45 protein-coding genes and 10 pseudogenes (2 of these 55 only partly in view) are annotated in these 57,671 nt (G+C 51.1%); 40 read left to right on the top strand and 15 right to left on the bottom strand.

The window, feature by feature from the left end; all coding sequences use genetic code 11:
* From rpsK to L1889_RS14600, 8 genes and pseudogenes are all read left to right on the top strand, one after another.
* Positions 1 to 89, top strand: partial view of a 30S ribosomal protein S11 gene (rpsK, locus tag L1889_RS14635; protein ID WP_238665713.1) — the end only. The gene continues 307 nt to the left of window position 1, outside the view; the window shows 89 of its 396 coding nt (coding positions 308-396); its start codon lies off the left edge, out of view; it ends in the stop codon at positions 87 to 89.
* Between the two features lie 11 nt (positions 90 to 100).
* Positions 101 to 724, top strand: coding sequence for a 30S ribosomal protein S4 (gene rpsD / locus L1889_RS14630; RefSeq protein ID WP_238665712.1), 624 nt, complete (start codon positions 101 to 103; stop codon positions 722 to 724).
* Between the two features lie 150 nt (positions 725 to 874).
* Positions 875 to 1,858, top strand: coding sequence for a DNA-directed RNA polymerase subunit alpha (locus tag L1889_RS14625; RefSeq protein WP_238665711.1), 984 nt, complete (start codon positions 875 to 877; stop codon positions 1,856 to 1,858).
* A gap of 151 nt (positions 1,859 to 2,009) precedes the next feature.
* Complete coding sequence (gene rplQ / locus L1889_RS14620; protein ID WP_238665710.1) at positions 2,010 to 2,393, top strand: 50S ribosomal protein L17; 384 nt, start codon at positions 2,010 to 2,012, stop codon at positions 2,391 to 2,393.
* Between the two features lie 58 nt (positions 2,394 to 2,451).
* Complete coding sequence (gene cutA / locus L1889_RS14615; RefSeq protein WP_238665709.1) at positions 2,452 to 2,832, top strand: divalent-cation tolerance protein CutA; 381 nt, start codon at positions 2,452 to 2,454, stop codon at positions 2,830 to 2,832.
* 16 nt (positions 2,833 to 2,848) lie between these two features.
* Positions 2,849 to 3,793 carry a protein-disulfide reductase DsbD domain-containing protein gene (locus tag L1889_RS14610; RefSeq protein ID WP_238665708.1) on the top strand — a complete coding sequence of 315 codons (945 nt, stop codon included), beginning with the start codon at positions 2,849 to 2,851 and terminating at the stop codon, positions 3,791 to 3,793.
* Positions 3,697 to 4,136 (top strand): annotated as a pseudogene (locus L1889_RS19395) (cytochrome c biogenesis protein CcdA); the annotation flags it as partial. The gene L1889_RS14610 and the pseudogene L1889_RS19395, both read left to right, overlap by 97 nt.
* Positions 4,128 to 4,799, top strand: coding sequence for a thioredoxin fold domain-containing protein (locus tag L1889_RS14600; RefSeq protein WP_444329673.1), 672 nt, complete (start codon positions 4,128 to 4,130; stop codon positions 4,797 to 4,799). The pseudogene L1889_RS19395 and the gene L1889_RS14600, both read left to right, overlap by 9 nt.
* Before the next feature lie 66 nt (positions 4,800 to 4,865).
* Here the strand turns inward: L1889_RS14600 and hemB are convergent.
* Together hemB and yihA are read right to left on the bottom strand one after the other, a co-directional pair.
* A pseudogene (gene hemB, locus L1889_RS14595) lies at positions 4,866 to 5,855 on the bottom strand (porphobilinogen synthase); the annotation flags it as partial.
* A gap of 25 nt (positions 5,856 to 5,880) precedes the next feature.
* Positions 5,881 to 6,504, bottom strand: coding sequence for a ribosome biogenesis GTP-binding protein YihA/YsxC (yihA, locus tag L1889_RS14590; RefSeq protein ID WP_238665705.1), 624 nt, complete (start codon positions 6,502 to 6,504; stop codon positions 5,881 to 5,883).
* Positions 6,505 to 6,666: 162 nt separating this feature from the next.
* Here yihA and L1889_RS14585 point away from each other — a divergent pair, with 162 nt between their 5' ends.
* The 4 genes from L1889_RS14585 to L1889_RS14570 all read left to right on the top strand — a co-directional run bounded on the left by L1889_RS14585 (position 6,667) and on the right by L1889_RS14570 (position 12,482).
* Positions 6,667 to 7,362: a c-type cytochrome gene (locus tag L1889_RS14585; protein WP_238665704.1), complete on the top strand. Its 696-nt coding sequence runs from the start codon at positions 6,667 to 6,669 to the stop codon at positions 7,360 to 7,362.
* A gap of 264 nt (positions 7,363 to 7,626) precedes the next feature.
* On the top strand, positions 7,627 to 9,651 hold the full coding sequence (locus tag L1889_RS14580) for a cytochrome c biogenesis protein ResB (RefSeq protein WP_238665954.1): 2,025 nt from the start codon (positions 7,627 to 7,629) through the stop codon (positions 9,649 to 9,651).
* A gap of 14 nt (positions 9,652 to 9,665) precedes the next feature.
* On the top strand, positions 9,666 to 11,024 hold the full coding sequence (gene ccsB, locus L1889_RS14575) for a c-type cytochrome biogenesis protein CcsB (protein WP_238665703.1): 1,359 nt from the start codon (positions 9,666 to 9,668) through the stop codon (positions 11,022 to 11,024).
* 480 nt (positions 11,025 to 11,504) lie between these two features.
* Positions 11,505 to 12,482 (top strand): nucleotidyl cyclase domain-containing protein, encoded by a 978-nt coding sequence (locus L1889_RS14570; protein ID WP_238665702.1) that lies wholly within the window; start codon positions 11,505 to 11,507, stop codon positions 12,480 to 12,482.
* A 292-nt stretch (positions 12,483 to 12,774) separates the two neighbouring features.
* On the opposite strand, the gene lysA is transcribed toward L1889_RS14570, so the two are convergent.
* The 3 genes from lysA to L1889_RS14560 all read right to left on the bottom strand — a co-directional run bounded on the left by lysA (position 12,775) and on the right by L1889_RS14560 (position 16,826).
* Positions 12,775 to 14,043, bottom strand: a complete 1,269-nt coding sequence (gene lysA, locus L1889_RS14565; RefSeq protein WP_238665701.1) for a diaminopimelate decarboxylase — start codon at positions 14,041 to 14,043, stop codon at positions 12,775 to 12,777.
* A 53-nt stretch (positions 14,044 to 14,096) separates the two neighbouring features.
* The gene (lptM, locus tag L1889_RS19280) at positions 14,097 to 14,264 is read right to left on the bottom strand and encodes an LPS translocon maturation chaperone LptM (RefSeq protein WP_372871657.1); all 168 of its coding nucleotides are present in this window, start codon (positions 14,262 to 14,264) and stop codon (positions 14,097 to 14,099) included.
* A gap of 111 nt (positions 14,265 to 14,375) precedes the next feature.
* The gene (locus L1889_RS14560) at positions 14,376 to 16,826 is read right to left on the bottom strand and encodes a penicillin-binding protein 1A (protein ID WP_238665700.1); all 2,451 of its coding nucleotides are present in this window, start codon (positions 16,824 to 16,826) and stop codon (positions 14,376 to 14,378) included.
* A 121-nt stretch (positions 16,827 to 16,947) separates the two neighbouring features.
* On the opposite strand from L1889_RS14560, the gene L1889_RS14555 reads away from it, so the two are divergent.
* The 3 genes from L1889_RS14555 to L1889_RS14545 are packed head-to-tail and all read left to right on the top strand — an operon-like array spanning position 16,948 to position 19,771.
* A complete protein-coding gene (locus L1889_RS14555) occupies positions 16,948 to 17,556 on the top strand; it encodes a shikimate kinase (protein WP_308217652.1) in 609 nt (202 codons plus the stop codon).
* The gene (gene aroB, locus L1889_RS14550) at positions 17,556 to 18,635 is read left to right on the top strand and encodes a 3-dehydroquinate synthase (RefSeq protein WP_238665699.1); all 1,080 of its coding nucleotides are present in this window, start codon (positions 17,556 to 17,558) and stop codon (positions 18,633 to 18,635) included. Before L1889_RS14555 ends, aroB begins: the two co-directional genes overlap by 1 nt.
* A gap of 11 nt (positions 18,636 to 18,646) precedes the next feature.
* Complete coding sequence (locus L1889_RS14545; protein ID WP_238665698.1) at positions 18,647 to 19,771, top strand: deoxyguanosinetriphosphate triphosphohydrolase; 1,125 nt, start codon at positions 18,647 to 18,649, stop codon at positions 19,769 to 19,771.
* A gap of 101 nt (positions 19,772 to 19,872) precedes the next feature.
* Here the strand turns inward: L1889_RS14545 and uvrA are convergent.
* A pseudogene (uvrA, locus tag L1889_RS14540) lies at positions 19,873 to 22,713 on the bottom strand (excinuclease ABC subunit UvrA).
* A gap of 116 nt (positions 22,714 to 22,829) precedes the next feature.
* Between uvrA and L1889_RS14535 the strand changes: the two are divergent.
* The 4 genes from L1889_RS14535 (at position 22,830) to L1889_RS14520 (ending at position 27,761) form a co-directional block, all read left to right on the top strand.
* Positions 22,830 to 24,041 (top strand): MFS transporter, encoded by a 1,212-nt coding sequence (locus tag L1889_RS14535; protein WP_238665697.1) that lies wholly within the window; start codon positions 22,830 to 22,832, stop codon positions 24,039 to 24,041.
* Between the two features lie 128 nt (positions 24,042 to 24,169).
* Positions 24,170 to 24,700 carry a single-stranded DNA-binding protein gene (ssb, locus tag L1889_RS14530; protein ID WP_238665696.1) on the top strand — a complete coding sequence of 177 codons (531 nt, stop codon included), beginning with the start codon at positions 24,170 to 24,172 and terminating at the stop codon, positions 24,698 to 24,700.
* A gap of 310 nt (positions 24,701 to 25,010) precedes the next feature.
* Entirely contained in the window at positions 25,011 to 25,574 is a 564-nt protein-coding gene (locus L1889_RS14525) for a ferritin-like domain-containing protein (protein WP_238665695.1), read from the top strand.
* Between the two features lie 597 nt (positions 25,575 to 26,171).
* Positions 26,172 to 27,761, top strand: a complete 1,590-nt coding sequence (locus L1889_RS14520; RefSeq protein ID WP_238665694.1) for a DEAD/DEAH box helicase — start codon at positions 26,172 to 26,174, stop codon at positions 27,759 to 27,761.
* A 92-nt stretch (positions 27,762 to 27,853) separates the two neighbouring features.
* On the opposite strand, the gene L1889_RS14515 is transcribed toward L1889_RS14520, so the two are convergent.
* On the bottom strand, positions 27,854 to 28,495 hold the full coding sequence (locus L1889_RS14515) for a GntR family transcriptional regulator (RefSeq protein ID WP_238665952.1): 642 nt from the start codon (positions 28,493 to 28,495) through the stop codon (positions 27,854 to 27,856).
* A 139-nt stretch (positions 28,496 to 28,634) separates the two neighbouring features.
* Positions 28,635 to 29,375, bottom strand: coding sequence for a sulfite exporter TauE/SafE family protein (locus L1889_RS14510; RefSeq protein ID WP_238665693.1), 741 nt, complete (start codon positions 29,373 to 29,375; stop codon positions 28,635 to 28,637).
* 183 nt (positions 29,376 to 29,558) lie between these two features.
* On the opposite strand from L1889_RS14510, the gene L1889_RS14505 reads away from it, so the two are divergent.
* From L1889_RS14505 to L1889_RS14475, 7 genes are all read left to right on the top strand, one after another.
* The gene (locus L1889_RS14505; RefSeq protein WP_238665692.1) at positions 29,559 to 31,073 is read left to right on the top strand and encodes a hypothetical protein; all 1,515 of its coding nucleotides are present in this window, start codon (positions 29,559 to 29,561) and stop codon (positions 31,071 to 31,073) included.
* Between the two features lie 51 nt (positions 31,074 to 31,124).
* Positions 31,125 to 32,072, top strand: coding sequence for a gamma-glutamyltransferase (locus tag L1889_RS14500; RefSeq protein WP_238665691.1), 948 nt, complete (start codon positions 31,125 to 31,127; stop codon positions 32,070 to 32,072).
* Entirely contained in the window at positions 32,072 to 32,581 is a 510-nt protein-coding gene (locus L1889_RS14495; protein ID WP_238665690.1) for a gamma-glutamyltransferase, read from the top strand. Before L1889_RS14500 ends, L1889_RS14495 begins: the two co-directional genes overlap by 1 nt.
* Positions 32,582 to 32,715: 134 nt before the next feature.
* The gene (locus tag L1889_RS14490; RefSeq protein ID WP_238665689.1) at positions 32,716 to 33,450 is read left to right on the top strand and encodes an iron-containing redox enzyme family protein; all 735 of its coding nucleotides are present in this window, start codon (positions 32,716 to 32,718) and stop codon (positions 33,448 to 33,450) included.
* A 60-nt stretch (positions 33,451 to 33,510) separates the two neighbouring features.
* Positions 33,511 to 34,971: an aldehyde dehydrogenase family protein gene (locus L1889_RS14485; protein WP_238665688.1), complete on the top strand. Its 1,461-nt coding sequence runs from the start codon at positions 33,511 to 33,513 to the stop codon at positions 34,969 to 34,971.
* 68 nt (positions 34,972 to 35,039) lie between these two features.
* Entirely contained in the window at positions 35,040 to 35,519 is a 480-nt protein-coding gene (locus tag L1889_RS14480; protein ID WP_238665687.1) for a GlcG/HbpS family heme-binding protein, read from the top strand.
* Positions 35,520 to 35,543: 24 nt separating this feature from the next.
* Positions 35,544 to 36,587 (top strand): 2Fe-2S iron-sulfur cluster-binding protein, encoded by a 1,044-nt coding sequence (locus L1889_RS14475; protein WP_238665686.1) that lies wholly within the window; start codon positions 35,544 to 35,546, stop codon positions 36,585 to 36,587.
* Here the strand turns inward: L1889_RS14475 and L1889_RS14470 are convergent.
* Positions 36,584 to 36,760, bottom strand: coding sequence for a hypothetical protein (locus L1889_RS14470; protein ID WP_238665685.1), 177 nt, complete (start codon positions 36,758 to 36,760; stop codon positions 36,584 to 36,586). The genes L1889_RS14475 and L1889_RS14470 overlap by 4 nt on opposite strands.
* Before the next feature lie 248 nt (positions 36,761 to 37,008).
* On the opposite strand from L1889_RS14470, the pseudogene L1889_RS14465 reads away from it, so the two are divergent.
* The 7 genes and pseudogenes from L1889_RS14465 (at position 37,009) to L1889_RS14435 (ending at position 42,405) form a co-directional block, all read left to right on the top strand.
* Positions 37,009 to 37,313 (top strand): annotated as a pseudogene (locus L1889_RS14465) (2Fe-2S iron-sulfur cluster-binding protein).
* 2 nt (positions 37,314 to 37,315) lie between these two features.
* Positions 37,316 to 37,612 carry a ferredoxin gene (locus L1889_RS14460; protein ID WP_238665684.1) on the top strand — a complete coding sequence of 99 codons (297 nt, stop codon included), beginning with the start codon at positions 37,316 to 37,318 and terminating at the stop codon, positions 37,610 to 37,612.
* A gap of 27 nt (positions 37,613 to 37,639) precedes the next feature.
* Positions 37,640 to 37,917, top strand: a pseudogene (locus L1889_RS14455) (2Fe-2S iron-sulfur cluster-binding protein).
* Between the two features lie 168 nt (positions 37,918 to 38,085).
* Positions 38,086 to 38,457 carry a DUF2294 domain-containing protein gene (locus L1889_RS14450; protein ID WP_238665683.1) on the top strand — a complete coding sequence of 124 codons (372 nt, stop codon included), beginning with the start codon at positions 38,086 to 38,088 and terminating at the stop codon, positions 38,455 to 38,457.
* A 162-nt stretch (positions 38,458 to 38,619) separates the two neighbouring features.
* Complete coding sequence (locus L1889_RS14445; protein WP_238665682.1) at positions 38,620 to 39,645, top strand: Nif3-like dinuclear metal center hexameric protein; 1,026 nt, start codon at positions 38,620 to 38,622, stop codon at positions 39,643 to 39,645.
* Between the two features lie 26 nt (positions 39,646 to 39,671).
* On the top strand, positions 39,672 to 40,793 hold the full coding sequence (locus tag L1889_RS14440) for a hypothetical protein (RefSeq protein WP_238665681.1): 1,122 nt from the start codon (positions 39,672 to 39,674) through the stop codon (positions 40,791 to 40,793).
* A 358-nt stretch (positions 40,794 to 41,151) separates the two neighbouring features.
* Entirely contained in the window at positions 41,152 to 42,405 is a 1,254-nt protein-coding gene (locus L1889_RS14435) for an FAD-binding oxidoreductase (protein ID WP_238665680.1), read from the top strand.
* Here L1889_RS14435 and L1889_RS14430 read toward each other — a convergent pair.
* Positions 42,402 to 43,346 (bottom strand): LysR substrate-binding domain-containing protein, encoded by a 945-nt coding sequence (locus tag L1889_RS14430; protein ID WP_238665679.1) that lies wholly within the window; start codon positions 43,344 to 43,346, stop codon positions 42,402 to 42,404. The genes L1889_RS14435 and L1889_RS14430 overlap by 4 nt on opposite strands.
* A 247-nt stretch (positions 43,347 to 43,593) precedes the next feature.
* On the opposite strand from L1889_RS14430, the gene L1889_RS14425 reads away from it, so the two are divergent.
* Together L1889_RS14425 and L1889_RS14420 are read left to right on the top strand one after the other, a co-directional pair.
* Positions 43,594 to 44,637, top strand: a complete 1,044-nt coding sequence (locus L1889_RS14425) for an aromatic ring-hydroxylating dioxygenase subunit alpha (RefSeq protein ID WP_238665678.1) — start codon at positions 43,594 to 43,596, stop codon at positions 44,635 to 44,637.
* 12 nt (positions 44,638 to 44,649) lie between these two features.
* Complete coding sequence (locus L1889_RS14420) at positions 44,650 to 45,816, top strand: 2Fe-2S iron-sulfur cluster-binding protein (RefSeq protein ID WP_238665677.1); 1,167 nt, start codon at positions 44,650 to 44,652, stop codon at positions 45,814 to 45,816.
* A gap of 12 nt (positions 45,817 to 45,828) precedes the next feature.
* Here L1889_RS14420 and hutC read toward each other — a convergent pair.
* Positions 45,829 to 46,553, bottom strand: a pseudogene (gene hutC, locus L1889_RS14415) (histidine utilization transcriptional repressor HutC).
* Between the two features lie 237 nt (positions 46,554 to 46,790).
* Here hutC and hutU point away from each other — a divergent pair.
* Positions 46,791 to 48,511: pseudogene (hutU, locus tag L1889_RS14410) on the top strand (urocanate hydratase).
* Between the two features lie 19 nt (positions 48,512 to 48,530).
* Complete coding sequence (hutH, locus tag L1889_RS14405) at positions 48,531 to 50,075, top strand: histidine ammonia-lyase (protein WP_238665676.1); 1,545 nt, start codon at positions 48,531 to 48,533, stop codon at positions 50,073 to 50,075.
* A gap of 107 nt (positions 50,076 to 50,182) precedes the next feature.
* Here hutH and hutG read toward each other — a convergent pair.
* From hutG to L1889_RS14385, 4 genes and pseudogenes are all read right to left on the bottom strand, one after another.
* A pseudogene (gene hutG / locus L1889_RS14400) lies at positions 50,183 to 51,000 on the bottom strand (N-formylglutamate deformylase).
* A gap of 21 nt (positions 51,001 to 51,021) precedes the next feature.
* A pseudogene (locus tag L1889_RS14395) lies at positions 51,022 to 52,421 on the bottom strand (formimidoylglutamate deiminase).
* Positions 52,418 to 53,653 (bottom strand): imidazolonepropionase, encoded by a 1,236-nt coding sequence (gene hutI, locus L1889_RS14390; RefSeq protein ID WP_238665675.1) that lies wholly within the window; start codon positions 53,651 to 53,653, stop codon positions 52,418 to 52,420. Before hutI ends, L1889_RS14395 begins: the two are co-directional and overlap by 4 nt.
* The gene (locus tag L1889_RS14385; protein ID WP_238665674.1) at positions 53,650 to 54,309 is read right to left on the bottom strand and encodes a HutD/Ves family protein; all 660 of its coding nucleotides are present in this window, start codon (positions 54,307 to 54,309) and stop codon (positions 53,650 to 53,652) included. Before L1889_RS14385 ends, hutI begins: the two co-directional genes overlap by 4 nt.
* Before the next feature lie 264 nt (positions 54,310 to 54,573).
* On the opposite strand from L1889_RS14385, the pseudogene L1889_RS14380 reads away from it, so the two are divergent.
* From L1889_RS14380 to L1889_RS14370, 3 genes and pseudogenes are all read left to right on the top strand, one after another.
* Positions 54,574 to 55,778 (top strand): annotated as a pseudogene (locus L1889_RS14380) (aminotransferase-like domain-containing protein).
* A gap of 67 nt (positions 55,779 to 55,845) precedes the next feature.
* Positions 55,846 to 56,805: a 4-hydroxybenzoate octaprenyltransferase gene (ubiA, locus tag L1889_RS14375; RefSeq protein WP_238665673.1), complete on the top strand. Its 960-nt coding sequence runs from the start codon at positions 55,846 to 55,848 to the stop codon at positions 56,803 to 56,805.
* 336 nt (positions 56,806 to 57,141) lie between these two features.
* Positions 57,142 to 57,671, top strand: the 5' end (the start) of a protein-coding gene (locus tag L1889_RS14370; protein ID WP_238665672.1) for a putative Na+/H+ antiporter. The gene runs 754 nt beyond the window's last position; the window shows 530 of its 1,284 coding nt (coding positions 1-530); it begins with the start codon at positions 57,142 to 57,144; its stop codon lies off the right edge, out of view.

The following is a 57,671-nucleotide window of genomic DNA, read 5'->3' as shown; positions in this document are numbered from 1 at the left end:
ATGCTCTGGGAATTAAAGTGACCAGCATCGCAGACATTACGCCTATCCCGCACAACGGCTGCCGTCCGCCCAAGCGTCGTCGTATTTAAGGGGAACCTACGTGGCTCGTTATACTGGACCTAAATGTAAACTCTCGCGTCGCGAGGGTACCGATCTCTTTTTAAAGAGTGCCCGCCGTTCACTGGATTCCAAGTGCAAACTTGAATCCCGTCCTGGTCAGCACGGTCGCACCTCGGGTGCCCGTACTTCTGACTACGGTCTGCAACTACGCGAAAAGCAAAAACTCAAGCGTATGTACGGTGTATTAGAAAAACAATTCCGTCGTTACTTTACAGAAGCTGATCGTCGCCGTGGCAACACGGGTGAGACGCTCATCCAGCTTCTTGAGTCTCGCCTGGACAACGTGGTTTACCGCATGGGTTTTGGCTCTACACGTGCCGAAGCTCGTCAGCTGGTTACTCACCGCGCAATCGAAATCAACGGCCATACCGCTGATATCGCCTCGATGCTGGTAAAACCAGGTGATGTAGTCTCCATTCGCGAAAAATCCCGCTCACAAGGCCGTATTAAAGAAGCTCTTGATTTAGCTTCCAGCATCGGTCTTCCACAGTGGGTTGACGTTGATAGCAGCAAACTAAGCGGTGTATTCAAACAAGTTCCTGATCGTGCTGATGTAGCACGTGACGTGAATGAGTCGCTCGTTGTCGAGCTGTACTCACGTTAATACGCGTCTGCAAGGTCGTAAGTTCGCTGGCCATACCCCGCGCTACGTTAGTAGCTAGCGGGTGTGGCCGGTTTAATTGCCGGTAATTTGTACCGGTTTTCCATCAGCCTTATCGGTGTAACGAGCCGAGGGTATTGAGAAGGAATATAAATGTCTCAAGGTTTTCTAAAGCCACGTTCCATTGAAGTCGAACCCATCAGCAAGAATCACGCCCGGGTTGTAATGGAGCCATTCGAGCGTGGTTACGGCCACACTCTTGGTAATGCACTACGTCGTATTTTGCTGTCGTCAATGACAGGCTACGCACCTACCGAAGTACAGATTACAGGTGTGGTGCACGAGTACTCGACGTTGCCAGGCGTACGTGAAGACGTTGTTGATATCATGCTGAACTTGAAAGGCGTGGTATTTAAGTTGCACAGTCGCGATGAAGTGACGCTTACTTTAGCGAAATCTGGCGTTGGTCAAGTATTGGCTAGCGACATCGATCTTCCTCACGATGTTGAAATTATTAATCCTGATCACGTTATTGCCAATCTTACCGAAGAAGGTAAGCTGGAAATGACCATCAAGGTTGAACAGGGCCGTGGTTACGTGCCTGGTAACGTTCGTGCTTTGTCCGAAGACCGCCAGCACACAATAGGCCGCATTATTCTTGATGCGTCTTACAGCCCGGTACGTCGTGTTAGCTACGCTGTAGAAAACGCTCGTGTTGAGCAGCGTACTGACTTAGACAAACTGATTCTTGATATCGAGACTAATGGTGTATTGAACCCTGAAGAGGCAGTACGTCAGTCAGCTCGTATTCTAATGGATCAAATCTCTGTATTCGCCGCCCTGGAAGGTGCAGAAGATCCGCTCGAGACGCCCGAACGTGCGGTGCCTCAAATTGATCCTGTACTGTTGCGTCCTGTAGACGATCTCGAACTTACCGTTCGTTCGGCAAACTGCTTGAAAGCCGAAAACATCTACTACATTGGCGATCTTATCCAGCGCACAGAAAACGAATTGCTCAAAACGCCGAACCTTGGCCGCAAATCTTTGAATGAAATCAAAGAAGTGCTTGCTGCTCGTGGTTTGACATTGGGTATGAAGCTTGAAAACTGGCCACCTCTAGGTTTAGAGCGCCCGTAATTGTTCCGGTAAGGGGGCTTTAATTACACTATAAAAGTGTGCTAAAGTCCTTTTCCCTACTTGGCCCGCAGTTCGCACTGATAGAAGAGCCAATGGGGGTAGCGGAATGTGTTTTCCGTTCAAATAAGATTTATTTTTAGGATATTCAATCATGCGCCATCGTCATGGTCTACGTAAGCTGAATCGTACCAGCAGCCATCGCCTTGCTATGTTTCGCAACATGGCAGTTTCGTTGATTACTCACGAAGCGATCAAAACAACATTGCCTAAAGCAAAAGAGTTGCGTCGTGTTATCGAGCCGATCATCACATTGGCTAAAGAGCCAACACTGGCAAATCGTCGCTTGGCTTTTGCCCGTTTACGCGATCGTGAAGCAGTTACTAAACTGTTTGATGAAATCGGTCCTCGCTACCAAGAGCGTAACGGTGGTTACACTCGTGTGCTAAAAATGGGTTTCCGTCAGGGCGATAACGCTCCTATGGCATTCATGGAATTGGTTGATCGTCCGGAAGTCGAAGACGAAGCTACCGAGTAAGCACTCAGCTACGCATATAAAGAACGGGCCTCTATGGTCCGTTTTTTTGGAGATCTCTATGCCTCAGTCCGGTAATTTAAGTGCTTTAACCGCATTAAGTCCTGAATCAGTCGTGCTGGTTTTCAGTAATGCGCCTGACGAACTTCTTGCCAAACGCATCGCGCACCATGTGGTCGAAGAAGGTTTGGTTGCGTGTGCGAACCTTGGTGCACCTTCGCTGTCTATGTACATGTGGCAGGGTCAGTTAGAGGGGGCCAATGAAGTGCCCATGACTTTCAAGACTACAGTGCGTCGGGTAGAGGCGCTCATTGAGCGCATTACAGAGCTACACCCCTACGAGGTTCCGGAAGTGCTGGTGGTTCCTGTTGTGGCAGGGCTAGATACTTACGTTCGCTGGGTTCAAGACGAAACGGCCGCTACGCCTACATCAGAAGATTAAATATTAGGAAGCATCCATGCAGTCAGCGGTACCAAAGCAGTCAGAATTCTCTTTGAGCTTTTACAGATCAATCCTAGCCTTGACTCATTTTGCGCGCTTTCGTGTCGGTTTGGTATTGTTGCAGCGTCAATTTAAGACTATCTGCTTATTGATGCTGGTCTTGTTGATGCTGCTGATGACGACGCCGCTGCACGCGGCTGATGATTATCTAGACCCTGAAGATGCGTTTCAGCTCAGTGTCGCCATGAGCTCGGATACCGAGCTTGATGTACATTTTGTGATCGCACCCGATTATTACATGTACCGAGACCGCTTCGAGTTTGAGGCGCAGCCCAGTTCAGATTGGCTCGGTGAGGCGCAGTATCCTCCGGCAAAGTTCGTTTACGACCCTACCTTTGATGAAACCATGGCGACCTATCGCCGAGAGCTAACGGTGCGTATCCCTCTTATTCCGGGTTCGCCGTTGCCGTTAAGGGTAGCCATTACAAGTCAAGGCTGTGCCGATGCAGGCCTTTGCTACTCTCCTATTGTTAACGAAGTGACACTTACGCCGACCGACACAGGCTATAAGGCGAGTGGTCAATGGGTTAAAGAGACTGTGCCTGCACCGTTAACAGAGGTTGTAGAGTCGCACACCAAGACATCTGCTCCCGGTCTGTTAAGCGTTAGCGATACCGGGCTGGCCGATTACCTGGGCGATGCCGGTTTTCTGCGTATTGTGGGTCTGAGCTTTCTGCTTGGCCTGATGCTGTCATTTACGCCTTGCGTACTGCCGATGGTGCCTATTCTTCTGGGCATTATTGCGGGTCAGTCTAAAGAGGCGTCAGTCAGCCGAGGCAGGGGGTCGCCTTGGCTGCGGTATATGTGCTGGGCGTATCCATTGTTTATACGATTCTTGGCGTGGCCGCCGGGCTGCTCGGTGCCAGCCTGGCCGTCTGGCTGCAAAACCCATGGGTCTTGAGCATTTTTGCCGCATTGCTGGTGTTGCTGTCGTTATCGATGTTTGATGTGTATCAGCTTCAGGTGCCAAGCGGTATCCAGTCTCGGTTGCAAGGGCGCCTGCGGCACCTACCCGGGGGCAATATAGCGGTGTGTTCATCATGGGCATGCTTTCCGCACTGATTGTGGGCCCGTGTGTGGCAGCTCCGCTGGCAGGTGTGCTGTTGTTCATTTCCCAAACAGGCGATGTGTGGGTAGGGGGTTCTGCGCTATTTGCGCTGGCATGGGGCTCTGGCATTTTGCTTTTGATTGTCGGGGCAACTTCCGGGGCGCTAATGCCTAAAGCCGGTGCCTGGATGAATACAGTAAAGCAGTTTTTTGGCCTGCTGCTGCTGGCCACTGCTTGGTGGATGCTTCATTCTGTACTTTCGAGTGTGATCTTGATGTTGGGCTGGGCGGTTCTGGCGCTATGGGCAGCTTTTTTACTGGGTGCCTTTACCACGTCTGCTCCGACAAGACCCTTGTTGCTGCTAATACGTGCTGTAGGCCTGCTGCTGGCATTTTGGGCCTTTGCCCTGGTGCTCGGGCTGGCAAGTGGAGGCCGTAGCGTGCTGGCGCCCTTAAACCACCTTGGCTCGGGTTATGGGCAGGGCGCATCGGCGGTTGTGGCTCCTGCTTTTGTACCGGTAGACTCCGTACAAGCTCTGGATGAGTTATTGGCTCGTACCGATAAGACAGTGATGCTCGATTTTTATGCCGATTGGTGTGTGTCTTGCATCGAGATGGAGAACTTTACTTTTAGCGACCCTACCGTTGCGAGTCAGATGTCAGGCATGCTGCTGCTACAGGCGGATGTTACCGCCAATACGCCTGAACACCGGGAGTTGTTAAAGCGCTTCCGTCTGTTCGGCCCGCCAGGAATTATCTTCTTTGATTCGAATGGCAAGGAAATTACCGGGCAACGCGTGGTGGGTTTTCAATCTGCAGACCGTTTTTCAAAAGTTCTGAAAGCGGTAGGAGCAAGTTAATAAAAATAGCCACCTTGCAGGTGGCTATTTTGCTCTGGTTATGGCCAGTTAACTGGCAAAACAGCCTTAACCGTTTTGTTGCTTGAGCAGTTTTGCGGCTTCGATGGCAAAGTAGGTTAGAACCCCATCGCCGCCTGCGCGTTTAAAGGCTAGCAGCGATTCCATCATGACTTTGTCGTGATCCAGCCACCCATTAGCCGATGCTGCCTTGATCATGGCATATTCGCCACTGACCTGATAGGCAAAAGTGGGCATGCCAAAGGCGTCTTTGACATCGCGCAAGATGTCCAGGTAGGGCAGGCCGGGTTTAACCATGACCATGTCCGCACCTTCGCGAATATCGGCGGCGACCTCACGAATTGCTTCGTTACGGTTAGCAGGATCCATCTGATAGCTGGCTTTGTCAGATTTGCCCAGATTGCTGGCAGAACCCACGGCATCACGGAAAGGACCATAGAAAGCACTAGCGTACTTGGCTGAATAAGCCATGATGCGCGTGTCGATCAGCTGGTTGTCGTCAAGTATGCTGCGAATGGCCCCGATACGCCCGTCCATCATGTCGCTGGGCGCCACAATGTCCACACCGGCAGTAGCCTGCGTAAGCGCCTGGCGACGCAATACGTCTACGGTGGGCTCGTTCAGTACGTAGCCATTCGCGTCAATTACACCGTCCTGGCCATGGCTGGTGTAGGGGTCAAGCGCGACATCAGTAAGAATTCCCAGTTCTGGGAAATTTTTCTTCAATAACGCCACCACTCGTGGAATCAATCCGTCGGGATTCGCGGCCTCGATGCCATCGGGTGTTTTTAGTGATGGGTCAATCGACGGGAAGAGTGAAATAACCGGTATACCTAACGATACACACTCTTCGGCGACGGCCAGCAGCGAGTCAGGAGAGTAGCGGAATACACCGGGCATTGATTCTACGTTTTCCTTAACGTTTTCACCTTCGCGTACAAACACGGGGTAGATGAAATCGTTAGCTGTCACCACGTTTTCACGTACCAGACGACGAGTGAAATCGTCACGGCGATTACGACGAGGGCGGCTATGGGGAAGTTAACAGTGGGTAAAAAACGGGTCATGGAACTACCTTTGGTGAAATCCAGTTTTCGATATAATGAGACGCTTCTTCTATGCCGATGCGGTTAGGCGCTGAAAACGGTAGCGCGTGCATAGGACCAATCGCGGCGAGTTGTTTGCGAACGGCGGCAACTGCCTGAATCCGTTTACCGTAGGCAAACTTATCGGCCTTGGTCAACAAGATCAGCATGGGTTTGCCGGTAGGTGCAATCCATTTGGCCAGTTGCAGGTCAAGGTCGGTAAGGCCACGCCGAATGTCGATCATCAGGACGACGCCAGCAAGCGAAGGGCGCAGGCGCAGATAGCCGCCCAGTACCTGATCCCACTCTTGTTTTTCTTGGCGACCAACGGCCGCATAGCCGTAGCCGGGTAAGTCGACTAAATAGCCGAGTGCGCCTTCGGGATCCAACGGGTCAGGAATGCCAAACATATTAATTAAACGTGTGCGGCCAGGTGTCTTGCTTGAGAAAGCAAGGCGGCGCTGGTTGGTCAGCACGTTAATAGATGAGGATTTTCCTGAGTTTGAGCGGCCAACAAAACAAACCTCTGGCGGCCCTGGAGGCGGTAGCTGGTCTAGCTTTGCGGCTGATACTGTGAAGTTTGCGCGGTGTAATATTGACATGGTTACGGCATTTTTCCGATTAAGTGCATGCTGTATTGTATAATTGTGCGATTTGAAACAGTAACGTCGTGTTCCCTGCAGATATTCGTTTGCAGAATGCGGCGGGTTTAGCGGAGGCGCATGTTGCCGCACTCCGGTTGAATCGCGATCGTCGAGGACTACATGAAGCGCGTGCTTTCCAGATTCGTTATCGCCAGCAGCCTAGTAGCAGGCTGTTCCGTATTTACTCTAGCCCAGGCTGCAGACGTAGCCAAACCTGATGCTGCAAAAGGCGAGCAGCTGTACATCAACGGCGAAATGTCGCGCGGTGTGCTGGCCTGTGTCACCTGTCACGGTGCTGCTGGAAACAGCACTATCGAGATAAACCCCAACTTGGCGGCTCAACCGTTCGAGTATTTAGTTAAGCAATTAAATGATTTTCGCCCTCGTGACGAAAAAACACCAGCAGCACGTTTAGGTTTAAACGGTGCACCCACGCTAATGGCAAATATTGCCGCCGGCATGAGCACCGAAGAGATCCGTGATGTCTCTTTCTACTTGTCACAGCAAGCGCTAGATCCAGAGCTTGCCGCTAAAGCCACAAACGAAGATACCGTGGCGCGTGGCCAACAAATCTGGCGAGGTGGTTTACCTGAGCGTGGCGTGGCTGCATGTGCTGCATGCCATTCGCCTAATGGCGCCGGCATTCCAGGTCAGTTTCCTCGTATTTCGGGTCAGCATGCTTCCTACATTTCAGAACAGCTAAAATTGTTCCGTAGTGGCGATCGTGCGAATGGTCCTATGATGCATGACTTGGCCGACCGCATGAATGATGCCGATATTGCTGCGGTTTCGGATTACGCAGCAGGTTTGCGCTAGCTCAAGGCGTTATTCTGCAGTTAACGCTACGCTGCTTTTATTTGTAGCGTAGCGTTAATGCTTGCATACCTGACCGGGTTTGGCAAAAGCTCCTCACCGAGGAGCTTTTGCATGTCTGCCTATAGTCAAAATGTACTATGGCCTGCATGTGGTTATGACTCGCGCCTATAGTTAAGGAACCTTTATATCCATAACGGCTCAAATATCCATTACGCCCGACTCATTTATTTTTCTTAAAGCGATCCAGTGACTGTAGCTACTCCAATGCGCCGAATTAGCGCTGCCGATTTGCTTGAACTCTTAGGTTCAATGCGTTTCGCCATTAGCCTGCTAATGTTTATCTGTGTGGCAAGTATTATTGGTACGGTTTTAGCCCAAAACCAACCCATGAATATCTACATTGATCAGTTCGGGCCTTTTTGGGTAGACGTCTTCGACCGCTTCACCATTTGGTCTATTTATAACAATTGGTGGTTTTTACTTATTATGAGCTTCCTGGTGGTCTCTACCACCATCTGTGTTGTCCGCAACGCACCAAAGATGCTTAAAGACTCTGGATCCTTCAGAGAATATGTACGAGGAACAAGCTTAAGAGCTTTCCCTCATCGGGTTGAAGTCAAGAACGCCAATTCCTGTGCCCAAAATGCAGATCACGTCCAGCAATGGCTGCGCTCTAACGGGTATAAATATAAGGTACGTCACGACGATGACGGCAGTTTAATGGTGGCGGCCAAAAAAGGCAGCGCTAACCGACTAGGTTATATTTTTGGCCACGTTGCGATTGTCGTGATTTGTATCGGTGGCTTAATGGACAGCGAACTGCCTATCAAGCTGCAAATGTGGTTGGGCGGTAAAACACCCATTACCGATAACATGCTTATTTCAGAAGTGCCACCAGAGGGGCGTCTGTCCTTGGCTAACCCCAGTTTCAGAGCCAATATGCTGGTGCCTGAAGGGGCCCGCACAGCCACAGCAGTGGTCAGTGCCGATGATGGCGTTTTAGTGCAGCCGATGCCCTTTGTTTTAGAGCTCAAAAGGTTTTTAATTGAATACTATTCCACCGGGATGCCCAGCAGCTTCAAAAGTGAAGTGCGGATTACCGATCCTGAGAGCGGAGAAAGCTTTGATCGTCTTATCGAAGTTAATGAACCCTTGCGCTACAAGGGCGTAACAGTTTATCAGTCAGGTTTTGACGACGGCGGATCTACACTTGAGCTTGCTGCCTACCCTCTAAAAGGCGCGCGTAGTGAGGCTTTTGCTATAAGCGGCAAGGTCGGTGAGCGTACAACATTTGCCACCGATGACCAAGGCAGCGAAGTCAGCGTAAATTTCACTGAACTACGCATTATCAACGTCGAAGATTTAAGCTCTGGCGAGCCCCAGCCCAAAGCCATGATCGAACACGTAGCGGCGGTAACCGGCAGTGCTGCGGGTGCTAAAAACGAAAACCTGAAAAACGTAGGGCCTAGCGTCCACTATCAGTTGACGGGTAATGACGGGCAGTCTCGAGAGTACGCGAATTACATGCTGCCTATTGAGCTTGATGGCTTTCCTGTGTTCTTGGTGGGCATGCGTGTTTCGCCGAATGATGGCTTCCGTTACGTACGTATTCCAGCCGATGAAAATCACTCCATGGACGAATTCATGCGTTTGCGTGCTGCATTAACTGATCCCGAACTCGTTAATCAGGCCGCTTTGCGTTTTGTTGAGCGTAATGGAAATACTGAACAAAGCTCGTTGCTGCACAAGGCAGCGCAAAATGCTCTGTGGGCCTTTGCGAATGAAGGCTTCAACGGTTTGGTCAAACGTGTTCCGGAAGCCGAGCGTGAAAAAATACTAAGTTTTACTGTTCCCATGATTCAGCTTTCGCTTCTTGAGCTGCGCGAGTTACTGCGTGAACAGGCGGGTGAAAGCGCGGTAATATACGAAGGTGAACAGGGGCTGCGAGCCCAGGAGTGGGTGCAGCTTAGTGTGCTGGCTTTGGCCAACTTGCCTGAATACCCGGCCCCCGTCATGCTTAACCTGCGTAGCTTTGACCACGTTCAGGCCAGCGTTTTTCAGGTATCACGCAGCCCCGGTATGTATATTGTCTATACCGGATCGCTGTTTCTCGTGATTGGCGTTTTCACTATGTTTTATGTACGCGACCGACGTATTTGGGTATGGATTCGCAACGATGGATCGCCCGGCACGTCAATGATGGCCGCTATGACATCGCAACGTAGAAACCTTGATTTCAACCGCGAGTTCGACCACTTTAAACAAAGCTTTCAGCGATTGTCTGCATAGCGAGGAAATTACTCATGACTGAATCTGCAATGCTTTCCGGATCGCCGATGTGGCAATCAACGATGGCTGCCAGCGGCGACTCACGCGGTGTGCGTGGCCGTCCGCAGCTTAGTGATTATTTATATTTTGTCTTGCTGTCCTTAAGTGCAGGGTACTGCCTTTACGTTTACGGCGACTACATGGATGTCTACGAGAAAGGCATATTGGCTGGTGCGGTGCCACTGCTGGCCTGGATGGGGTGGTTGTGGCGGCCGCTACGTACAGTAATGGTCTTAACGGCGCTTACCGCTCTTTTGGCTATTTGGCTCTATAGCGTAGACGGTAATCTATTGAACGGTGATATAGCGCGATCAGAGCAGGTGTTTTTGCTGCGTTATTTGTTGTCGTCGCAATCTGCCATTTTGTGGATGTGTGCCTTATTTATCCTGGCCACAGCCTGTTACTGGATTGGCTTTGCCAGCACGACTGCGGCTTGGGTGGGGTCTGCCATGACGTGGGGGGCCGTTTATGCCGGTACCACCGGTATGCTCGTACGCTGGCGTGAAGGGCACTTGCTGGGCCCCGACATTGGGCACATTCCGGTCAGTAACCTGTACGAAGTTTTCGTTATGTTTGCCCTCATCACGGCTTTGTTCTACCTATATTACGAGCGCCGTTACGCAACGAAGGCTCTGGGTGGCTTTGTATTGCTGGTGATCAGCTCGTCAGTTGTGTTTTTGCTGTGGTACTCCTTCACACGCGATGCCCATCAAATCCAACCTCTGGTGCCGGCGTTAAAAAGCTGGTGGATGAAAATTCACGTCCCGGCCAACTTTATTGGTTACGGTACCTTTGCTCTTGCGGCGATGGTAGGCTTTGCCTATTTAGTTAAAGAGCATGGCGAAACGAAGTCTTGGGCAAAGCTGACGCCACTGTTTATCCTGGGCGTTATATTGTGCGCTGAACCGATGGTTTTCGGGTCGCGTGAACTCTCCATGACCTGGATGCTGTTCTTTGGCATAAGCGCTCTTATTGTCAGTGCTATCCTTGCTATGCGTGGACCAATCTCCAGGCAGCTACCATCGTTAGAAATTCTTGACGACATTATGTACCGGGCAATTGCCGTGGGTTTTGCCTTCTTTACGATCGCAACAATTCTTGGCGCCTTATGGGCAGCCGACGCGTGGGGTACTTACTGGCAGTGGGATCCCAAAGAAACATGGGCTCTGATCGTGTGGCTTAATTACGCTGCCTGGCTACATATGCGTTTAATGAAAGGGCTACGCGGCTCTATGGCTGCTTACTGGGCTTTGGCGGGGCTCTTGATTACTAGCTTCGCCTTCTTGGGCGTGAATATGTTCCTGTCGGGTCTGCACTCATACGGTGAACTCTAAGATCCGGTCAATACAGCAGTAATTCTTACAAAACCACATTCTGTTTTTTTCAGAATGTGGTTTTTTTATAGTCGCAGCGTCGAAATAGAGTGTTTCCATTCGCTGACAAGTGCGACAAAACTGTAAGTGTATGTGTGTTTGGTAACTATTAAATGCGTTTTAGCTATCTTAGGTTTGACGTTTACGAAAGGGCATATTCCTTTAAAAGCGTAAAACGCTGAAGAACCCCACTCTCAAGCTTTGTCTTCTTTTATCATTTATATCCAAAGCTTTTCTTCAGCGTTTCTAAAAATACAGTGGTATTCGCTAACAATTTTACGGCGGCAATTCGCTCACAAATTTTTCCTTATGCAAAAATGATTGTTAATGATTAGTGTTAGAAAAAGTAACTTTAGAACAAGGGCTTATAACAGCCACACAGTCAAACAAACAGCGTAAGCATAAAAAAGGCTGATTTTTGCGTTAATAGGGGGAAAGCAAATGTATTTGCCAAATTCGACGAAACCGCAGTCAAAAGTCATTCCGCATGTGTTCGATCTAGCGATAGAAAGCTTGCGTGTTCACCTAGAGGTACTTCAGCAGGCCTGGCCTCTAGAAGGTTGGGCTGTTCTGCACAAGGCCAGAGAAAACTATCACCCTGTCATTAGCTCCGGATTCTTCGCGCAACTTTGCCCTGAAGAGGGTCTGGAACGGCTGATTTATCAGCATTGGGATAAGGCGGCAGAATATAACGATTATATGTATCGGCCACTTTCAGAGCAGGAAGTGGTGAGCTTGCGCAGCCAGCTTAATGATCAACTGGATGTTCAATATCTATTCAGAATTCCGCTGTACGATAGCCGCGGTGAAGTAGTGGGTCTACTGGTGGCAGCTTGCTCAGATCTACCTTTTTATCGGTGGTGCACTATGTGTCAGCGAGTTTCTGCCTGTGTGGCGTCGGTATCACTGATGGTGTCATTACTTGACGAACTAGGGGCTGCTGAAGTCAGCTTAGGAGCCATAGACAGTTCTTCATTCCAGGATGTTGAGTCTGGTGTATTGAATCGGGCTGGCTGGATCTACCAGCTTAATATTTCCGAGGCGACCGATAAGCTAAATGATAAAAACAGTACCAGTGTTTTTGTGGTTCGTTTGCTAGAGGCTGCCTACGAGGCGTCAGATGCTAGCATACGCGATGCGGCGGCGTTAGTTGGCGGTCTCGTTCGTGGTGCCGACGTCGTGGGGCGTATAGAAAGCAATACCTTCGCTATTATTGCGAATCAGGCAAACCCGTTTATTGCCAAGCGGCTACATCAGCGCTTAGTAGCTGCCTTAGGCTGCGAAGAGCACCACATTGGGGTAGGCGTTGCGAATTGTTCAGAAAGCCCGTCATTAAGTGAGCGTTTGCAATTGGCGAGATCCCGAGCCCAACAGTTGCTGGGAAAGGCAGAAGTCAGCACTCCCAAGCAGGCTGCTTAGCGACTGGTTCCGACTGATACTTTGCTCTGTTTTAGCGATACTGTTCATTAATGAACTCAATGACCCCGGGGTCAACGACCAGGTCTCGTATGTCGATGGCATTAAGAATATCGGTAGCGGGTCGGGCAGCAGAGACTACAAAGCCTTGTACGTAGCCAACTTGTATTTCACACAGCAGGGCATCGCACGCGGCATGCCCGTAGGTGCCATTGACTATTGATAGATATTAACGGTAGTTGTACGAGGTCCTTTACAATTATAAGCCCTAAAAAACAGGGCTTATTCGTTGAATTTAGGGCAGGATTCGTTCTGACTCAAACAGGCTTTCAAGTTTTTCCCGAGGACGAACCAAGTGGACCGAGTGTCCGTCAACAAGAACCTCGGCTGCTCGAGGGCGCGTATTATATTGACTTGCCATGGTAAATGCATAAGCACCCGCCGACATGATGGCCAGCAGATCGCCAGGTTCAAGATTGAGGTCGCGGTCACGTGCCAGCCAGTCACCGCTTTCACAAATAGGTCCGACGATGTCATAGCGAGCACGGGGCTGAGTATTGGATGACGGTGAAACATGTTCTACGTCGTGCCACGCGTCATACAGTGTGGGCCGGATGAGGTCATTCATGGCTGCATCCACCACTGCGAAATTCTTGCTTTCGCTTTGCTTCAAATACTCTACCCGGGTGAGCAGCACACCCGCATTTCCCACCATCGAGCGGCCTGGTTCAAGTACCAGCTGTAAATGAGACAGGTTTCGCGCATCAAGTGCACGGAAGACCTCGGTAAGCAGCATAGTGGGGGTGGCGGGTGTCTCGTCGGTATAACGAATGCCCAGACCGCCTCCGATATCGAGGTGGCTGAGATGAATATTGCTAGCGGCGAGCCCGTCAATTAAATCCAGCAGTTTATCCAGGGCATCCAGGTAGGGACTGATATCGGTAATCTGCGAACCGATGTGGCAGTCTACTCCTACAATTTTCAGGCTGGCCAGGGTACTTGCCAGCTGATAAACCCGGGGCGCATCTTCAATTGCTATCCCGAATTTATTGTCTTTTAAACCTGTAGAGATATAGGGGTGGGTGTGAGCATCTACGTCCGGGTTCACGCGCAGTGAAATGGGTGCGATGGTGTTCTTGCGGGCGGCGATCTCGGCGATACGCAGTAGTTCGCCTTCAGATTCGACGTTAAAGCATTTGATCTGGGCATCCAGAGCAGCTTCGATCTCCCAGGTCTGTTTTCCTACGCCTGAAAAGACCACTTTCTTAGGATCACCTTTTGCCGCGATGACGCGAGCCAGCTCACCTCCGGATACGATATCAAAGCCTGTTCCGTGTTGTGCAAATTCGTTGAGAATGGCCAGGTTGGAATTGGCCTTCATGCCGTAGCAGACAAGTACGTCACGACCTTGGGCCGCTACCCTGTAGCTTTCCCAGGCATCTTTTAAGGCGTGCCGGGAATATACATACAGAGGCGTGCCGAAATCTTTGGCGAGCTGCTCAAGTGATGTTTCTTCGGCGTGCAACGTGTCGTTTTTGAATTGAAAATGCGGGGCAACAGTCATGATGTAAACACTAAAATAAAATCGACGCTAAATAACGTCGATTAGGAATAAGTTTATGCAAGCGTCCCTGGTGCAGAAGGGGCGAGCGTAGCAAGAAGCAGGTGCGCTGGAACGGTGCTGGTCGCAGCAGATTCAGGCAAGACCAAAGGGCCTTTGTAGCCGCAACCCGATGTTCCCAGCGCTACCAGAAGAAGGGTTAGTATGCTGGCGTATGTGCGCATTTGACGCTTAAGACTCTTGATTAACGGAAAATAGCAAAATTAACATCATGATGCTAGCTTATACCAATAAATCGAAGTAGTGGAACGGTACTTTCAGGTACCGCCCCGGTTTTATGGCTCGATGAAGCTGCGCTGAGTGTGCTCAAGCGAGCTGCTGTCACCTTGCCGCAATTCACGTAGTCCTTGCAGAAGATTATTGATTCCGTCGTCAGGGACATCTTCAACAATATGATCCATAGGGCTAGGCAAGCCTACTCGTTCGATGGCTACTCCCGGAGGGAATTCATCATAATAAAAATCGCCATTGATACGGCTTAACCCATTGGGTAGCGGGCCTAGAGGAACTTGAGGTTTACCTTCCAGCGCGACTCGCATGTAATCGACCCAGATTGGCATGGATACGCCGCCGCCGGTCTCCCCTGACCCTAGCGATTTTGGACGGTCAAAGCCCATCCAGGCGATGCTGACGAGGTCAGGCGTATAGCCAGCAAACCAGGCGTCATGTGAGTCGTTCGTGGTGCCGGTTTTACCACCAATATCATTACGTTTCAGGGCTGCAGATGCTCTGGAGGCGGTACCTGAGGTAGCCACACCCCGCAAGAGATCACTCATGACGTAGGCTGTGCGAGGGTCGATAGCCTGCGCCCTGGCGTCACCAGCGATGACAGGCTTGGAGCGCATGATGATTTCACCTTGGCTGTCGGTCACATAATCGATCAGGTAGGGTTGAACGCGGTAGCCGCCGTTAGCAAAGACCGCGTAGCCACCCGCCAACTGCAGTGGTGTGACGCTGCCTGCGCCTAAAGCAACGGGCAAGACGGGAGGCTGGCGTTCGCGCTCGAAACCAAAGCGCGTGAGGTAGTCTTGAACATACTTCGGTCCGACCGCCTGCATGACACGTATAGACACCATATTCTTGGATTTGTATAGACCCTGGCGCATGGTCAGCATGGTTTCGTAGGTGCCGCCGTAGTTTTTAGGAGACCATGGCTGTGAACCTGTTTGTTCTCTAGTTAAGTGAAAGCGAGAGTCCGAAATTTGGGTGGCGGGTGTTAAGCCTTTTTCAAGAGCTGCCGCATACACAAATGGTTTGAATGCAGACCCTGGCTGACGCCATGCTTGCGTCACGCGGTTAAACTTCCCGTCTGAAAAATGGAAGCCACCCACCATTGCCTTAATCGCGCCATCTTGAGGGGCGATGGACACCAGCGACGCCTGAACGCTAGGCATGTTGATGACTTCCCAGTACTCACCGTTGTCAAAAAGATAGACGACCGAGCCTCGGGAGATACGTACCTTGTCGTTGGCGTTGGGCGTGAGTCCCCGCGCTACGATATTCAAGGCGCGTTTCTCGGTGATGTCAATGGTTTGATCTGCAGTGAGAGCTGCCGTGATTTTGGTGGGACTGGCCGATAGCACTACTGCAGTAAGCAGTTCGCCCGTATCAGGGTGATCTCGCTGTACAGATGCCAGGATGTCGCTAAATGCCTCTGCGTCGTTTTCAATGCCTTCTGCTAACGATACCTGCCCTTCAGGCCCTGGGAAAGGCATACGCTTTGTATAGTTATATACGCCGTTACGTACGCTGAGATAGGCGGCTTCCTGGTCTTTAGAGTTCACCGTGGTGTAGACGTTAAAGCCGCGGCTGTAAATATTGTCTTTGTAAACGCCGTGCAGCAACTGGCGGGCCAATTCGGCTACGTAATCGCCATGAATTGAGTAACCGCCCGCAGGGGTGCCAGGCGCCGAGCGGATTTCAATGGTTTGCTCTATGGCTTCGTCGTGTTCATCGGGGGTGATATAGCCCAAACTAAGCATGCGACGCAACACCACCAACTGCTGGCGTTTAGCTTCGTTATAGTTAGCGATAGGGTTATAGCGGGAAGGTGCGCGCGGGATCCCGGCAAGCATCGCTGCCTCGGCCAGGGTAATATCGGTAAGCTGTTTACCAAAGTAAGCCCGCGACGCAGCCGCAAAGCCATAGGCCCGATGGCCCAGGAAAATTTGATTCATATAAAGATCAAGAATTTGATCTTTGCTAAGTGCGGACTCGATTTTAAAGGTAAGCAGCAACTCGTAAAACTTACGCGTGTAGGTTTTTTCGGAAGACAAATAGAAGTTGCGCGCCAACTGCATGGTGATCGTGCTGGCCCCCTGCGTTTTGCGCATACTTATTACGTTGGCGAGGGCAGCGCGCGCTACACCGCGTATATCAATACCGCCATGCTGGTAGAATCGGTCATCTTCGGCCGCCAAAATGGCAGATTTCATGGCGTCAGGAATTTCGTCGAAATTCATGACGTTACGGCGCTCTTCGCCGAACTCGCCAATTAATACCTTGTCGGCTGTATAAATGCGCAACGGCACCCGTGGCCGATAGTCGGTCATTGCGCTAAGGTCTGGCAAATTAGGCCAGGCCAGGGCCAAGGCTAGCGACAGCAACAGTATGCCGCACAGGCCAGCGCCGGCGAAGATGGCAAACAGCTTAAATATAAAGCGTGCCAACCAGGATCCGGTCGACTGGCCGGGGCTATTATGCGAATTTTGGGCAGGGGAACTCATTGCAGATGATTTTAAGCCCAATGATGTGAAGACTTCGAATTGCGCATCAGGTTTATGTAACCGAATAATTCAAATTAGTGGTAGGCCTGCTAATTAAACAGGCTAATGGGATAATACACAAATGACAGACTCTTTACCCTTAGATCTAATGCAAGTTGAATCTTTAGCTCCAATTTCCGAAGACACGCTTCGATTGTTAGCACAGCCTGGCTTACAGTCTGTGTTTTTGGTCGGCATGATGGGCGCTGGTAAGACGACCATCGGCAGGCAGCTTGCAAAAGTTCTGGATCGCCAGTTCGTTGATTTGGATCACGAATTAGAAGCGCGCTGCGGTGTCAGGGTGTCGGTTATTTTTGACATCGAAGGAGAGCAAGGGTTCCGCAAACGCGAGACTTCTGCTCTGGACGCTTGTTCGCGCCAGACCAGCATTGTACTTGCTACTGGCGGGGGTGCGGTAATCTCTGCTGAAAATCGTGCGTATTTAAAGCAACGCGGGGTGGTAGTGTATCTAAGGGCCAGCGCAGAGGAGCTGTTCCGCCGTGTTTCTCGCGATAAAAACAGGCCATTGTTGCAAACCAGCAATCCACGTCAACGCCTTGGCGAGTTATTAGCCGAGCGTGAGCCTCTTTATCAGGAAGTAGCTGATATTGTCCTTGAAACAGGTAGCGCTCCAATTTCCACTGCGGTGCGGAATTTATTGGCTTTATTAAAAGAGAAAAAGGTAGCGTAATGAGTATCGTACACGTTGAAACCCCAGGCGGTTCTTATCCTATTCACGTAGCAGCAGGCCGTCTGGATCTGCTGGCTCAAAGCATTCCTGGAGACGTCACCACCATTGCCCTGATTAGTAACCCGACGATCATGTCACTGTATGGAGAGCGTGTACTGTCTGCCTTGGCTGCCAGTGGTAAACGAGTTATTCCGGTATCTATCCCTGATGGTGAAGCCTACAAAAACTGGGAAACCCTGAACCTTATCTTTGACGCTCTGTTAGGCGAGCGTCTGGATCGAAAGGCGTTGGTTGTAGCTTTGGGTGGAGGGGTAGTTGGTGATATCAGTGGCTTTGCCGCGGCCTCGTTTATGCGCGGTATCCGTTTTTTGCAGGTGCCAACGACCTTGTTGTCACAGGTAGATTCCTCGGTGGGTGGAAAAACTGCCATCAACCATCCTTTGGGTAAAAACATGATAGGTGCCTTCTATCAGCCTATTGCCGTGGAAATTGATATTGATGTGCTCTCGACGCTGCCTGCCCGAGAAATTTCAGCCGGTTTGGCCGAAGTCATCAAGTACGGCATGATTACCGATGCGGCATTTTTCGATTGGTGCGAAGTTAACGCCGAGGCGCTGGTTCGTCGTGATGCTGACGTGATTAGTTATGCGGTACAGCGCTCTTGTGAGATCAAGGCCCAGGTGGTGTCTCAAGACGAAAGAGAGTCCGGCTTGCGCGCCACTCTTAATTTTGGCCATACCTTTGGCCACGCAATTGAATCCGGCTTGGGCTATGGCGAATGGCTGCATGGCGAAGCAGTGGGTTGTGGAATGGTCATGGCTGCCGAGCTTTCTGCCGAACTGTGCGGCTTAGACCGTGGTAGCGTAGAGCGTGTGCGTGCCTTGTCGGCCGCGATAGGTTGTCCCGTCGAGCCACCGCAGTGGCCTGCCGAGCGTTGGGTCGAGCTGATGGGTATAGATAAAAAAGCAGAAGGCGGGCAATTGCGCTTCGTGCTAATGCCTAAAATCGGACAAAGTCATGTCGAGACGGTTAGTCCTGAGCTTGTGACCAGGGTAATTGATCGTTTTGCTACAGTTTAGGAGTGAAGTTTATGGCGTCACTAGCGGTATACGCATGTCATCCGGAACAAAGTCGTGGTAGGCGCCATAGCGAAGCAGCGCCCATAGGACGCAACGCCTTCCAGCGTGATCGAGATCGCATTATTCATTGCAACGCCTTTCGTTTGCTCGAATACAAAACCCAGGTATTTATTAATCACGAAGGCGATTTATTCCGTACCAGGCTGACTCACAGTATTGAGGTGGCTCAAATAGCTCGTTCATTAGCGCGCAACCTGCATCTGCACGAGGATTTAATCGAAGCTATCGCCTTGGCGCATGACCTTGGACACACGCCTTTTGGCCATGCGGGTCAAGATGAATTAAATGCCTGCATGCGCGAGCTAAGCCCCGAGGCAGGTGGTTTTGAACATAATTTACAGAGCCTGCGGGTTGTCGACACTCTTGAAGAGCGATATGCCGCCTTTGAAGGGCTAAACCTTTGTTTTGAGACTCGCGAAGGCATTTTAAAGCACTGTAACTTAAAACATGCGCGGTTACTGGGTGATGTTGGCGAGCGATTTATTAACCGCCATCAGCCTTCGTTAGAAGCGCAGATTGCTAATCTCGCAGATGAAATTGCTTACAATAATCATGATATCGACGATGGTTTACGTTCGGGTTTAATCAGTATTCCTCAATTACTTGAGGTGCCGATTTTTGCTGAGCATTACGATGTGGTGCTGACGAACTATCCAGACATAGAGCGCAAACGATTGGTCGCCGAGGTGGTTCGCGCCATGATCAACACTCTGGTGCAAGATCTTACGCACACTACTCAGTACAACCTGAACCAGGCTAAGCCGGGCAGCGTGGACGAGTTACGCCTGGCTGGTCCCATGGCTGCATTCTCCGATGCAATGCGCAGGCAAGCCACTGAGCTCAAGCAGTTTCTTCATAGCAACTTGTATCGCCATCATCAGGTTTTACGCATGATGACCAAGGCTCGCCGTATCGTACGAGAGCTATTTGTGGCGTTTTCAGACAACCCCCGCTTGCTGGCAGTGGAACATCGGCGCGAAGATCCAATAGAGCAGGCTCGTGCTATCTCGGACTACATCGCTGGCATGACTGATAGGCATGCCATCCGCGAGCATCAGCATTTATTTAAGATGTAAGCCTGCATTCGCGTAACCAGGGCCTCTGCTGCGCCAAGCTGCAAGCAGAGCCGAGATGTGGCCCAGGCTCTGCTTTGCAAGCTACAGAGAGGTTTAAGCGATCACACCAGTGCTCGCAGCGAAGGCAGTAACTCTCGCAGGTAGCGCCCTGTATGGCTCTCTGGGCAGCGGGCTATCGTTTCCGGAGTACCCTCCACGACAATCTGTCCCCCGCTGATCCGCCTTCCGGCCCCATGTCAACAACCCAGTCAGCGGTTTTGATCACGTCTAGGTTGTGCTCAATAACCACCACAGTGTTACCCGCTTCCACTAGCTTGCGTAACACTTCGAGCAGCAAGGCGATATCTTGAAAATGCAGGCCTGTAGTGGGTTCGTCAAGCACGTAAAGAGTACGGCCGGTGCTGCGGCGCGAGAGTTCTAGTGCCAGTTTGACTCGTTGGGCCTCGCCTCCGGAAAGCGTAGTGGCGCTTTGCCCCAGGCGTAAATACGACAGTCCTACGTCCATTAAGGTATCCAGCTTGCGCGCAATAGCTGGGATTGCCTCAAAATAGCTCAGCGCCTGCTCAACGGTAAGGTCAAGGACTTCACTGATGTTCTTGCCGCGATAGCGGATGTCGAGAGTTTCGCGGTTATAGCGCAAACCGTGGCATACATCGCAGGGCACATACACATCAGGCAGAAAATGCATTTCTACTTTTACTACGCCGTCACCTTGGCAAGCCTCACATCGTCCGCCTTTTACGTTAAATGAAAAGCGGCCAGGATCGTAACCGCGTACCCGTGCCTCCGGTACGCCAGAAAAAGTTCGCGTATAGGTGTGAACATGCCAGTGTATGTTGCAGGGTTGCTGCGAGGCGTACGACCGATTGGGCTTTGGTCTACGTTAATGATTTTGTCGAAGTGCTCCAGGCCATTCAGGGCCTCGAAGGGAGCGGGTTCGGTTTGTGCGCGATGTAAGCGCTGCGACACGGCAGTGGCCAAGGTGTCGTTAATCAAGGTGGACTTCCCTGAGCCGGATACTCCTGAAATACAAACGAAGCGCCCTGCAGGGATGCGTAAGGTTACCGACTTCAAGTTATTGCCGGTGGCCCCTTTGAGTTCCAGATAATTCAACTCATCGGTAATTGGGCGCCGTACAGGGATAGCAATGCTTTTTTTACCGCTCAGGTATTGACCGGTTAGCGAGGCCTCGTTAGCAAGGACTTCGGCAGGCGTGCCCGATGCAACCACGTTGCCGCCGTGTTCACCAGCTCCGGGACCCATGTCTACGACAAAGTCAGCGCTGCGGATCATGTCTTCGTCATGCTCCACCACAATGACACTGTTACCGAGGTCGCGCAGATGTTGCAGTGTTTCAATTAACTTATCGTTATCGCGTTGGTGCAGGCCGATTGAAGGTTCGTCGAGCACATACATAACGCCTGTCAGGCCCGAGCCGATCTGGCTGGCCAGGCGTATGCGCTGTGACTCACCACCAGAGATCGTGTCTGCACTACGGTCCAGCGATAGATAATTAAGCCCTACATTATTCAGGAACTGCAGCCTTGCCTGTATCTCTTGAACAATACGTTCAGCAATTTCTTTTTGGCGCCGCTTAGCTGCAGTTCCTGGAACCACAGCAGGCAATCCGCAAGGGATAGTGCTTCTACTTCGTAAATTGCCTGGGGATCGTTTTCTCCGAGCAGCACATTACGTGCTTCGGTACGCAGGCGGGAGCCCTGACAAGAAGGACAGGTACGGGTGCGGCGCAGTTTAGACAGCTCTTCCCGGACTGCTGAGGACTCGGTTTCACGCCACCGACGTTCGAGGTTGGGGATGACTCCTTCGAAAGCATGCGTTTTGACCGTTGTTTTGCCTTTTTCATTTAAATATAAAAAAGCAATTTCTTCGGTGCCTGATCCGTAAAGAATGCGCTCTTGCGTATCAGGGTCGAGTGAGTCGAAAGGCGCCTCAATGTCAAAACCATAATGGGCAGCCAGGCTGGTGAGCAGTGTGTAGGTAAAGGCATTACGGCGATCCCATCCACTGATGGCACCGCTGGCCAGGCTCAGGTCCGGAAAGGCGACTACTCGCTTGGGGTCGAAAAAATCAACCAGACCTAAACCCCCGCAGTCAGGGCAGGCACCTGCAGGATTGTTGAAGCTGAATAAGCGAGGCTCGAGTTCGGCCAGGCTATAGTCGCAAGCGGGGCAGGCATAGTGGCTGCTGAACATATGCTCTTTAGAGTCGTCCATGTTCAGGGCGACTGCACGGCCCTGGGCCAGTTCAAGCGCAGTTTCGAAGCTCTCTGCCAAGCGCTGGGCGCTTTCGGGTTTGACACGTAGCCTGTCGATTACAACATCAATGCTGTAAGGCTGACCGGCAGGAGGGGATTCGAAGTCGTCAATCGCGCCGACCACGCCGTTTACGCGTATACGCACAAAGCCTTGTGCCTGCAAAGCTTGCAGACGTTGTTTGAAATCGTCGCTAACAGAACGGGCTACAGGTGCCAAAATAGAAATTCGCGTTTCGTCGGGCCACGTCAATACGTGGTCTACCATCTGGCTGATGTTCTGTGCCTGCAAAGGCAACTGGTGAACAGGACAGTGCGGCGTGCCAACTCGGGCGTACAATAGCCTCAAGTAGTCATGAATTTCGGTGGTTGTGCCCACGGTAGACCGAGGGTTATTGCCCGCCGATTTTTGTTCAATGGAGATAGCCGGGGATAAGCCCTCGATCAGATCCACGTCGGGTTTATCCATGAGCTGCAGAAACTGTCGCGCATAGGCCGACAAGCTTTCGACGTATCGTCGTTGCCCTTCTGCGTACAGCGTATCGAAGGCAAGGGAAGATTTTCCCGAACCTGACAAACCCGTGACGACAACAAGTTGCCGTCTGGGCAAGTCGATAGACAGGTTTTTTAAATTGTGCGTACGGGCGCCCCTGATGCGTATCGCTTCCATCTGAGTAGGGTATCGGATCTTTTTAAAAGGCAACTTGCTACTATAGCGCGCTAGCCCAGCTTATGTGCCAGTGTGTGAGAGCCCGCCTATATGCCAAACCGTATTTTGAGTGTTGCATGAGTCAAACAGAAGTCATAGAAAATAACAACGTAAAGCGCCAACGCCTTAGCCTTACGCCCTTAGAGCGTAAATCCAGCATGATGCTGGCATTGCTATTTGCGTCGCGGATGTTAGGGTTGTTTTTATTGACCCCGATTTTCGCCGTAGCTGCGCATGCGCTTCCCGGGGGAAACGACGCGGTCAAAGTGGGTTTGGCACTGGGGGCATATGGTTTAACCCAAGCCATAATGCAAATTCCGTTAGGGATGGCATCGGATCGTTTTGGTCGGCGACCCGTGATTGTGGCTGGGATGCTGCTGTTCATTATAGGCGGTATTGTTTGTGCGCTCGCCAATAGTGTTGATGGCATTATCGTGGGCCGTACGCTTCAGGGTGTGGGCGCCGTGTCGGCGGCCATCACTGCGTGGGTTGCGGATGCCACCCGGCCCGAAGTTCGAACCCGTGCAATGGCGATGGTGGGGGCGTCAATTGGCTTGTCCTTCGCCGTGTCATTAGTGTTGTCACCCGTGCTGGTAGGGCAGTTCGGCCTGTCAGGCCTGTTCTGGGCGATTAGTTTGCTGGGCTTCATTTGCTTACTGATTGCGGCCTTTCTGGTGCCAGCTGTGCCACGCGGTTCAGACCCGATTATTCAGGCTAGCGCGCGAGATGTGCTGGGTCACCGTGATTTGCTTCGCCTTAATTTTGGTGTTTTCTCGCTACACTTTATCTTGATGATGCTGTTTATTGTGGTGCCGGGCGTGTTAGCTCAAGTGGGCGGCTTCGATATGGAAAGCCTATGGAAGGTGTATTTGCCCGTCATGCTGGTGTCTTTCGTGTTCATGGTGCCTGCCGTGTTCTATACCGAGACGCGCAAACGCCATAAGGGCATGTTGGAAATTTCGGTGCTTGTGCTGGCGCTTTCGCTGGGCTTTATGCCGTGGGCTATGCAAAGCCTTGCCGGGATGGTGGTAGCCTTGCTGGTGTTTTTTATTGCTTTTAATATATTGGAGGCTTTGCAGCCGTCTTTGGTTTCACGTGTGGCTCCGGCGAATTACAAGGGGCTGGCCCTTGGTTTTTATAATACCTCGCAATCATTGGGCGTGTTTGGTGGCGGGGTGGTAGGCGGACTAGTGGCTGCATATGGCAGCCCCCAGATGGTGGTCTGGATCGGTTCGGGTTTGGCATTGCTTTGGCTGCTGAATACCAGGCGTCTGAAAACCACAATATGAGTCGTTCGAGATTGATGCTGCGTTCGAGGATAAATGCGTCAATTCGTATTTTTACCTTGAGCCCTAGGTTATAGCCGCACAATCGTCGATAATTCTAAACATTACGTTATTTAGTACAGGATAAAGTCATGGCATCGGTTAACAAGGTCATATTGGTAGGTAATTTGGGGCGCGATCCTGAAGTTCGCTACGGCGCAGAAGGTAACGCAATTTGTAATATCTCAATTGCCACTACCTCTAACTGGAAAGACAAGGCTACGGGCGAGCGCCGCGAAGAAACAGAATGGCATCGGGTGGTGTTTTATAACAGGCTTGCAGAGATCGCTGGTGAGTACCTGCGTAAGGGGCGTTCTGTATATGTAGAAGGTCGCCTCCGCACGCGTAAATGGCAAGGGCAAGATGGTAAAGACAACTACACCACCGAAGTGATAGCAGATCAAATGCAAATGTTGGGTGGCCGCGAAAGCGGTGGTGCTGAGTTTAGCGGGGGCGGGGGCGATTATCAGTCCGGTTCCGCACCTGCGCGCGCACCTCAACAACAACGTCAGGCGCCGCAGCAGCAAGCCCCGGCCCAGCAACCGCAGCGTCAACCTCAAGCTAATCCATATCAAGCACCTGTGGATAACCTGGCCGATATGGATGATGATATTCCGTTCTGACCGTTAAGGCTGGTTCAAAACTTACCAGCTTTGAGTCCAGATGCATTAGTAAGCCCCGTCAGTTTCATGCTGATGGGGCTTTTTTATATTCTAAAGTGCAGGCTCAGCCAGGAGTGATGGATAAGGTAGCGTTGCTATTTATTAAGGAGTGTTTACTCGAGAAACAATCTGTTTCCTCGTTGAGATGTAATGACCGGGCTTTGTTGATATGGTGGTTTTACTGCGTTGTGAAATGTAGTTGGCAGAAGCTGTTGTCGTCGTATCGCCCCTGCGGGGGGTAATCCATCATTTGTAAAATGGAAGGAACGTTATGAACACAAAACCCTCTGATAGCAAAACAAACAATGTACAGCCCTTCAAGCCTTTAGACGTGGCCGCTATTCGTGCTGCGGCGAAGCAGCATGTGGATGATGGAGCCGTGTCCTCGGGGTATCAAGGAAACCGTGAAGCCATCATTAAGATGCTGAACGAGGCGGTAGCCACTGAGTGGGTCTGTGTGCTGCGCTATATGCGCCATTATTTCACAGCAACGGGTCTAAACAACGAAGCAATCAAGGCAGAGTTCCTTGAGCACGCTACCCAAGAACAAGAGCATGCCAATCGCATTGCCGAGCGTATTGTGCAGCTAAATGGCGAACCAGATCTGGATCCGGCGACGCTCTTGCAACGTAGTCATGCGGAGTATGACGATAGTCAGGACATCAAGTCAATGATTCGTGCCAACCTGATCGCAGAACGTATTGCCATTGAGTCGTATCGCCAGATGATTGAACGAATTGGCGATACAGACCCGACGACTCGACAGATGCTGATCGAGATTATGGCTGTTGAAGAAGATCATGCTGATGATATGAGTGATTTGCTGGACTTGTAAGACGGGCCTGGCTCTGGCTGGTTTTTATACACAGAGACCTGCGAAAGGTCTCTGTGTGACTCTTTGGTATTGACGCCACGCTTGGGAAATCAATGCCTCGTTCCTGAGTGCTCGTTTTCCGTACGCGGTGTTTCAATGTCAGCGAGACGGGACGCTGGTTATACGGTATCAATAGTTGTGGTTTTTTTACAGCAACTCAGTGTGTCACTTCTTGCATAGTCGTATTGTTTTTAAGTTCTATTGTGGTTTTCCCCATAAGTGCGCTACACTTGAATGCTTCGCCGTAATATAAATTTCTTGATTACAGCGTTCTGGTTGGTACTTGTATCTTAATACACCAGCCTTTAATCATGGCATTGCATCTTCTTTAGGTCATTGTTGGGGTTCGTAGCTTTTTGCTTTCGCTCCTTGCTCACGACCAACAATCAGCGCATGCCATACGTCATCGCACTCTGACCCCGAACCCTTCTGCTTGCGGCATTCGTTCCCGCAACGTTGTAGGTTGATTGGTCGGCTCGATGCTTCCAATCAACCAGCGCAAATAAGCACAATGGTGCGCTTGCGCATTTGTAGCCGTATTATGCGGCGGAATAATCCATGTCTTTTGAAACCCTCGGTTTAAATACCGCATTGTTGTCAGCCGTTATTAAAGCTGGCTTTACTACACCCACGCCTGTACAAGAGCAATCCATTCCTAAGGCCATCGAAGGCTTTGACTTGATGGTGTCTGCACAGACAGGCAGTGGCAAAACAGCTGCGTTTATGTTGCCTGCGCTACATAAACTGGCACAAAATCCACCTGCAAAAAATGCGGGTGTTTCGGTGCTGGTGTTAACACCAACACGTGAATTGGCCCTGCAAGTAGCAGAAGCCACTAAAACTTATGGCGCTCATATTCGTGACTTGCGTGTTGCCGTGGTCGTGGGCGGTATGCCTTACGGTGCGCAACTTAAAGCCTTGTCACGTCGCGTCGATGTATTGGTCGCCACACCTGGGCGTTTGATTGATCACATCAATGCCAAGCGAGTCAAATTAGGCGATGTACACACTTTGGTTCTTGATGAAGCCGACCGTATGCTGGATATGGGCTTTATTGAAGACATCGAATCCATCGTTTCCAAAACACCGCGTCAGCGTCAGACATTGTTGTTCTCTGCCACCCTCGACGGCACGATTGCCCGTTTGGCTGGCAAGATGATGAATGAGCCTGTCTCCATCGAAGTGTCCGGCCATAAACAGAAGCACGAGAACATCACCCAGGCTCTGCTTTATGCAGACGATGGTCAGCATAAAGGTCGTTTGCTGGATCACCTGTTGCGTGACGCCAGCCTCGACCAGGCTATTGTGTTCACTTCCACAAAGCGTGGTGCTGATGAATTGGCTGATCGTCTTTGCGAAGAGGGCTTTTCAGCCGGTGCGTTGCATGGTGACATGAACCAGCGCCAGCGTACGCGTACGTTGGGCTTGCTGCAGCGTGGCCGCATTCGCATTCTGGTGGCCACCGACGTAGCCGCCCGTGGTATTGATGTTCAAGGTATCAGCCACGCTATTAATTACGATCTTCCTATGCAGCCAGAAGACTACACTCACCGTATCGGCCGTACCGGGCGTGCAGGTAACAGTGGTTTAGCCTACACCCTGGCTGTGCATTCAGAGCGCCATAAAGTTCGTCGTATCGAGCATTTTATTGGCCAGCCTATTGCCGTCGAAGTAATTGCTGGTCTAGAGCCTACAAAGTCCGTTCGTCCTACTTATAGTGCTCGCAAAGGCAAAGGCGCACCTCGTGGCCGTAGTGGTTCTGGTGGTGGTTATGCTGGTGCAGCAGGTGGCGGCGCAGGTCGCTTTGAGCACCGTCGTGATAACGCCAGTGCTCCACGCACTCCGGCAGCACGCCGTGATCGCCCACTGTTTGACGAACGTATGCTTGATCAGGCTCCCACCTTTGGTGCCAGCTCAGATCGTCCTCGTACCGAGCAACGTGGGGCAAAAGATTCGCGTAGCCCCCGTCGTGAAGGTGGCTTCCAGGAACGTTCACCTGGTGGCCGTCCAGCCGCACGTGGTAACGATGCAGCTGGTGGTCGCGGAAAACCTCAAGGCCAGGGTCGTCCCAGCGCCGGACGTCCTGCACAGCGTAGTACAGAAGGCCGTCCGGCAAGTCGTCCCAACACGCGCCCGGCTGCATATTAATGTAGTACGTTAGTAAACACGGAAAGCCGCGCTTTTAACGAAGCGCGGCTTTTTTTGCGTAGATACGATTGATGATTTTGAAGAGTGGGCTGCTATTGCTTGGAAATGGCCTGATACGCCGTCGCAGCGTTATGAACGTGCTGTGTAGCCAGTAGATTTGCAAGTTCGGCATTGCCCGCAATAACCGCATTGAGTATTTGTGCGTGTTCTTCCCAGTTTTGCTCAATGCGCTGCATATTGCTTGGCGCAAACAGCAGGGCAGTACGGTCGCGCAGGGTACGCATTAAATCGGTTAGCACAACGTTGCCGGCTGTGGTGGCGAGCGATTCGTGGAAGTGGCTGTTAAGGGTGTTGACGGCGTCCAGATCATTGGCAGCCAGGGCATCCCGGCCTTGCTGCAGAATAGACTGCAGGTTTTTTATGGTTTTATCGTCTCGACGCTGTGCAGCCAGCTTTGCATTTAGCCCTTCAAGAGTGGCGCGCACTTCGGCCATATCGAAGGCAATTTCATCTGATAGCACTGCTACCGATGCCCCCCGGCGTGGTTCGATAGTGATCAGACCTTCTGAAGCCAGTTCTCGCAGTGCTTCGCGGACGGGGATGCGTGAGACGCCCATTTCTTCTGAAAGCTTTCCTTCGACCAAACGATCGCCAGGATGGAATTCCCCGCTCAGGATTCGCTTACGCAGCTGATCACGTACCACCGCAAAGAGAGGAGCATGTTGATCACCAATTTTGGTTTCATTTTTTTTGAAGTGGCAAAATTGCCAACGCTGATAGACGGTATATTCATAAAATGACTTCAGGCACACGAGTGAGAGTAACTACATTATATAGTGGATATCGTATACCAGCCCAAGAGCAAAACGACTCTTAAAACAGGCTTTTGAAAATGAGGCCGATAGCGCTGATCGAACAAAAACCTAATAACAGGCGTTTTACGGCGATGGCGCTGACGGCATGCCTCACTTTACTGGATAAGGAAAATCCTAACAGCATGAAGGGCCATAAAATGGCGCTCAGGATGGCTTCGCGAAGGGTAAATAAACCTGCTATGCCTAGGCTGAACAGCGAAAATGATGCGCCCAGGAATAAGGTTGCTCCTAACGAGGCCCGTAAATTAGCGGGAACTAAATTCTGCATGGCGATGGCTAGGGACGGAGCACCGACCGAGGTAAGTGTGCCCATAATTCCGGAGACTACACCGGCGATACCCATGTTTTTACGGTTAGGTGCGATGCGCAAGCCTGAAATACTTAAGAGAACCGCAATAAGGATGAACACGCCAAATAGTAACTCCAGCACATTTTTACTTAGCTGTGTCATGGCGAGAACGGCAAATATTGTACCTACCGCCCGTCCACTAACAGCTGTAGCCACCACTTTTGGAATAATATGTTGCCGTTCCCGTAATGCGGCCAGCAGAGATACCGAGCCCCCTAAAGCAAGTAGTGGGCCAGGTACGAGCTCTGGGAAAAACACTACAGCCACGGGCGCGGCGAACATGGCGAAGCCTACTCCCCCAACCCCTTGCAAAAAGGCGGCGATGGCGACAACGAGCGCCAGAATAACGTATTGCCACAGGCCTGCCTGGCCTAGCTCGCTGATCAGCATAGAAATGGGCGTGTAAAAAATAGTTGAAAACGGTTTTATTGTATATCGTATTCAGATAATTATCCCGCAATGCATTTTGTTTGCAGGTTTACCCTAGATTTACCCCGTTCTCGTTGCTGTACTCTTCAAATTACATATAGTATACCGTTTATTATTAAAGTAATTATGCAGACCGGAGGGGATATGCAGGTTGACGTAGTCTTGAACGCGGCTCATTGGGCCTACTTGTTGGGGGTGGTTGTGATCATCATTACGATGATCTTCCGAGCCAACGTCGTTGTTCCTGCAGTCATTGGAACATTTCTTGTGATTACGGCCCTTACGGATAATCCGATCAATGGAATTATCGGTATTTTTTCAGCAAGTTTTGTGGCAGCACAAGAGCTATTTAATATCTTCCTGGTCATTACCTTCATGACGGCCCTGCTGAATTCATTGAAGCGGCTGGAAGCCGATGTAAAAATGGTGGCGCCTTTTCGTAAAGTGATGATTAACAGTGGTTCATCATTCTTGATGATTGGCGCAGCCACTTATTTTATCTCTCTGTTTTTCTGGCCCACACCTGCCGTTCCCCTGGTTTCCGCTATTTTATTGCCTGCTGCTATTGCTGCTGGTTTGCCACCTTTGGTGGGCGCAATGGTAATTGCTATCTGTGGTCAGGGAATGGCGCTGTCCGCTGACTACATCATTGGCGTGGCACCCGGTATTAGCGCTAAGGCCGCCGGTGCCGGAGTTAGTGCCTTAGTGGTAGCGGATCGTGCGCTGGTGTTGTCCTGGATTACAGGTGGCGTAGCCTTGGTATTGGTTTTCTTCACCATGCGCAAGCACTTCAAGCCGGCCAGCCAGGAGCATCTCGATATATGGATGGCACAGACTATGGATTCAGATCTGGCACGAGTTGAGGCGGAAGGCACTTATGACAAGGCTGAGATTGCCAGGGGCACGGCAGATGAGCCTGGAATAACGCATCCTAGGCTGAGTGCATCCGAAGAGAAAAAATCAAAATTTTTGGCCGTCTTGACTCCTATCGCTTTCATTGGGGTCATCGCAATCATGATCGTTCCTCGCTTTGTACCCGATATGCCGGTTCTGCGTGGCGGGGATGCAGCTGGTTTGGTAGGCGGGACAGCGTTTATCTTAATGATGATCGCTACTTATTTAGCTGAAGGCCCGCGCCGTATGCTGGATGCCTGTCCAGACCACATGACTGATGGCTTTGTGTTCGCGTTCAGGGCGATGGGCGCGGTTCTTCCTATTGCTGGTTTCTTCTTTCTGGGTGCTAGCGAAGCGACCGCCTCGATTTTGGGTATTGACCAGGCCGATGCACCGAGCCTGTTGTTTGAACTCATTTCGGCAGGTCAGCAATTTATTCCCGAGAATCACTTTATGGTGGCCTTCGGAGTGCTGCTAGTCGGCATTATCTCGGGCATTGATGGCTCAGGATTTTCGGGTTTGCCACTGACAGGAACCCTGTCGGGCGCCCTGGCTCCGGTTTCGGGACTGGATGTAGAGACACTGGCTGCTGTCGGGCAGATTGGCGCTATCTGGACGGGCGGCGGCACGCTGATTGCTTGGTCTTCATTGATTGCTGTGGCTGGTTTTGCCCGGGTCCATATTCTGGATTTGGTGCGAGCCTTAACCGTGCCGGTATTGACTGGTATGGCCATCTCTACTATCTGTGCAGTGCTGCTGTTCTAGAAAGGTGTTTAGCGGGTGGGCCAGGCGCTCACCCGTTTCTGCGAGAAAGCTATGCAATCAAGTAAATCAGCAATAGGCTCAAACTGGGCCATTTCCACGGGTAACCCCTATGCCGCCATTGCGGCTGAGCGTATTTTAACGATGGGTGGTACGGCAGTTGATGCCGCTATTGCGGCCGACGCTGTGCTGGGGGTAGTAGAGCCAATGGCGACCAGCATAGGGGGAGACGTGCTGGCGATGGTGGTAGAGGCCGATGGAGGCGTCCAGGCTTACAACGGGACAGGCCGTTCGCCTGCAGCCCTGCAAGAGGCCGATGTGCTTGAGTTTAAGGGGCACCGGATTCCAGAGCGACACCCATTGAGCGTTACTACGCCCGGTGCGGTCCGCGGGTGGCACGATCTGCACGAGCGCTATGGAAAGTTAGAGTGGCATCACCTTTTTGATGATGCGATACGTTTGGCTGAAGAGGGCTTCGAGGTGGCAGAAGTGGCTGCCAGAGAGTGGCGAATCTTTGATTTTGTATTGCACACAGATCCAAACTGCGCTGAGCTATATCGCGCAGGAGATCCTCCTGAAGCAGCTGAGCGTTTCTCCAATCCCAAGTTAGGCGCTTTATTACGCCGTATTGCTTATGAAGGTTACCAGGCCTTCTACAAGGGTGAGATTCCTGAAGCGGCAGAAGCAGCAATGAAGAAAGTGGGCGGGTTGCTAAGTGCTTCTGATTTTTCTCGGCACCACGGTAATTTTTGCAAACCGGTTCAGGTTGAGCTGGGCGATGTCACTCTCTATCAGTGCCCACCTAATACCCATGGGCGGGCCATTTTGCAGGCCTTGTCTACCTTAGCTCCTGATGCGGATAGCAACAGGGCGAGCGATGAGCTGAAGGTTATTGCGGCTACGTCTGCGGCGTTGGCCGAAGCGGCAAGGACCGTTTGTGATAGTGGCGGAAATACCGTGTGTACTGTGATTGTCGATCAAGGGGGTTGGCGATTACCCTGATGTCTAGCATTTTCAAGCGTTTTGGAGCGGGGTTTGTCGTACCCGAGGGTGGCTTTGTTCTACAAAACCGGGGTTTCGGCTTTTCGGAACCAGGCCACTGCAATGGCCCGGCTCCGGCTAAACGTCCTTATCACACGGTGGTGCCTGGAGCGGCAACCAAAAATGGCCGCTTTTACATGGGGCTAGGGGTCGTCGGCGGATTGATGCAGCCCCAAGGCCAAGTCCAGATACTAAACCGTGTTCTCCGCTTGCACCAACCCTTGGACGAGGCCGTATTTGCGCCGAGGTGGCGTATTGAAGCTGGCCATACGCTGGCTATCGAAAAGGGTACTGAGGCGGATCTCGCCACTGCCTATAGGAAAAACGGCTATGACGCGCCTGCGGAGGGCGTAGGGGATCTCGCAGGGCGCAGCGATTTTGGTGGTGCGCAGGCCGTAATGCGCACGGATGCAGGCAAGTTATGGGCCGTTTCGGACTCCAGGAAAGACGGAGTGGCCAAAGCGGGCTAATGAATCCAGGCTAATAAGGGATTATCCCTAGAGCCTGAAAACACAAACGGTATACAATATACCTAAATGGTTTAAATATTGATGTTCATGGTCGTAGCAACCAAAGTCGTCTGCACTTCATTTAAGGAAATATCATGGAAAAGCTCTTAAATCGCGAAGAATTTCGTTCTGCATTAGAAACCGCCATTAAAGGTAAAAGCGCTAACAAGTCTCCCTTTAGCATTGCCTGGGCCACAGGCAAGCTTAGCCGTGACCACTTGGCGCGCTGGGCAGAAAACCATTATCACTACGTTGGTCCATTTGCGGATTATCTGGGATATTTATATGCACGCACTCCGGCGCAATGGGTAGATGCCAAAGATTTCTTGCTTGCCAATATGTACGAAGAAGAAATTGGTGGCGACCGTCACACCGATTTGCTAATCCGTTTTGGCGAGGCTTGTGGCACCACACGCGAGCGTATTGAAAACGAAGACAACATGAACGCCACAACCCGGGCTTTACAAGCATGGTGCTATGCCATCGCAATGCGCGAAGAGCCGGTTGTTGCAGTGGCTGGCCTGGTCGTGGGCCTGGAATCCCAAGTTCCTTCTATCTACCGTAAGCAAACCCCTACGCTTCGTGACAGCTACGGTTTTACAGATGAAGAAGTCGAGTTTTTTGACTTGCATATCGTCTCGGACGAGATTCACGGCGAGCGTGGATATCAAATCGTGCTCGAACACGCCGATACGGTCGAATTGCAGCAGCGTTGCCTGCGTATTTGTGAAATCGGGGCTGAGATGCGTTTGCTCTATACAACTGCGCTCTATAACGATTATGTAAAAAATGAGATCAGCTTGGCTGAGCTTGAGTTGGAAGCAGCGTAGTCGCGTCATTCGTTATGCCGCTTTAGTGGCATAGGTATTAGAAGTTAGTAGGAGGAAGTAGTGGAAAATCTTCGAGATTCAGTGTTCAAAAATTATATTGATGGTCAATGGGTGTCCAGCGTAAGTGGCCGCACCAGCCAGAATATAAATCCCGCTGACAATGCTGATAGCGTGGGGAGTTTCCAGGAGTCGACGGCGGATGATGCACGTGCCGCCGTCGAGGCAGCCCAGCGAGCATTTCATCAATGGCGGGCAACGCCGATCTCGAAGCGCGCGCAGGTGTTAGAGGCTGCAGCCGATTACCTCGAAGCCAATGCTGACGTGATTGCCGAAGGGTTGACTCGTGAAGAGGGTAAAGGCCGTGGTCAAAGTAAGGGCGAAGTCTTGCGCTCTGCCCAAACTTTGCGATTTTATGCGGTAGAAGGCCAAACCTACACGGGTGAGACCTTTCCCCAAGATGATCCTGACATGCTGGTTTATACCCATCGTGAGCCTTTGGGTGTAGTGACTGTCATTGCGCCGTGGAATTTCCCTATTTCCATTCCTGCCCGAAAAATAGCTCCTGCGCTCATTATGGGTAATACGGTGGTTTTTAAACCATCGTCTGACACCCCATTGACGGGTTATTACCTGGCTAAGGCCTTTGCTGAGGCCGGTGTGCCCGCCGGAGTGCTGAATTTTATTACTGGCCGCGCCTCTGCGGTCGGCCCCGTGCTGACTGAGTCGCCAGAGGTGCGCGCGATTTCATTTACGGGCTCTACAGCTGCTGGTGAAAAAATAGCCAAAGCAGCTCGCATGAGTACCCGTACTCAGATGGAGCTGGGTGGGAAGAACCCGCTGATTGTGATGGAGGATGCGGATATTGATCTGGCCGTAAAGCTCGTCGTCCAGGGCGGCTTTGCTTTAAGCGGACAAGCGTGTACCGGCACCAGCCGTGTGCTCGTACATCAGGCCATCAAGAAAGACTTCACCGCTAAGTTGATCGAGAAAGTTAAGACGTTGACGGTAGGAAATGGCTTGAACGGCAATTTCGATTTAGGCCCTATAGCTACCGAATCACAAATGCAGAGCATTTTGGATTATGTGGCCGTTGGCAAGTCTGAAGCGACTCATCTATACGGTGGGGAGCGCTTAACAGACGGTGACTTGGCCAAGGGCTTTTATGTGCAACCCGCAGTATTTGATGACGTCACCCAAGAGATGCGGATTGCGCGAGAAGAAATCTTTGGGCCGGTTATTGCACTGATTGAAATTGATAGCTACGAAGACGCTCTGGCTAAAGCTAACGATACTGAGTATGGTTTGGCCGCTTCGATCGTGACGGAGAACTCAAATTATGCACATCGTTTCGCCACGGATATCGAGGCTGGGACGGTGAAGATCAACCGTACTACCACCGGTAATCTGGTGAACGCCCCCTTTGGCGGTCTGAAACAGTCCAGTACCTCCACTTTTCGCGAATCCGGGCGTACTGGTCTTGAATTTTATACCCAGATTAAGACGGTCTACCGCGGCATATAGATTGCTGCGAGAGCAATGAGATGGGCTATCAAAGCCTTGTTTTTACCTTAACGATGTAGAGAAAACCTATGAGAAAGAGTTTACGTTTGGATCAAGCCGAAGCCCGTTTAATGGTCGATGCCGCTATTGCCAAGTCTAAAGAGATTGGTGTTTTGGAAACAGTTTGTGTGGTCGATGAAGGGGGCTTTCCCATTGTGCTGGAGCGTATGGACGGAGCTCGCATTACCGGCCCACAAATCGCCTGGAACAAGGCCTTTACTGCGGCAGGACATAAGCGTTCCACGCATTTATTCACGACAGCTCCTGATGGTCCAGCGTTGCCAGGTAACGAGGCTTTTGGTATTCAGCTCAGTTTTGAAGGCAAGTTCGCAGCATTTGTCGGCGGCTTTCCGATTGTGGTTAACGGTGAAGTGGTGGGTGGAATAGGCTTGAGCGGTGGTAACGGCGAGCAGGACACAAAGGCTGGCCTTGCCGGCTTGCAGGCATTGGCTGATGAGCTTTCAGCCTCCGGCCTGGAAGTTCTGGTTCAGGCGAATATCAAGAAGTAATCGTTAAGCACGAAGGAGCATGGCATGGCACATCAGGTTGTAGTCATCGAAACGGGCGATAGCTTCGACGTTACTGCAGATGAGACGATTCTGCAGGCCGCAACACGTCAAGGTGTGCGTATTCATAGTGAGTGTGAGTTTGGCGGGTGTGGCACCTGCCGTATTCAGGTCGTCAAAGGAATTGTGCAGTACGAAGACGACTTCCTTCCTATGAGTGTGAGTGACGATGAGCATGCACAGGGCTATGCCGCTGCGTGCCAGGCCAGGCTCACTCAAGATATAGAGATCAGTTTGGCTAATCACATTGTGACGTTGCCCGAGACTCAGCAGCTAACCTTGCACGTATCTGAAGTGCGGTCATTGTGTAGTGGTATTTGTCAGTTGACATTGCAGGGCGACGCCTTGCGTACCCTGCAATATTGGCCTGGCCAGTATCTGAATATTGACGTGGGTGATGGTCGTCAGCGCAGTTTCTCGATAGCGAATGCCAATAGCGAAAGTGGCCTGATACATCTGCACATACGAGAAATCGAAGGCGGATTATTTACGCAACAGCGGTTGAGTACTTTACAAGCCGGAGACCCATTGCAGGTAACACTACCTTTGGGCACCTTCTATTACCGTGAAAAAGATTGGCGGCCAATGGTGTTTGTTGCTACAGGCACGGGCATTGCGCCTTTACGGGCCATTTTAGAATCTTTGCTGGATGATGAAGATTGTCCGCCTATCAGTTTGTACTGGGGCATGCGCAACGAGCATGACCTTTATCAGCAAGCTGAATTCGAAGCGTGGGCGTCGCGTCTGGACGACTTTGAATTTATTCCAGTGCTCTCGCAGCCTGGCGCTGGCTGGCAAGGCCGTACTGGCTATGTACAAAATGCCGTGTCTAGCGACTTCGGCGATTTATCGGAACATGCTATTTATTTATGCGGCTCACCCGACATGATTAACGAGGCTCGAGGTCAGTTTATCGAGCGTGGTGCAGAAGCCGACTACATTTACGCAGATGCTTTTAACTTCCAGCATGAACTTACGCCACAACAAGGCCTAAAAGCCGTAATGGCTTAGGCTTCGCAAGTAGATGAGGGAGCATATTGGTTCTTTGTGTTGCGCGTACTGAGACCAAAGCGAGGAAAATTAAAAACAGGCGTGGTGTGACGTATGGCTTTGCGCTGGGCCAGATAAGGAGCAACTTGTTCGCCAATGGGCTGAGAGCGATAGCGGTTTATGAGTTCATTCATGGTTAATACCTATTGAGTTGAGTTTGAATTAAGTATACCGCATAGCCATGTTGCAGTGCAAAAGGACCGTCTCATTCTGTGAGAATTCAGCTGGCTTGTGCGCTGTTTGCAACATATAGCCAGTTTTTAAGAGAAGTTTAGGTGGTGTGCGCGGCGTTGATCTGCTTATGTGCGTATACAGTATTCGTTAATAGGGTGGTTGTTTTGCGCTTGATCGCGCTAATAACACGGGTTTTAGTAGGTAACTTATGCCGGTGATTATTTTTCATAAAGATGGCGATACGCACAGCGGAGAAGTGAAAGAGAACACGAACCTTGTGGTTCGGGCGGGTATACGCCAGTTTCCTTTTCCGCATTTGACCTATGGCTGTGGAATGGGAAAGTGCGCCAAGTGCGCTTGCAAAGTGATTGCAGGGGCAGAACATTTGCCACCTGCTAACTGGAAAGAAAAAAACAGTTGGGTGAGCGGCTGGACTCTGGTTACAGATTGGCCTGCCAGTTGTGGATCAATCATGACATTGAGTTGTCGCAAGACCCTGAGCAGGAGGCTTGATTATGTATGTGGTTTTAACGACTAAACCAGGCGAGTACCGCAGCGAAGGCGGCGAGGGTGTAGAAACCATCGCTGCTTATGAGTACCGTTTTTACGGAAAAACCAAAGCGATATTCACCATTGCGAAAATTAATGAGGATTCGCGGGTGCTTATTATTGAAGAAGGCCCGGGCGGAACCACTAATAATATTACAACTCGTCAAATGGAAAAATTTGACACAGTGGATGATGCATATGCTGAGTTAGAAAGTTTAACTAACTTTGGATCCATTGACGCAGAGCTGATTAAGGCCGAATAGGCCGTAGAGAATTGATAAGGGTTCAACATGGTAGAAATTACATTTTCTTCAAATAACGACTTCAAAGCGCAAGCGGATGAAAACAGTAACTTATTACGAGTTTCTATACGTGAACGCGGAGGCATCCCTTTTAAATGCGGTGGTGGAATTTGTGGAACCTGCAAATGTAAAATTATCGCAGGTATTGAAAATACAGATGCCCTGAAGGCAAAAGAAAAAAACATCTCAGCCCTGAGGAAATCAATAATGGTTTTCGTATGGCATGCCAGACTTTTGTGAAGGGTGATATTACCGTAAGTTGGTAGCTTGAGCCGTACCGTTTGTTGATTATGTTGGTACGGCATTTATTTTAAGCTTAAAAGATATAAGGGTATTTTCAATGCAAAGTCAATACGTAAAAACAGCGGGTTTGTTCTTCCAATAAAAGCGTTCATACTATAGCCTGAGGAAATATACAAAATCGGAAATCAGCTATGTCGCTACAAAAGTTTGTCAATATGGGAGAGCTGAAACAGGCGCTTACTCGAGATTACAATAAAATAAACAGTAAAATTTTTTCTTCAGGTGTTGTTACGTTAAAAATAGAGATATTTGAAGAAAAGATTTTTATGCTTGCAGTACACAAGAGATTGGTTTCTCTTGATTACTTAAGCAAAGAAAGTAAATATGTAAGTGATTTAGCCGACTACTATTTAATAAAGGCTTTCAAACAAGAAATGAGAGAAGTATTAACTCAAAATTATGGGTTTAATGTTTCCTCTATATTTAAAGATTATGATAGCGTCGATGAACTTTCATCTACGTTAGTGCTGCTAAAAGAGAGCGTTCAGAAGTATTTGGGCTAATTGTTGATTTCAGCAATTTGCCACTTACCCTGTAGCCTTCTTAAGCTGGCTGGTTGATAAGTCTTGGTGACTTCTAAAGATAAATAAGAAGCGCTTGATACCGCCGGTACCGACTTCGAATTGATTTCGAGGTTTGGTGCCGGCTTTTTTTTGGAGACAGCAATGCAAAAAGTTTCAGATTTATTCGATGCGTTGAACGTTATTACCGGTGGTCGTATGGTTGCCTCCCTGGAAGAGGCCAAAGAAGGTAACCATCCTTTTGTGATTCTCAAATCGTCGGGAATTTACGGTAAAGATGTCCTGGAAATCCCAGGGTTAATTCATGGAGACCCCGATAAAGAAATCAAAAAGGTGGCAGTCTGCATGACCATGACGGAACTGAGTATTGAGCTGGCGGGTGCGACCGGTGTGGATGCGATTGTCGCACATCATCCAATAGCGGATGCCGCCAGCTGTGGTGGCGTAACCCTGAAAGATTACCTGGATCTTTATGAGATTGCTGCCTTGGAGTGCCATGAGGCTTTTCACGGCCTGCATCCTGGAATCGCTTACCTGCATGGTCATAAAGTGATCAAGAGCGATATTTCCTACGGTGGCATACACGGAAATGTCATGTTTGTAGGGGAGCCCTTTTCTGAAATTCAAACTATGGGGGACATGCTGGATAGGTTGGATGCCCACATGTGCCTTGAAGATGATGCGGCGCTACTGGAAGCCGAGCGACGCATAAAAGGAGTGCAAAGCATTGAAGAAACCAGTCTGCTGACACGGGGGCGGGTGCTGGTGGGGCAGAGAGCAAGCCCGGTCAGTAAAATTTTGCATATCTTTCCACACACCGGTTTTACTAAAGAGCATTTGCGCCAGGCCATTATTGAGAATCCGGATGTAGATACTGTGCTCGCCTCGATAAGCCGGGTTTACGAAGGACATGAGTTGATCAATGAAGCTCGTTCCATGGGTCTGAATTTCATGGTGGGCAATAGCCATGTACTGGAAATCCTGGAAAATGGTCTGCCTTTGGCCTACGCACTGGATCAATTATTAGAAGACGTAGAAATTGTTGTGTTTCGTGATCGAGTGACCTCGACACCTCTTGCAAATGTAGGTCATCAACAGCTGAAGGATTATGCCAGGCAGTTTTCTGAGGCACATCTTTTGGGAAACAATATTCTTAGCTGTCACTCTTGATGTGGCGGTGCCCAAGGAGTACGGAGATGGACAATAAAACGATAAGCCTCAAGGATGCGGTTGTCTCCCAGGATTTAGAGGAGCACCCAAAGAAACGCCGTTCGCTAGAATTTATTGAAGGTGTGGGACTAGTCTTTTTAGGTTTGGCCCTTATTACCCTGTTTTTCTACCCGGGTACCTTGGCTGGCGCTTTTGATAGCGTGCTCAACACAGCTAAGCCGGTGGTGGTAGATGTGTTTTTGACCGGCAGCGTCGGTGTTGCGGTCATCATTAGCGTGATTATTGGCCGATTGCTTGAACGTTTGGGCTTTACTGATGCAATGATGCGGGTTTTCATGCCAACGATGCGCTTTATCGGTGTGAATCCTGCAGTCATTATTCCGAGTGTCTATAACATTTTTGGCGACATCAATGCGGCGGGCCGTATTTCAGGACCCTTGTTAAAAAGGGCTGGTGCGACCAAGGACGAGCAAAAGCTGGCAGTGGCGACGATGGTGCAGTCACAACAGTCATTCTCGACCTTTATGTTGGGAATGATGGCCTTGAACTTTGCCGGCGTTCATGTGTTTGCCGTAGTGGTTGTAGCGATTTTTGCGCCCTTGATCATCTCCCCTTTTATTCTCTCCCGCTTTATTTATCGGGACGTCAAGCCGGTCGATTTGCTGTCGGCGCCTCGTTTCACTCCCACCGAGGACTTTGCTCCTACCCTGTTCAAAGCTGCACGAGAGGGTGTGGAGCTGCTGATTTTGGTGCTGATACCCGCTGTTGCCCTGGTGTTTTGCTGTATAGGTTTACTCGACTACATTGGTGTCTGGCAGCCTATAAGCGATTTTCTTGAACGAGGTTTACTGGCTGTCAATATCCATCCTGAAACAGGCGTGCTGGCTATATTGGTTAGTCCAACCTTAGCCATGGGGCAACTGCAGGCGATCGCATCAACTGTCGATCCTTCACTGGTCGTAGGTTCTTTTGTGCTGGCGTCATCGGGTTTGCCGTTATCTTCTCTTTTTGGCCAAATACCCGTTGTCTGGGCTGAGAACTCTGATCTTACCGAGAAAGAGGCCATGGGCGCAGCAGTGCTGGGTATCGTTATGCGTTTAATTACTGCAGTGCTGCTGGCAGTATTTTTAACGCCGCTGATCGTGTAACTATTGAGTGCAAGGAACAGGCAGTGTAACGTGTAGCTCCTTATCCTTCGCGCATGGCCGAACCCCGTTCACCAGGGTTCGGCTTTTGTCGTCGCTGCTCCATTCACTGTTAAGCTCGACCGTGGTTTAGGAAACAGCGATACTTAGGGATGTGAACTCGCCGGCTATATCGCGGGCCCCGGCCCTGCTGTTTTTCAGGGCTCTACAGTTTAAATTCGGAGATAATCGTGCAGCATTCGGACCCTTCAACTCCCACCTTGGCTGATTTGCGTCAGCAGGTTTCGTCTATTAGTGATGAAGCAGGGCTGCAGCGTCATCATCATGACTCTAGCGGGTATATGGGGGCACCCCTCATATCGTGTTTAGGCCACGTACCACCCAGGAAGTCGCCGATATAGTGCGTGCCTGTGCCGTCGAGCAAAGGCGTATAACCATTCAGGGCGGCCTGACAGGGCTGGCAGGCGGTGCCTCTCCGGATGCAGACGATGTGGTGGTCTCGCTTGAGCGCCTGAATCAAATCGTTGAGTTTGATGAAATCGGCGGCACCCTGACGGTACAGGCCGGGATGGTATTGCAGAGCGTGTGCGAGCATGTAGAGAACGCTGGCTGGTATTTTCCGCTGGATTTCGGTTCTCGGGGATCGTGTCAAATAGGGGGCAATGTCTCCACTAATGCGGGTGGAAATCGAGTCCTGCGCTATGGCACCGCACGCGAACTGGTGCTGGGCCTAGAGGTGGTGTTGCCTGACGGGCAAATCGTATCGATGCTCAATAAGGGCTTAAAAAATAATACCGGTATTGATCTTAAACATTTGTTTATTGGCAGCGAAGGCAGCCTGGGCCTGATTACCAAAGTGGTATTGCGTCTGTTTCCCAAGCCAGAGGCGCGGTACAGTGCCTTGGTGGGTCTGGAGTCATTTGAGCAAGTGGCGGCGTTGCTGAAGTCAGCGCGTGCTAATTTGCCTGGTCTTTCTTCTTTCGAAGTGATGTGGCAAGACTATATGGTGGCGGCATGTGGGGCTATCAGCCGCGAAGTACCTTTTAACGGTGAGCACCCTCTTTACGTGCTGCTTGAGACCGAAGGAAAGCTAAGTGCCCGTAACGAGAATGATCTGCAAGAGTGGCTAGAAACTCAGATCGAAGCAGAAGTCGTGGCTGATGTGATCTTGCCCCAGAGTGGCGAACAAGCTGCCCAGCTTTGGCATATTCGTGATGCAATTGGTGAACTTCTTGCTGGCATGGCTCCTTATGTCGCTTTTGACGTGGGCGTGCCCTTGTCAAAAACACCTGACTTTATCCACACGGTGCGTACTAAATTAAAGCAAAGTTACCCACAGGCTCAAAGTTTGTATTTTGGCCATTTGGGAGACGGAAACCTGCATATCGTGACGGGGCCGTACGATGAGAGCGTATTAATTGATGTAGAAGCCCTGGTTTATGATGAAATTTCCGCCGTGGGTGGCAGTATCTCGGCGGAGCACGGCATAGGCCGAATCAAAAAGCCCTTTCTTTTCCACAGCCGTAATGCTGAGGAACTCGGTTTAATGCGTAGCCTGAAGCAATTGATTGACCCTGATCGGCGTTTTAATGCAGGCCGCATTTATCCTGACTAAGGGACATTGGCAATGAGCTGTTCAGCCGCTTTTTGCTGCTGTTTTGCCTGAGCCAGAATCCATCGGTGAAAGTCCCGGCATTGCGGCTTGTCAAAGCTGCTGCTGCGCCATGTCATCACATAGGGCCAGGGTAGGGCGAGAGCGAAATTAAAGGGGATCAGTAGTTCTCCCTTCGCCAGTTCTTTACGGATGGCCGAGTATTGGGCAAGCGCGATGCCTTGCCCTTCTACAGCCGCCTCGATAGCCATATGCGAAAGGGTGAAAATGCGGTAGTTATCCAAATGGTGATTCGCTTCGATGCTGCCGTATTGGGCGAACCACTCCTGCCACGAAGGTGGCGAGGAAAATTTGGGTTGCCAGTCCGATGTCAGCAAGTGGCATTGCAGTAGGTCGTTCGGTGTTTTTATTGAGAGTGAGTTGAACAGCTCGGGGCTGCCAACCGGAACGACGCAATCGGTATAAAGCTCAATGGAATTAAAGCCAATGGCATTAGCTTGCCCATAGGTCACGCGAAAATCCACATTTTCTTTTTCCATGTCAGGCTCTGAGTGCCCGCCTTTGATGTGTAAGGTGAGCTCTGGATACTGTTTGTCCTGCCAGTCGAAAATCTGGGGAGCCAGCCACCCTTTTAATATCGAGGGCAATGCGCTGACCGTAAGCACGGCATCGCTTTTTGTGCGTTCGAGTTCGGCCTGTGCTTCGCGAAATAGCTCGAAACCCTGGCTGCAAAGCGCATGATAGCGCTGTCCTGCGGATGTGAGTCTGACCCGTTTCCCCTCTTTGAAGGTCAGAGCAGCATCTAAGGCTGCCTCGAGCAATTTAAGCTGTTGGCTGATCGCGCCCGGGGTCACTTGCAACTGATTGGCCGCTTCGTTGATGCTCTGACAGTGACCTACAGCCTCAAAGATTTGCAGTGCTCTCAGGGGAGGCAAGGGTTTCATAATGTTTTCCAGGCATGCGAAAATGAAAATGGTGCAGTTGAGACTGCAAACAGAAGGGGCATTTACGTCAGCTACTTATTTTAAGTTTAGATATTCTAAACAAAAATTCAATTTAGCTATTTTTTATTTGCTCTACTATACCTATTAAGTCATTCATGTGGGCTACGCGTGATTAGTGGCTAAGGCAGCTCTCTGATATTTTGTGTGGCTTAGGTGCGCTCTGGCGCGACAGTACAAGGAGTAGATAATGTTTTTAAAAAATGCGTGGTATGTGGGGGCGTTATCTTCCGCCGTGGAGCGCGATCTTCATGCCGTAAAAATGTTGAATGAAAACCTCGTGATGTACCGTAAGCAGGACGGCACACCGGTGGTGCTGGAAGACTCCTGTCCTCACCGCCGCCTTCCCTTATCCATGGGGCGTCTGATCGATGACACTGTAGAGTGTGGATATCACGGACTTACGTTCGACTGTTCAGGCAGTTGCGTGAAAGCGCCTGGTGTAGCGCAAATTCCTCGAAGTGCGGTGGTTCGCAGCTACCCCTGTGCCGAGCGTTACGGCATGCTTTGGGTGTGGATGGGCGACCCTGCGCTAGCGGATGAAAGCCTGATTATCGATATTCCTGAATGGAATCAAGAGGGCTGGGGAGTCAATAGCGGCGATGCCATGAGCATCGCCTGTAATTATCTCTATGTCAGCGATAATTTGCTGGACCCCTCCCACGTATCCTGGGTTCACCAGACCTCGTTTGGCAGCGCTTCGATCATCGGTAAGCCGCTTAAAGTAGACGTGGCTGAGAACGGCGTGACAGTCTCCCGCTGGTTAAACGATGTCGAAGTCGCGCCCTTTTATAAGAAGTTCGTGAAGTTTACTGGCAACTGTGATCGCAAACAGCAATACGAGGTGCGTTTTCCCTCCCTTGCTGTCATTAAAGCAATATTTACTCCCGCTGGTACCGGAGGTGATGACGTTGCCCCGCATCCCGATATATTTCTCATGGACTCCTATAACCTGTTGACTCCTATCGACGAGAAAAACACACGGTATTTCTGGTTCCAGTTGCGTAACTTCAGTCCGGATGATGCCGAAGTTTCACGAATGTTCAATGAGGACGTGCGCTTTGCTTTCAATGAAGACAAAGTCATACTCGAAGCAATTCAAAAAGGTCTGGATAAGCGTCCCGCTGCGTTAGACTTGCCAATCGATTCAGGACCCATGCGTTTCCGTCGCCGTATGCAGCAACTTATCGAAGCTGAGCGAGCCCCTGTAGAGGCTGCGGTAGCGGTTGAATAAGTGGGAGGATACATGACAACTGCTGTGACTGAGTACGTGTCGACTCCGGCTGTAGAGGCAGAAATCAGAAGGTTTCGCGAGTTTACTGTGGTGGCAAAAGCTGCAGAAAGCAGCCTGATCAGTTCGTTCTGCCTCGAGCCTGTCGATGACGCTCCTTTGCCAGCCTGGAAGGCCGGGCAGTATCTGGTCTTCAGGCTAAACATAAACGGAGAAAGCCAGCTTCGCAATTACAGCATGTCAGCAAGTCCAGCTGCTGGCCGCCGCTTGCGCATCGCTGTCAAGCGCGAGGCTGCTCCGATTGACCGTCCCGACTTACCGCTGGGGATGGTGTCCAATTATTTGCATGAACAAATCAATGTGGGCGATACCCTGATCGCTGCCGGCCCCATGGGTGAGTTCATCCTGGATGAGTCTTCGCAACGGCCAGTGGTGTTGTTCAGCGGAGGTGTAGGGATCACTCCTATGTTGAGCATGCTGCATCAGCTGGTTAATAGCACTAACCGTACGGTGCATTTTATTCATGCTTGCGAAAACGGGCAGGTGCATGCCTTTGCAGATGAAGTGCTGGCCCTGGCAGCATCCCGCGACGGCGTACATGTGCATTTCTGCTATAGGAATCCCTCAGACCGAGACCATGAAACTTCTCGTTTTCACGCGCAAGGCCTAATCGAGAAGCTGCACTTGCAGGCTTGGCTACCGCTTGACGACTATGACTTTTATTTATGTGGTCCTGGCGCATTCATGCAATCGAACTGGCGTCTGCTGCGTAGTTTAGGCGTAGCTAAAGAACGTATACGTTACGAGTTCTTTGGGCCTGCTACCATGCTGGAGGCTGACACTCAAGAGATACAGCCAGTGGTTCTGGCCGAAAAGGCTGCACCGCCAGTGGCAGTTAAGCCTGAGGTGCAGACAGGAGGAGACAGCGTTCAGTTTCTGGCGCAAACCGAAGTCTTGCCTTGGGAAGACCAAAGCGGAACGCTGCTTGAGCTTGCCGAGGCGCAAGGCTTGTCCCCAGACTTTAACTGTCGCTCAGGGCTGTGCAATACTTGTATGTGCCGTCTGGTCTCGGGCGACGTCGAGTACATCGAAGAGCCGCTTGATATGCCACCAGCAGGAAAAGTCCTGTTGTGCTGCTCAAGGCCTGTAGGAGCGGTGGTGGTGGATTTGTCTGCTAGCTAAAGGCACAGATTTTTAGATCTTCCCGGTAAAACGGTAGCGGTTTCCGGGATGCCACATGGTTGCATGCGATGTAAATTTACCGTTCGAATAGGTGGCACGATCCATCAGCAGACAGGGCTGGCTTGTTTCGATATCCAGAGCTCGGGCGATTTCCTCAGGGGGAAACGTACCTCGATAGTGTAGTCGCCTGTAGGTAAGGGGGCTACCCGCATCAAGTATTCGTTGGGTGTCATTAATTCCCAGTCCTGTTTCAGGTAATCAGGAGCAATAGAGGCGTCAACCACACGATCTTCCAGTTGTATAGGAATACCATTATCGTGGTGAATAATTAAAGAATGAAATAACTGTGTGCCTGCAGCCAAACCAAAGCGCTGCAACTGCACCTTAGAGGCTGCCTTGGTGTCCAGCTGCAAGACGCGGCTGGTGTGACGATGTCCGCGCTCCCGAATATCCTGGGCAATACTACGGATTTCGATCAAGGTAGACTGAAATTTAGGCTGTGCGACGTAAGTTCCAGACCCCTTGATGCGCACCAGCAACTGATCTCCGGTTAGTTCGCGCAAGGCGCGGTTAACTGTCATGCGCGAGACTTGAAACTGCTCACACAATGCCATCTCGGTGGGGATAAGATCGCCTTCCTGCCAGACTCCATTTTGGATTTGCGACAGAACGTGGTTTTTAATCTTAAGGTAGGCCGGCTCGGCAGTAGGCGGTGTCTTTGTTGTTATTGACGACATAGTATTCATGTGTTTTTCCTAAGATGGCACACCATTCACTAAGGGCTTTCCAGAGTATGTATAGACAAATAAAAAGTTTGACTATACATTAAACATTACAGCTTACAAGATAACAGGTTTTTAGACCGCTTTCATTGCGCTAACCTCAGGGAAACCCGATAGGGGCCCGACTGGGAGTCCAAAGAAAAGTGTCGATTCCCTGTTGTGTATCGATATTTAGAGTAAAGGAGTGAGGCGATGAATGTGCTGACAGACATAGTTCCACAAGAGAACAGCGATCCGCGCTTTGATGCGAGCCGTGAGATACGCGCTCCCCGTGGCAGCGAGTTGAGTTGTAAAAACTGGGTGACTGAAGCAGCTTACCGTATGATTCAAAACAACCTTGATGCCGAGGTCGCTGAAAACCCTAAACACCTGGTGGTATATGGTGGTATTGGGCGGGCTGCCCGTAACTGGGAGTGCTATGACCAGATTTTAGAGTCGTTGCGTAATCTGGAAGAGAACGAAACCTTATTGGTTCAGTCCGGCAAGCCCGTAGGGGTGTTTCAAACTCACGCTGATGCGCCGCGTGTACTGATCGCCAATTCCAATCTGGTACCTAAGTGGGCCACCTGGGAAAAGTTTCATGAACTCGATCGTGCTGGCCTGTTTATGTATGGGCAGATGACGGCGGGCAGCTGGATCTATATTGGCAGCCAAGGGATTGTGCAAGGCACTTACGAGACCTTTGCAGAAGCAGGACGCCAGCATTATGGCGGTGACCTGATTGGCCGCTGGATTCTAACGGCGGGCTTAGGCGGAATGGGCGGAGCACAGCCGCTGGCTGCCACCTTCGCGGGGGCGGTCTCCTTGAATGTCGAGTGCCAGCAAAATAGCATCGACTTCCGCTTGAAAACCCGTTATGTCGATGTGCAGGCCAAGGATCTGGATCATGCTCTTGAGCTGATCAAACACCATACTGAACGTAAAGAGGCCGTTTCCATTGCTTTGCTGGGAAATGCTGCCGAGGTTTTCCCCGAGTTGGTGCGTCGTGCTGAGGCTGGTGGAATTCGTCCTGATTTGGTAACAGACCAGACATCAGCACATGACCTGATAAACGGCTATCTGCCTATAGGCTGGACGGTTGAACAGTGGAAAGCCGCCCAGCAAAATGAAAGCCAGCAGGGCAAGCTACAAGCCGACGCGGCGCAGTCTTGTGTCCGGCATGTACAGGCCATGCTGGATTTTCAAGCGATGGGAGTACCCGTAGTCGATTATGGGAATAATATTCGACAAGTCGCTAAAGACAACGGGGTCGAAAATGCCTTTGACTTTCCTGGTTTTGTTCCCGCTTACATTCGACCTTTGTTCTGCGAAGGAAAAGGGCCTTTTCGCTGGGTAGCGCTGTCGGGCGATCCTGAAGATATCTACAAGACAGATCAAAAAATCAAGGAATTATTTCCTGAGAACGCCCATGTGCATCGCTGGTTAGACATGGCCAAGGAACGTATCGCCTTTCAGGGGCTTCCTTCCAGAATATGCTGGCTTGGGTTGGGCGAGCGCCATTTGGCTGGTCTGGCATTTAATGAAATGGTACGCAATGGCGAGCTGAAAGCCCCCATCGTTATTGGCCGGGACCATTTGGACACTGGCTCGGTCGCTAGCCCCAACCGGGAAACCGAAGCCATGAAAGATGGAACCGATGCCGTGTCTGACTGGGCTTTACTTAACGCACTGCTCAATACAGCGGGGGAGCAAGTTGGGTATCCCTGCATCATGGGGGCGGTGTGGGCATGGGATACAGTCAGCACGCCGGTATGGTGATTGTGGCTGACGGCTCAGATGAAGCGGCAGCCCGTTTAGAGCGCGTACTGATTAACGATTGCGGCAGCGGCGTAATGAGGCATGCAGATGCCGGTTATGAGCTCGCTGTAAAAACCGCCAAAGACTTTGGCTTAAAACTGCCAATGATCAAGTAATAATGAGGTAGAGCACTTGATGACTAAACAACGCTTAATCATTCAGCCTGGCGAATTGAGCCTTGATGATATTCGCCAGATTTGGCATGGCAACGTATTGCTTGAGCTGACTGAGTCAGCCCTTGCCGACATGGCTGCGTCATCCGCCATTATCCAGAAGATTATCCAGAAAGGCGATGCCGCTTACGGCATTAATACGGGCTTTGGAAAGCTCGCGCAAACGCGTATTCCTGATGACGACCTTGAACTGCTTCAGAAAAATTTAATTCTTTCCCACTCCGTAGGCGTGGGCGAGGCGTTGTCAGAAGCGGTGGTGAGGCTGGTCATCGCCCTGAAAGTGGCCAGCCTGGCTCGGGGCTTTTCAGGTATACGCCCGGTGGTCGTGCAGCGTCTTGCCGAGATTTACAATGCAGGTGTGACCCCAGTGATCCCGGCAAAGGGGTCGGTGGGTGCTTCGGGTGATCTGGCTCCGCTTTCACACATGACATTGACGCTAATCGGTGAGGGCGATGCCTTTTATCAGGGCGAGCGCATGTCGTCTAAAGCTGCGCTGGATAAGGCAGGTTTAGAGCCCGTAGTGCTAGCGGCAAAAGAAGGCCTGGCGTTAATTAATGGCACCCAGGTCTCGACGGCGCTGGCATTAAACGGTTTGTTTTTAAGCGAGATTCTGTTCAAAAACGCAGTGTTGGCAGGGGCTCTGAGTGTGGATGCGGCCAAAGGCAGTGATGCTCCCTTTGATCCTCGTATACACGAAATTCGAGGGCAGCCAGGACAAATCTACGCAGCCAAGCTCTATCGTCAGTTGCTGAAAAACAGTGAAATTCGTAATTCGCACGTCGAGAACGATACTAAGGTTCAAGATCCTTACAGCTTGCGCTGCCAGCCCCAAGTCATGGGAGCCATTTACGATGTCATGCAGCAGGCCATGACAACGTTGTTGATTGAGTCCAATGCGGTCACTGATAATCCTCTTGTGTTCCCGGGTAAGGATGGAGAGCCGGATCAAGTGATTTCGGGCGGCAACTTCCACGCTGAGCCAGTAGCATTTGCGGCGGATATGCTGGCCATGGCCATCGCCGAGATCGGCTCATTGTCCGAACGCCGGGTGGCTTTGCTTATTGATACCAGTATTTCAGGCTTGCCGCCTTTCCTGGTGCCATCGGCCGGCATTAATTCGGGCTTCATGATTGCGCACGTTACAGCTGCCGCTCTGGCTTCTGAAAACAAATCGCTGGCGCATCCGGCCAGCGTTGACAGTTTGCCGACCTCTGCTAATCAGGAGGACCATGTCAGCATGGCCACTTTCGCCGGTCGCCGGCTGATCGAGATGGCGCAGAATACAGCCACGATTGTGGGTATTGAAATGCTGTGTGCGGCTCAGGGCATCGACTTTCACGCACCCCTGAGAACCTCTGAGTCACTGCAAAAAGTGATGGGGGAAATTCGTGAAATTGCGCCGTTTTACAGTGAAGACCGCTATCTGGCTCCAGATATTGAAGGCATTACCGAAGCGGTTTTAAATGCCGCCGTGATTAAGGCGTTGCCAGATCTGTTCACTATTTAATTAGGCAACGGTGGGGTAGGGCGAAGCACGTAGCGTTTAATTGCGCTACGTGCTTCTTTTTTAACAAAGCTTTAAACTGGCAGGCTGGCGAAAAAAGACAGCATGGTCTAGTGCACACTGCCCGTTAACATGGCGACTCGTTTCATCGCGTGTTCCAGGCAAGCGCTGATGGCGAGAACTAGCTTTTGGGCCCGGACCTCATCGTAGGCATAGGGACGGAATTCGTCCATATAGGTACCTTGGCTCAATTCCAGTTGTACAGCGTGAATGCCATCAGCAGGCTGGCCGTAATGGCGGGTAATGTAACCCCCTTTAAAGCGTGCATTCGCCACGGCAGAGTAGCGGTCATCTTGCTGGGCAATGGCAGCAAGTTCGTCGGCTAAGCCTTCAGTGGCGCTTTGGTCGTTGCTGGTGCCAAAGTTGAAGTCGGGCAACTGCCCCTCGAATAAGCGTGGAATATGGGAACGTATAGAATGGGCCTCCCAGAGCAAGACCTGCCCATGCTTCTCTTTAAGGCGCTTTAACTCTTCGGCCAAGGCTTGGTGATAGGGCTCCCAGTACAGTTCGCGCCGTCGTGCTTTTTCGGCGTCGTCCGGTAGATAGCCCTCTTTATAAAGGGCTTCTTCATCAAAGGTGTCAGTGGGTAGTAAGCCAGTGGTATTCACACCAGGGTAAAGGTTCTCGTCGTCTGGTGGGCGGTTCAAGTCGATGACATACCGAGAGTTTGTAGGCATCAGGATGGACGCCCCCATATTTTTTGCAAAATCGTACAGCCGGTCCAGATGCCAGTCGGTATCATCCACATGGGCGGCGACATCGGTCATTTGATTGGCAATGTCAGCGGGAATTTGCGTTCCGACATGGGGCATCGAGATTAATAGGGGAGCGAACCGGCGTGTAAATGGTAGATAGGAGCTTTACTCATGTTGCGTCCTCGTAGTAACCGTTAGTCGTTTAAAAGTCGGTGTAGGGTTCTTCTGTAGTTCTGCAGTGCGTCGGTCTCGTCGCTGTGATGGCCATCAGCAATACACTGCTTTCCAGCAACAAACACGTCTTTAATTGCGTGACTGGCCCGTTCGTTGAATACCAGTGACGCAAGCCATGTACTGGGGGCATGCTCGGCAAGAGTGGGGTGCTCAAGGTCGAGCACAATAAAGTCCGCTTGCCTACCGATAGCCAGCTCACCTACTGCCCGTCCCGTCGCGCGTGCACCGCCCGCTAAAGCGCCATCAAAAAGAAGATCGGCGACCTGTGGCTGTTGAGCGCTGCTGAGTACGTTGCGTTCTCGTCGGCTTAAGCGCTGGCCGTACTCCAGCAGACGAAGCTCGGACCGCCAGTCCACACTGATATGGCTGTCTGATCCCACACCAAATGTACCGCCGGCTTGCAAGAACTCCAAGGCTGGAAAAACTCCGTCTCCCAGGTTTGCTTCAGTAGTTAAGCATAGGCCTGCTACAGCACCACTTGTGGCACTGCGGTGCAGCTCTTGATGATCCATATGCGTTGCATGCACCAGACACCACTGTTTGTCGACAGCAAAATTATCAAGCAGCCACTGTACGGGCCTGGCTCCGGTAATCGCGATGCTGGCGTCAACTTCTGCGCTTTGTTCGGCAATGTGTATATGTATGGGCGCCTTCGGGAATTCGGCTTGGAGACCATCAAGCAACCGCGTCAATGAGTCTTTAGACACAGCGCGCAGTGAGTGCGGTGCCACCCCGTAGCGGCGTTGAGAGCTTTCAGGCAGGTGAGAACGCAGCTCACCAAGCAGTGACAGTAACTGCTCGGGTCTATTTAAGAAGCGGGCCTGATCAGCTCTGGGGGAAGTGCACCAAAATTGCTGTATTGGTACAGAACGGGAAGCATGCTCATGCCAATGCCGCTTTGCTCGGCGGCCAGGCAAACGCGTGAAGCCAATTCACTATGTACAGGGTATGGAGTGCCGTCTGGCTGGTGATGAATGTAATGGAATTCGCACACCGAGGTATAACCGGCTTTGAGCATGTCGATGTAGAGCCAACGGGCGATATGCTGGATATCATCCGGGTTTAGCTTGGCTGCAAAGCGGTACATCAGCTCACGCCAGCTCCAGAAACTGTCCGAGGCTGTGCCGCGATACTCGGTAAGCCCGGCCATGGCACTTTGAAAGGCATGGGAATGCAGATTAGGCATGCCTGCTATCAGCGCGCCTTGCAGGGAACGAGCATCGGGTGGCAACTGATGTTTATTTTGTCCCGTTTTGAGCTCCGTCAACGTTCCATTTTCATCCCAACTGAGAATGACATCTTGCTGCCATTCAGAACCGATTCGTGCATACGGGGCATAGGCATGTTGAAAACGGCTCATTGCTGCTCCTCGCGCTGATCTACAGCGATTTCGCCATGTCGCACGACCAGCGCGCAACGGTCATAGCCGCTCCAGTACACCAGTTCAGAAAGGGTTTTTACCTCCCAAGCGACAAAGTCGGCTTTTGCACCCACACTTAATTTTCCGGTGACTTCAGCGTGCCCAAAAGCCTGGGCTGCATGGCGGGTAACTCCTGCCAGAACCTCAGCTACCGACATCTTGAATAAGGTGGAAGCCATGTTCAGCATTAATAGAAGCGAAGTCGTAGGTGACGTGCCTGGATTGCTGTCGGTGGAGATGGCGATTGGTACGTCGTGTTTGCGCAGCAGGGCAATAGGAGGAAGCTGGGTTTCACGCAAGAAGTAATAGGCGCCTGGAAGGAGTACCGCTACAGTGCCTGCCAGCTTCATGGCTTTAATACCATTTTCGTCTAGATATTCCAGGTGATCAGCCGACAAGGCATGGTATTGAGCCCCTAATGCGGCGGCCCCCATCAGCGATAACTGTTCTGCGTGCACTTTGATGCTTAGGCCCAGCGTTCGTGCGCGATTGAAAACACGCTCTGTTTGCTCCAGGTTGAAAGCAATGCGTTCACAGAAGATGTCTACCGCATCAATAAGACCCTCGGCAGCCAGAGAGGGCATCATGGTATTACAAACCAGATCAATGTAGTCATCAGGCCTGTCTTTGTATTCGGGTGGCAGGGCATGTGCACCCAGGAAAGTAGTGCGCACGGTAACAGGGCGGGTCTCGCCCAGACGACGGGCAACACGCAACATTTTTCGCTCGGTTTCCAAATCCAGGCCATAACCCGACTTAATTTCTATGGCGGTTACGCCCTCGCGGCGCAAGTTGTCGAGACGGCGTAGAGCTGAAGCGTAGAGCTCGTCTTCGCTGGCTTCACGGGTTGCCCGCACGGTGGAGATGATGCCGCCTCCCTGGCGAGCTATCTCTTCGTACGATGCGCCGGCCAGGCGCATGGCGAATTCTTCTGCCCGGTTGCCGCCATACACCAAATGAGTATGGCAATCGATTAGCCCGGGAGTGACGAGTGCGCCATGCAGGTCGTGTCGAGTGATGCCAGGTGCGGAATAGGCTTCAGGCAGTGCCGATTTGGTGCCCAGCCAGACAATACGATCGCGTTCGACCACAATGGCAGCATCGGCTATTACATGTTCAGGCTCAGCTGTGGGGGCAAGCTGTAAGTTAGTCCATACGCTTAGCGTTGTCATGGCCGGGCTCCTTTGTGGTGTGGTGTTGTGATCGAGACGCAAAGCAGGCGTCCGTCTGTAATTTGGAGTCTGGTGGAGTCATCCTCATGGTCAGGGCGGTTCTTAAAGTAAAGGCTGTCGCCACTGCTCATCTGCAAAGTGCCATGATGGGTGTCTTTAAGCACACATGGGCCTTCAGCGCAGTACAACAGAACCTCGCTGGCGTCAGCACTGACACATGCATCCTTCTCCAGAAGAGCAACATGAGCCTGCAGCCGGGCCGATCGCCGGACCATGACATTGAAGTCCAGTGTTGGGCCGTCAGGCAAAAAGGCTGCTATCTGATGCTCTCCATCGAAGTCAAAGGGGCGCAGGGGAAAGAGCGAGTGTGTCAGCCCTGTTGTCCTGTTGTTCAGCACCATGCTTTCGCCCTTTAACAGGCTTATGTTTCGTTGTATATCTGGGAAGACCGAGAACTCGCCCTCTGTCTTTACTTCCGCAATACTTACCCGCCATAAGAAATCATCAATTTGTGCTCCCTCCGGCGACACGATGATCTCTTTGGTGCTGCCGCCGCCGTTTTTCCAGGGCACGCTTTGCAGTCTGACCGCTGGAATCAGTTGAAAAGCATCCGGATCATTGAGCGAGGGCTGGGATCTGCGTTCAGAATGGTGCATGACAGGCCTTTATCTCATCATATTTATTTGTATATACAATTATGCGTCAAATATCAATGCGAAACAATGCGGTTTGCGGGTAAATACTAGGGTGTAAACTGGTTTTTATAGGGCTGGGTCCCTCGGGGGCTGTTGCGAATCGAGCTGGCATGGCATCATTTGTTAATGCGAAGCGCTGTAGATGCACTTTATTACTGTAATCTACCCGATTCGCTTCAATTAATTTAAGTCTTAATCGTTCTTACTCAGGGCCGACGTCGCATCATGGAATCTCAAACACCTTCTTTTACTTTTTCACAACGTGCACAGAAGCTAAATAGCTCGGCCATCCGGGAAATTCTTAAGGTCACAACTCGGCCCGAGGTCATTTCCTTTGCGGGGGCCTGCCGTCAGCTGATGGTTTCCCCGTCGAGCAAATTCGTGAGGCTTTTGACCGTGTGTTCGAAAGTAGTGGACGAGTGGCGTTGCAGTACGGTCCCACCGAAGGTTATGGGCCGTTACGCGAGTGGGTGGCTGAAGACCTAAGCCAGGGCGGTACGCAAATTAGCCCGGACGAGGTACTGATTGTTTCAGGCTCTCAGCAAGCGCTCGACATGCTGGGCAAGCTGTTCGTAGATGTAGGAAGTAAAATTCTTGTTGAGTCTCCTACTTATCTGGGCGCATTGCAGTCGTTTTCAGTGTTTGAGCCTGAATACGTGTCGATCGACACAGACGAAAATGGCTTAATCCCATCTGAAGTCTCCGAGCCCAAGGCTCAAGGCGCACGCTTCATATATGCTTTGCCAAACTTTCATAACCCTATGGGTGTGACCTTAAGCACCGAGCGACGTCAAGAATTGGTCGAGCGTTGTGCGGCTGCGCGTATCCCTATCATCGAAGACGACCCCTACGGCGAGCTACGTTATGCAGGTTCACCGCAGCCCAGCTTGTTAAGCCTGGGCCGCAAGGCTGGTGCCACTGTGATTCGTCTGGGCTCTTTTTCCAAAGTCCTGGCGCCAGGCTTGCGTCTGGGTTATATAGCTGCTCCGGTTGAAATCATTAATAAGCTGGTACAGATTAAACAGGCGACTGACTTGCATTCCTCGTCTGTGACGCAAATGGCTGTTTACGAAGCGGTCAAGGAAGGCTTTTTAACGACACACCTTCCTACCGTACGCGACCTTTATCATCGACAGTGCGACTTTATGCTCGAAGCTATGCAAGAGCATTTTCCCGAGGGCGTAAGCTGGACACGACCAGAAGGTGGCATGTTTATCTGGGTCACCTTGCCCGCCAATATCGACGCCGAAGAGCTACTGGCTAAAGCAATCGAAAATAATGTGGCTTTTGTCCCCGGCGCGCCTTTTTATGCCAGCGAGAGCTTTCAGCGCAATACCTTGCGTTTAAGCTTCGTCACTGTCACTGAAGACCGCATCCGAAAAGGGATCGCTATTTTGGGGCAATTAATACGCGAAGCAGCCCAAAACTAAGCGCTACAATGATGCCATGATGCTCAAGCAGCCGTGCCAGTCACGGCTGTATTGTCAGGTTCAGCCTATGCGCGAAGCGCCACTCAGTATGTCAGTCAACAAGCCAGCCGAAAACACCTCCTCCACCGACTTAAACGATATGCGCCCGGATGACTGGGTTGCACGATGGTTACCCGAGTCATGGGGGCCCTATGCGCGATTGTGTCGTTTAGATCGGCCCGTCGGCACGTGGCTGACGCTATTGCCGGCCATCGCAGCCCTGGTTCAGGCCGCTGACGGTTTGCCGACCTTGTGGCGCTTATTTATTTTCTCGCTGGGCGCTTTGCTTATGCGTGGAGTAGGCTGCTGCTTTAATGATATTTTTGATAGGGACTTTGATAACAAGGTTGAGCGCACCCGATTTCGCCCTTTGACCAGTGGACAGCTGAGTCTTAAAAAGGCACTGTGGTTCGTGGCGGCTCAGCTTGTTATCTGCGCATTGCTGCTGTTGGCGATCAACCCTTATAGCCGGCTATTAGCGTTGCTCCTAGTACCCATCGTAATCATTTATCCCTTATGCAAGCGATTCACCCATTGGCCACAAGCCGTGCTGGGCATTGCTTTTAACTGGGGCATGCTTATGGCTTGGTCTGACACTCAAAATTCAGTGCCGCCTGCGGCAATCGCCATGTGGTTAGGAACAGTGTTATGGCAAATTGGATACGACTCCATTTATGGCTACATCGACATTCAGGATGATCTTAAACTGGGTCTGAAATCGGCCGCCATACGCTTTGGTGATAAGGGAAAGCAGTGGATAGGGGGCTTTTACGCTGCCACGATATTGCTGTGGTTGTGGGGCGGTTATCAATTGGACATGAGCTGGCCTTACTTTATAGTGATGGCTGCTATCGCCTTGCATCTGGCTTGGCAAGTGGTGCGCTTTAATCCCCGTCGACCTGAACAAGGCCTGGGACTTTTTCGTGCCAATATGACCGTAGGTGTATTGTTAGTGGTCGCTGCGCTTATGGGTACCGTATTAGGGTAAACCCTTTTGATCATGGCTATGTTACGTTTATTTGTGCGTGCTTCAGTGTCTGATGTGTAAAATACGCAAGTTTTCTACCCATGACGGCTTCATTACAAACACTAAAAATGGGGCCAGCGCATCATAGGTAGGTGCGGATATGCTGACTAAGTAGGCGAAAGCACCAATAATTCGTGCCTGTATACTCAGCCAGCCGTGATCTGTTATCCAACAAGGGGTGACCCCTGCTTGTCTGCGTCTTAAGTGTGTGCCAAGGCGCAGCGTCTCGATATTGTGGTGGTCCGCGTAAGGCTTATATGCCCGGGACCGTTGCTAGTCTTTAGAAAAGGTTGATGCATGCCTAGTACTATGGAAGTGACTGCAAGTGTGCTGTTTGCCATTGCCGTCATTCATACGTTTTCAGTTCCTGTTTTTGCACGTTTGGCCGATCGTGGTGGCTCTCATTCTGGCCTTTGGCATTTGCTGTCCGAGGTTGAGGCGGTCTTCGGAGTCTGGGCTTGTATCCTGGTGGTTTATATCGCGACCTTTATCGGTCTGGACACCGCTATCGAATACATGAATACCCGAAACTTTACTGAACCGGCTTTTGTATTCGTGATCATGGTGGTTGCAGCAAGCCGGCCCATTCTCGAGCTGGTATCGAAAATCGTCAATGTATTGGCTGCTATCGTCCCATTGCGTCGAGAGTACGCAATGTTTTTTATCATTATGTCGGCTGTGCCTTTGGCCGGTTCACTAATTACTGAGCCGGCCGCCATGACCTTGGCCGCCTTGATGATTCGTGATCGGTATTTCGAGAATGCCACTCGTGAAAGCTTCAAGTATCTGACTTTGGGCGTGCTGTTTGTGAATATTTCCATAGGCGG

The sequence above is a fragment of the Paenalcaligenes niemegkensis genome (assembly GCF_022230885.1).
Taxonomy (GTDB): Bacteria; Pseudomonadota; Gammaproteobacteria; order Burkholderiales; family Burkholderiaceae_B; genus Paenalcaligenes; species Paenalcaligenes niemegkensis.
Note: the sequence above shows the minus strand (reverse complement) of the source record. Positions and strands in the feature narration are given on the sequence as shown.

Coding starts and splice junctions, on each gene's coding strand:
- L1889_RS14460 (WP_238665684.1), top strand. CDS start 37,316: ATGTATGTGGTTTTAACGACTAAACCAGGCGAGTACCGCAGCGAAGGC.
- cutA (WP_238665709.1), top strand. CDS start 2,452: ATGCCTCAGTCCGGTAATTTAAGTGCTTTAACCGCATTAAGTCCTGAA.
- ccsB (WP_238665703.1), top strand. CDS start 9,666: ATGACTGAATCTGCAATGCTTTCCGGATCGCCGATGTGGCAATCAACG.
- yihA (WP_238665705.1), bottom strand. CDS start 6,504: ATGTCAATATTACACCGCGCAAACTTCACAGTATCAGCCGCAAAGCTA.
- ssb (WP_238665696.1), top strand. CDS start 24,170: ATGGCATCGGTTAACAAGGTCATATTGGTAGGTAATTTGGGGCGCGAT.
- L1889_RS14495 (WP_238665690.1), top strand. CDS start 32,072: ATGTCTAGCATTTTCAAGCGTTTTGGAGCGGGGTTTGTCGTACCCGAG.
- L1889_RS14430 (WP_238665679.1), bottom strand. CDS start 43,346: ATGAAACCCTTGCCTCCCCTGAGAGCACTGCAAATCTTTGAGGCTGTA.
- L1889_RS14445 (WP_238665682.1), top strand. CDS start 38,620: ATGCAAAAAGTTTCAGATTTATTCGATGCGTTGAACGTTATTACCGGT.
- L1889_RS14560 (WP_238665700.1), bottom strand. CDS start 16,826: ATGAGTTCCCCTGCCCAAAATTCGCATAATAGCCCCGGCCAGTCGACC.
- L1889_RS14610 (WP_238665708.1), top strand. CDS start 2,849: ATGCAGTCAGCGGTACCAAAGCAGTCAGAATTCTCTTTGAGCTTTTAC.
- L1889_RS14505 (WP_238665692.1), top strand. CDS start 29,559: ATGCAGGTTGACGTAGTCTTGAACGCGGCTCATTGGGCCTACTTGTTG.
- L1889_RS14555 (WP_308217652.1), top strand. CDS start 16,948: ATGACAGACTCTTTACCCTTAGATCTAATGCAAGTTGAATCTTTAGCT.
- rplQ (WP_238665710.1), top strand. CDS start 2,010: ATGCGCCATCGTCATGGTCTACGTAAGCTGAATCGTACCAGCAGCCAT.
- L1889_RS14570 (WP_238665702.1), top strand. CDS start 11,505: ATGTATTTGCCAAATTCGACGAAACCGCAGTCAAAAGTCATTCCGCAT.
- L1889_RS14470 (WP_238665685.1), bottom strand. CDS start 36,760: ATGAATGAACTCATAAACCGCTATCGCTCTCAGCCCATTGGCGAACAA.
- L1889_RS14510 (WP_238665693.1), bottom strand. CDS start 29,375: ATGCTGATCAGCGAGCTAGGCCAGGCAGGCCTGTGGCAATACGTTATT.
- L1889_RS14600 (WP_444329673.1), top strand. CDS start 4,128: ATGAATACAGTAAAGCAGTTTTTTGGCCTGCTGCTGCTGGCCACTGCT.
- L1889_RS14475 (WP_238665686.1), top strand. CDS start 35,544: ATGGCACATCAGGTTGTAGTCATCGAAACGGGCGATAGCTTCGACGTT.
- hutH (WP_238665676.1), top strand. CDS start 48,531: ATGACTAAACAACGCTTAATCATTCAGCCTGGCGAATTGAGCCTTGAT.
- L1889_RS14450 (WP_238665683.1), top strand. CDS start 38,086: ATGTCGCTACAAAAGTTTGTCAATATGGGAGAGCTGAAACAGGCGCTT.
- L1889_RS14520 (WP_238665694.1), top strand. CDS start 26,172: ATGTCTTTTGAAACCCTCGGTTTAAATACCGCATTGTTGTCAGCCGTT.
- ubiA (WP_238665673.1), top strand. CDS start 55,846: ATGCGCGAAGCGCCACTCAGTATGTCAGTCAACAAGCCAGCCGAAAAC.
- L1889_RS14535 (WP_238665697.1), top strand. CDS start 22,830: ATGAGTCAAACAGAAGTCATAGAAAATAACAACGTAAAGCGCCAACGC.
- L1889_RS14420 (WP_238665677.1), top strand. CDS start 44,650: ATGACAACTGCTGTGACTGAGTACGTGTCGACTCCGGCTGTAGAGGCA.
- L1889_RS14525 (WP_238665695.1), top strand. CDS start 25,011: ATGAACACAAAACCCTCTGATAGCAAAACAAACAATGTACAGCCCTTC.
- L1889_RS14580 (WP_238665954.1), top strand. CDS start 7,627: ATGCGCCGAATTAGCGCTGCCGATTTGCTTGAACTCTTAGGTTCAATG.
- hutI (WP_238665675.1), bottom strand. CDS start 53,653: ATGACAACGCTAAGCGTATGGACTAACTTACAGCTTGCCCCCACAGCT.
- L1889_RS14545 (WP_238665698.1), top strand. CDS start 18,647: ATGGCGTCACTAGCGGTATACGCATGTCATCCGGAACAAAGTCGTGGT.
- L1889_RS14490 (WP_238665689.1), top strand. CDS start 32,716: ATGGAAAAGCTCTTAAATCGCGAAGAATTTCGTTCTGCATTAGAAACC.
- L1889_RS14500 (WP_238665691.1), top strand. CDS start 31,125: ATGCAATCAAGTAAATCAGCAATAGGCTCAAACTGGGCCATTTCCACG.
- lysA (WP_238665701.1), bottom strand. CDS start 14,043: ATGACTGTTGCCCCGCATTTTCAATTCAAAAACGACACGTTGCACGCC.
- lptM (WP_372871657.1), bottom strand. CDS start 14,264: ATGCGCACATACGCCAGCATACTAACCCTTCTTCTGGTAGCGCTGGGA.
- L1889_RS14425 (WP_238665678.1), top strand. CDS start 43,594: ATGTTTTTAAAAAATGCGTGGTATGTGGGGGCGTTATCTTCCGCCGTG.
- L1889_RS14480 (WP_238665687.1), top strand. CDS start 35,040: ATGAGAAAGAGTTTACGTTTGGATCAAGCCGAAGCCCGTTTAATGGTC.
- L1889_RS14385 (WP_238665674.1), bottom strand. CDS start 54,309: ATGCACCATTCTGAACGCAGATCCCAGCCCTCGCTCAATGATCCGGAT.
- L1889_RS14585 (WP_238665704.1), top strand. CDS start 6,667: ATGAAGCGCGTGCTTTCCAGATTCGTTATCGCCAGCAGCCTAGTAGCA.
- L1889_RS14440 (WP_238665681.1), top strand. CDS start 39,672: ATGGACAATAAAACGATAAGCCTCAAGGATGCGGTTGTCTCCCAGGAT.
- aroB (WP_238665699.1), top strand. CDS start 17,556: ATGAGTATCGTACACGTTGAAACCCCAGGCGGTTCTTATCCTATTCAC.
- L1889_RS14625 (WP_238665711.1), top strand. CDS start 875: ATGTCTCAAGGTTTTCTAAAGCCACGTTCCATTGAAGTCGAACCCATC.